Raw genomic sequence first — 57,671 nt, forward strand, 5'->3', positions numbered from 1 at the left:
ATCAAATAAATTAAGTACATCAACTTTAGTTGAAACTGTCTTATTACCATATCCAATTGACAATGTTATTATTTTTTCACATCGTGAATGTATATGTTCAAGACTTTTTTCTTTTATTGCTTCTTTTACTTGATTGACATATTCAGCCATTTGTTCAAAATTCAAATCCCAGCTAAGACAAACAAATTCATCACCACCATAGCGAAAGACTGCCATTTGTTCATTTGCCTTTTCTTTCAAGCTACTTGCTACTTGTTTTAATATTTCATCACCTTCCAAATGACCATAATAATCATTGTATTCTTTAAAGTAATCAATATCAAATATTGCAAGACCAATATTAGTATATCTATTACTATTGAGAATTTCATCTTGCTTAATATTAAAATAATAACGATTGTATACATTAGTCAATTCATCATAATTTACAAGGTCATATAATTCTTCTAATACTTTTTTTGATTGAGTATACTTAGTATAAGTGTCATTCAATTCAATTTTTGCACGTAAACCTTCTACTTTTAATAGATTTACTTGATTTTGTGCTTTTAAATATAAATCATAATACTCGTGGTAATGGTAATATAATTCTTTTTTTGTCTCAAATTTCTGTGAATACTTAATATTCAATTTACATAATTTCAATAAAGGCTCTGGTTCATCTTCTTTTATTAGCTCTTGTAAGGATTGTAATAATTCACTTGATTTTACTTTGTTTTTGATAGATATCATTGCTTCTAATGCATTCATCAAAAATTCTATGAGATAAACACGATTTGGAAAAGTCATAAGTCCATCATTCTGCATTTCCTGTAGATAATATAAACTCTTTTCTTGATTCTGTATCTCTGCATAATAAAGCAAATATGCATAATCAACATATATTTTTAAATCTTTCTCTTCGAAGGGAAGTAAACTCAATTCTTCAATAGTTGATTTCATCAATTCAAGCTTACCTAATTTTAAATATATATTAATGAAATTAATTAACAGCATTCGCAGAAAACGTGGCTTCGTATCTGGCAAAGAACGCAATACTTCCATTGATTTATCTAAATAGAACAGTGCTTCATCATATAATTCATAGTCCAAATAATAAGCACTAATATTCCCATAATTTATACCAATGCGATGTCTGATGTCTAATCTTTCAGAAACATCCAATGCTTTTAAAGTGTATCTAAATGCAGACTGTTTATCATATGAATTTAAAGAAAGTAAACTACACAGTGCATAAAATTTTTCTAATAATTCACTTGGATTCTTTTCATTAATATACTCTTGTGCATACTCCAACTCTTTTGATACGCATTTCATATTTGATTCCACATAGAAATAATAATCGGCACGCCATACATGTCCAAAAGCCACACTTTGCCAATCTTTACTTTCTTTTGAAATCGAAATCAGTTTATCACAAATCCCACAAATAACATCATCGTTCACATTAATGTTTTCATGTATTTTTCTCTTTAATTCCTCAATTTCACACAAAACGTAGTTTTCAATCATGGCATTACTCCAAATTTATTTTTTACAACATTATAACACACAAGTGCGGCTTTCCACAATGAGATCTACATTTGTGTATCATAAGTATTAAATAGACTATACTGCTGTCCATTGTTGGCAATAACATACCTATTTTCCTCTTATATCAATGGTTCACAGTTTTTTAAGATTTTAAATAAACTTTCATTTAAATTATTACATAGATTAGGAGTTCTTAGAAATTCCATTTTCTATTTTTCTACAAAAAAAGGAGATGATTCAAAGTTTTATTTTGAGGCATCTCCTTATAATAATTATATATTATTGGGTTTTATGTTATAGGCTTTATAGGTTGTGAGCTATATAAATCAATATACTTAATCTTCAAAATATCCTTCTGGATATAATGGGAATTTAGCTATAAGTTCCTGAGCTTCTACCCTACATTCATCTAATACTTCTTTATTATCAATATTTTCTGCTACCTTATTCATTATTCCTGCTATTTGCACAACTTCTTTTTCTTTAAGACCTCTTTGAGATATTGATGTAAGACCGATACGAACGCCACTAGTTACAAATGGTGATTGTGGGTCATCAGGTATAACATTTTTATTAACCGTTATTCCTACATATTCAAGAGCCTTTTCAAACTGCTTTCCTGTCAAATTTTTACTTCTTAAATCAACCATTACTATATGATTATCAGTTCCACCACTTACTATACTAAATCCGTGAGAAATAAGTTCAGCTGCCAAAGTTTTAGCATTTACTACTACTTGCTCCATTATTTTACGAAACTCATCTGTCCCTAAATACAATAGCGAAAACGTTTTCGCTGCAACTGTGTTAAGATGTATAGAACCTAATGTTCCTGGGAAAACACCTTTATCAAGTTTCTTTGCATGTTCAGCTTTACAAAGCACAATACCACTTCTTGGTCCACAGAAAGTTTTTGTTGTAGATGAAGAAACAAAATCTGCATAAGGTACAGGACTAGGTATTACTTTTGCTGCCACCAAACCTGCAACATGAGCCATATCTACCATAAAATAAGCTCCTACTTCTTTTGCAACATTTGATATTCTTTCATAATCTATCAATCTTGGATATGAACTCGCTCCTGCAATTATAAGTTTTGGTTTACACTCTTTTGCCTTCGCTTCAAGAGCATCATAATCTATACGACCAGTATTTGAATCTACACCATAAAATTCATATTTATAAATATCATGTAAGAAGTTTACTGTACTACCATGTGTTAAGTGTCCCCCTTGGTCAAGACGCATACTTAAAACAGTATCATTTGGCTTTAATATTGCTGAATATACACAATAGTTAGCTGTAGAACCTGAGTAAGGCTGTACATTTACATGTTCTGCTCCAAATATTTCTTTTGCACGTTTTATTGCTAGATTTTCAAGTTTATCTGCTTCTTCAGAACCTGCTTGGAAACGTGCTCCTGGATAACCTTCTTCTGTTTTATTTGTAAATACACATCCACTTAATTCAAGTACTTCTGTTGGTGCTGTACTTTCAGAAGCTATCATCTCGATATTATGCTCTTGTCTAACCAATTCACCAGCTACAATTTCGTATAACTCTGGGTCTGAAATTCTTGTTGTTTTTAACATAATAACACCTCTTCTTAATTTAATTATTTTTATAAATTTAATTAATTTTTATTTATATTTATATTCTACTATAATATTTTAATTAATTATATTATCAAAATTTGCAATTTATTTAACTATTTTGACTTTTTTATAATTTGTATTACAATAAGAAATTTTCTCAACTATCAATTATCCTAACTATATTTATTCCTGACTTTGAGTTGATTTTTCTCTACATGTAATTGCCCTATATACCATGCAAACTAAAATTAAAAGTCCCATATAACCTGTGTATGGATATAAAATATTTACTAGCTTACCAAATGGTAAAAAGCCACCAATACAAGCCAAAATAGCTACTACTGTTGTAACTAATTTAAATTTAGGGTGTTTGTCTTCAACAATTCTATTAGTCACAGACCATAAAAGTGGAACAGCAGTTGTATAGATACCTAATATAAGTGCAACTGAGAAACATACACCTACAATAGGAGATATATTATCTGCTAGATAAAGGGATGGTATCTCTTTCATATACAGGTTACCTATATCTGAAATCATAGCTAGATACATAACTATACCAGCAGTCATAAAAACTACACCACCTAATAATCCTCCCCAGAAAGCATCTTTTTTATTTTCAACAGAAGCTCCCATACCTGTTAAAAATACAATCATTACAATTATATTTAATGTATTGTAAATTACACCTGAAACTATTGGGCTTCCTGATGCTTTTGTAACTTCAATATTTTTCATTGCCTCTCCAACAACAGGTAATCCATCTAAGTGCTTAAATAAACTTATTAATCCAACTGCAATAGTAAATACTGCTATTACTGGTCCAATGCGCCCAAGTATATTTACTAATTTTTCAAGCCCCATGGATACTGTGATTAGTGTAGCAATAGACATTAATACCCTTCCTAAATAAGGATTTATTCCATAATATTCAGTTAAAGTTGAACCAGCACCTGAAATCATTACTATCAGAATTCCAAATAAAAATATTGGACTAAACCATTCATAAAATTTTCCTAGAATCTTTCCACAATAAAAAGTGTAAATTCTTGTTGGCTCTTTAAGTTTTAACTCTCTCCCCCTTGTTATGACTTCAACACCAAGAAATGAGAATAGTACCATCGATATTAATGCTCCAATCAATCCCATATATCCTTGGGATGCAAAAAATTGGAGTATTTCTTGACCAGTCGCAAATCCTGAACCTATTGCTGTTGCTAAATAAGCACCTGCAATACAGATAACATTTTTAATATTTACTTTGTCTGACATATCAACTTACCTCCATTATAAAGTTACCTTCTTTAACAAATATAAATTTACAGCGAATTTAAATGAATATTCTGTCTTTTTGGAATAATATTTAATTCACTTTTTTTATTTTGTATATTTTTTAATTTTTATTTATATATATTTTTTTATATATATAGGTACATCTTTTATAAGGTTCAATGTTATTAAATATGTTTAAAGCGCTTTAATTTTTGTTATTAATTAAAGTATACTTATCCAGACATTTTCAAACAATTATCTATATTGACTTTTTATTTATCAATTTCAATTTTTAATATTCAATTTATAAACTTTGGGTGTCATCCCTTTTTCTATCTTAAAATTCTTATAAAAGTTATTTAGACTGTTATATCCAACTATTTCCGCAATCTCATTTATACTTTTTTTTGTATTTTCAAGCAATTCTATAGATTTTTCTATTCGTATATGATTTAAATATGATATAAAGGTAGTATTCAAATTACTTTTAAAAATCCTAGATATATTGGATGGATTAGTTAAAAATAATTTAGCACAATCATTTAATTTTAAATCCTCACTATAATTTAAATTTATATACTCTAGTATTTCATTTAACAAATCATTGCTAGTATACTGATAACCAATAATCTTTTCTACAGACCTAGTAAACTCCTTCAAGTCTAGTGGTTTAAGAAGTATATCTTTTACATTTAATCTTAAAGCTTTTTGGGCATATTCAAAATAATCAAAGGCAGTTATTACTACAAATTTTATTTTTTTAGATATGTGAGATGTTCTTTCTATTACTTCCAACCCATTATATATCGGCATCTGAATGTCTATAAATACTATATCTGGCTCTAAACTAATTATCTTTTCTACTGCTTCGTCACCAGAAGTTGCTCTCCCAACAATTTCTATTGGCATATCTTTCATCTCTATAAAATGTGTTATTATTTTTAAAACAGCTTCTTCATCATCTATTATTAGTGCTCTTCTCATGAGAATTCCTCCCTTTTAGCTTAATGATGTACAAAAAAGTAAGATGTAAAAAATAATATAGAAACATCTAATATATTTCTTTATACTGATAAAACTTATTAATTTTATCTAAGTTTTATACATATTCTTTATTCATTTTCAAGAGGGATTTTAATAATTATATAAGTACCTTCTTTACTATTTGATTTAATATTCATCTCAAAATCACTTCCATAAGCAGATGTGAACTTTGTATATATTAAAGATAGACCATGACCATTATTACTATGAATACCTGTTTTCACTTTTTCAATAGTACCTTCATCCAAAATAGTTCCATTATTACAGATTTTTATAACAGCATACTGACAATCTACACTTGCAACTATTTTAATTTGCTTTTCTTTATCAATATCTCTAAAACCATGTGTAAAAGCATTCTCTACAATAGGTTGAATAAAATTGAAAGGTACAGAAATCTTATATAACTCTTTGGGAATAACATATTCAACTTTTAATGCATTACCATAACGTAACTTTTGCAAATTTAAATAATTTTTAATATATAATATTTCAGCTTCTAATTCTACAAACCTTAAATCCGACCTCATTGTATATCTAAACATTTTAGACAAATCTATTATTGCACTATATAAATCATAGCAACCATCATCAAGTGCTATACTTGCCATTGAATTTAAAGTATTAAATAAAAAATGATGATTTATTCTCAAATTAGTAACCGTATCCTGTGCTACCTTTAGATTCATTTCAAGTTGTTCTCCATAGTGATATGTTCTTGCAATAGTTTGTTCTTTCTCTTGTAAATCTTTTCTTATATCATTAAATGAACAAAAATTTATTATGTTTTTAGATATTTGCTTTAATAATCTTTTTATGCTTCTAGCAGCACCTTCTGGAATATCATATAAATTACTATGAGTAGTATCTAGATTTAAATCAGATAACAATACATATCCTCCTCGAATAACTCCAATACTATTGTTCTTGTATAATATTGGAATATTATATATAGTTATCCCATACTTACATATGAATTGATTGCTACTTTTTTGATTCATACAATCGCAATTTTTAGGAAACTTCATAGGGTTACACTTTTCAAAACAAAATAATGGAAAATATGGATTTTTTAAAACTATGTTCCAAGAATCATCATATATAATCAGTGGAATTTTAAATGGATCAATAAACTGACCACGAATTGATTCTACTGCTGCATATAAATTTAAAGTACTTTCACTATAATTTATTAAGGTCTTTTTTAAATCGCTATTAGGATTGATTTCTATAACTTCACTTTCTCCTATATTTCCTACATTATTTGAAACAATAAGTTCTTTTATTGGTCCATCTCCTGTATTTATAGACTCATGTGTGCTACCAGATTCTATGTAAAAAATCATACCTTGCGAAAATGGCTTCCAAACTCCATTTATAATATATAACCCTTCTCCTTCTAAAATATATATCATCTGTTCTTGACCATAATGAACATGATTAAAATGTTTTTTACCTGGCATAGTAACTGCGATATATATATTCATAGCTTGTTTTGGGTTATTCTCATCATAAGTATGTTTCCATTCAATATATCCCCACTCAGTATTTTGAATTTTCATAAAAAAACCCTTTCTGTTTATAGATTATTTATATTCATTTACCCTTAAATAAATTATCAAATAAAAATGTGCACATACTCTTTCATATGATAGCTATACTATATCAATATTCATTAGTTTGTACACATTATTATATTAATTATTATTTTTTAATTATTTATAGCTTACTTTATTATTTAAAAATATATATCTTAATTGTTATTTAATAACAGAAACACCCATATATGGTCTTAAAACTTCTGGAACTATTACAGAGCCATCTGCTTGTTGGTAATTTTCCAATATAGCTGCTACACTTCTTCCAATAGCCAGTCCAGAACCATTTAATGTATGTGCATATTCAGCTTTAGAATTTTTGTCTCTTTTAAATCTTATTCCAGCTCTTCTGGCTTGAAAATCTTCACAGTTTGAACAAGATGAAATTTCAACATATCTGTTATAACTTGGCATCCAAACTTCTACATCATATTTAAAAGAAGCCGTAAATCCTAAGTCACCTGTACATATTTTTACTACTCTATATGGTAAATTTAATAATTGTAGCATATTCTCAGCATTATTAGTTAATTTTTCTAATTCATTGTAAGATTCTTCTGGAGCTACTATTTTTACCATTTCTACTTTATTAAATTGATGTTGTCTTACCAAACCTCTTGTATCCCTTCCAGCAGAACCAGCTTCTGACCTAAAACAAGGAGTATATGCTGTATAATTTATTGGTAGTTGCTCAAATTTAAGTATTTCATTAGCATGTATATTAGTTAAAGGAACTTCTGATGTTGGAATTAAAAAGTAATCTAATCCTTCTATTTTGAACATATCCTCTTCAAACTTAGGTAGTTGTCCTGTACCCAAAAAACTATTTCTATTTGCCATAAATGGTGGAATAATTTCTGTGTATCCATTTACTGTTGTATTTGTATCTAGATAAAAATTTAATAATGCCCTTTCTAATCTAGCTCCTAATCCCTTATAAAGAGTGAATCTTGAACCAGTTATTTTACCAGCTGTTTCAAAATCAAGTATACCTAACTCAGTCCCTATTTCCCAATGAGCTTTAGATTCAAAATCAAAATTAGACGTCTTACCCCAAGTTCTCACCTCAACATTATCTTCATCGGTTTCCCCTTGTGGTACTTCTGAATGTGGTACATTTGGAATTCTCATTAACAAGTATTCCATTTTTTCCTCTACATCTTTAAGGTTTTGGTCTATAACTTTAATCTTGTCAGATAACTCTTTTAGCTTAATTTTTTCATTTTCTACATCTTTACCTTCTTTTATAAGATTTGGTATATTTTTAGATGCAGTATTTAATTCGTTTTTCATAACCTCAACTTCTTGAAGAATTTTTCTTCTTTCATCATCTAACTTAACTACTTCATCAAGATTAAAGGCTTTTTCACCTCTTCTTTCCATTGCTTTTTTTATACAATCTAAGTTTTCTCTTATTCTTTTTATATCAAGCATTTTTTCCTCCTCAATACTTTAAGATTGGATGTTATCTCTTAATCTCAGTTAACTTTGATAATAGTATATTTGCTTAAGGTTAAGAAATCTTTTTCTGTCTTATCCGAACCTATTATTTTTATTTAGTTATATTTTACTCACTTTTTTACATATTGTCAAATTATATTTAATTAAATTAATATAATTTAATTTTTCATCATTAATCTTACTTTTACTTTCATTATAATTATGCTAATTTTAGCAATCAATTATCTATTTTGACTTTTTTTTTATCAATCTTATATAATTATCAATTTTCATATAAATTTTTTTACCTTATGATATAATTCTTTATATATTCTTTGTCAGATGTTAGAATAGGAGGATTTTAATGAGTAATTCAAGTATAGGTAAAAAATTGACTTTATGTAGAAAAAAACAGAACATTAGTATAAAAGATTTATCTAAATTAATTAAAGTTACACCTTCTTTAATTAGTCAAATAGAAAAAGGAAGCGTAAATCCATCCATAAATTTTTTAAAATCAATTTCAAATGCTTTAAATGTACCATTAATTACTTTTTTCGTTCCTTCTATTGATGATTCAGAATTAATTGTAAGAAACAATCTTAGAAAAATAGTAATTTTTCCAGAATCAGAAAATATTTTATATGAAATGTTATCCAATAATCCATTTAATAAATTCGAATTTGCCATTATGAATTTGTCCCCTAAGTCTTACTGTAAAGAAAAAAATGGGCATGCTGGAGACGAAGTTGCTTATATACTTAAAGGAAGTGTTGAACTTAGTTTGGAAGATGATATATTTGAATTAAATGAAGGTGATAGTGTAAAAATACCTTTTGGTATGAGACATAAATGGGGAAATCCAAGTGAAGTTGAAAGTAAGGTAATCTACATAGTTGTGTCCTAAAAACACAAATTTTCAAGGCAGAATTAATAAAATTATGGCAATGAACCTTTAGACCTAATAAGCTAGCCCTTCAGTCACATATAATATTATTTAACTCTACCTATTTTATTAGATTTTATTTTTACATAATATTTTTTATACAATACTTTTACATAATATTTAAAAGAATATAATTCATATCTATTTTAATGAATATAATACTTCCCCTTCTACTATTGTTTGTAAAACTTTAATATCTTTTATTTTAAGAGAGTCAACAGTAAGTGGATTTTCATCTAGTATTATTAAATTAGCTAGTTTACCTTCTTTGATTGAACCCTTTTTATCTTCTTCAAAATATTGATATGCTGCATTTATAGTAACACCTTTTAAAGCTTCTAATGGGCTTATTTTTTCATTTTCACCTATCAATACTCCTTTTTTTGTAATTCTATTAACCGCACACCATATTGTTTCAAGCATATTAGGTGCTATTACAGGTGTATCTTGATGTAAAGTATAAATTAAACCTTTTTCTATAGTTGTTTTAATTGGACTAATCTTAAATGCTCTATCTTCCCCAAGGTTTTTAATATGAATATCTCCCCAATAGTATGTGTGAGCTACAAAGTATGAGGGTATCATGTTTATTTTTTCCATTTCATCAATTTGGTCTTCTCTTACAGTTTGAGCATGTATCATCACAGGTCTCATATTATCTTTAATATTTTTTCCTGTTATAACTTTTTCAAATAAGTTTATCAACTGGTCTGCCGCTGCATCCCCATTACAATGAGTTAAAAGTTGCATTTTTTCTTCTACTGAAATGTTTATAAATTTCTCTACTTCCTCATCTTTATATATAGAATACCCACGATAACCATCTTCTGAATTTTCATATGGTTTCGTTAACCATGCTGTCTTTCCTTGAGGAGAACCATCTAAAAATATCTTATATCCTCCTATTTTAAATCTATTTACATATTTCTTTACAAAATTTTTATTATCATCTTTTACAGATTTACTATTTTTTAAATCTACATATCCTACAATATCTATTTTTAGTCTATTTTGATTTGACATTAGTTTTAAGAGATTAAATTGATTATCTGCCATTAATCCCTCTTGTGCTGTTGTAATACCATAACTTAAATAAATATCTTGTACTTTTTCAATTAGATTACAAACTTCATCTAATGATGGTTGTTTTATTTTAGACGATACTTTAAAAAAGGCATTTTCCTCCAAGTATCCATTTGGCTCTTTACTCCCTTTGACTCTGCCTATATGCCCTCCTTCTGGGTCTTGTGTTTCATGAGTAACACCTAATTTTTTTAATCCTAAAGTATTTGCAACTCCCATGTGACCAGAAGCATGTGAAATTAGTATTGGATTTTCTAAAGATGCACTATCTAATAAATCTTTATCTGGATGAATATTTTCTTCTAAAAAATTGTTATCATACGAAAAACCAATTATCCATTCACCCTTTTTTATATCATTTGAATCTTTAAAATCTTGTATTTTCTTTACTATATCTTTAAAGCTAGTTGCATCTTCTAAAGGAACTAATCTTAGGGTAGTAGCAAAAGCTGTCAAATGACTGTGTGAATCTATAAAGGAAGGCATCAATGTTTTACCCTGCAAATCTATGACTTCTGTTTCATTATTTTTTAAAGCTAGAATTTCTTCTTTTGTTCCTATTTTTTTTATTATTTTATCTTTTATAAGAATAGCATCTCCACATATTGAATCTTCCATTGTAAGGATATTTCCATTATAATAAATTTTTTCTTTCATAAAGTTCTCCTTAAATTGTCTATTTTGATAAATTTATTTTAGTATTTTATAATTAATTATTCGTATTTCATTAAGCTTATTTTTTTAATATTAACTAATATTAATATATGAAAATCTCATTTTTAATTATTGTTCGCCAAGAAATAAATACTATTCATTATAAATATTATAATTTAATAGTCATAATATTGATGTGAAAAATTAATATTATATGTTAATAAAAAAAGTACTTAATATGAATTATTTTTTTGTATAATTGTAATTTGCTAAATCATGATGTATCATTTTAAATATACAGTTACATCATTATTTACAAGATAAGATACTTTTTTCTCAAATAAAACCTGATGTAATCTGTTCAAATCAACAAATTCAAATATTTTTTAGGAGGTTTTTATGAACAAAGAAAATAAAAATGTAAGAATTGCTGTTGTTCAGGCATCACCAATTATAATGGACTTAGATAAAACTGTTGAAAAAGCATTAGAATTAATTAAAGAGGCTGGTAGAAAAGGGGCAAATATAGTAGTTTTCCCAGAAGCATTTATACCTGCATATCCAAGAGGACTTTCATTTGGATTTGTTGTTGGAAGTAGAACAATGAAAGGTAGAGAAGATTGGAAAAGATACTATGATAATTCTGTACCAGTACCTAGTGCTACAACAGATTTATTAGGAAAAGCAGCCCAAGAAGCAGGAGTATATCTATCAATGGGAATAACAGAAAGAGATGGAAACGATATAAATTGCACTCTTTATTGTACAAACTTATTTTTCTCACCAGAAGGTAAACTTATTGGTAAACATAGAAAACTTAAACCTACAGGAACAGAAAGATGCATTTGGGGTGAAGGTGATGGAAGTACTCTTACAGTTGTTGATACTCCATATGGGAAAATGGGTTCATTAATTTGCTGGGAAAACTACATGCCACTAGCTAGAACAGCTCTTTATGCTAAAGGTGTAAAACTTTATATAGCCCCTACTGCTGATTCAAGAGAAGAGTGGCAATCAACTATGAAGCATATCGCTTTAGAAGGAAGATGCTTTGTTATTGGATGCAATCAATATGTTGAAAAAAATATGTACCCAACTGACCTTAACTATTATAAAGAACTTGATGCAGAACCAGAGATTATGTGTCCAGGTGGAAGTTGCATAGTTGACCCTTTTGGAAAATATGTAGCAGGCCCTATTTTCAATAAAGAAGAAATATTAATAGCTGATTTAGATTTAGAACAAATAGTTCTTAGTAGACTAGATTTTGATTCAGAGGGTCACTATTCAAGACCTGATGTATTTGAATTAATTGTTCACGAATAATCTTTTTATCCAAAATCTTTACATAAACTTTTTACATAAAAATCAAAATGAGATACTCTTAAATAAAATAATTTTAAGGTATCTCATTTTTTATTTTATGATTTGATGTTATAGTTTTACATTAAAACTTACTTAACTATATATTAAGAACCAATTATATATTCAGAATCAGTTAACTTAACTATAAACCTAACCTTCACTACAATCCTAAATCAACTACTGTTCTTCCTACATGCTTTCCTTCTATTATTGAATCTATGCTTTTACTCAATTCATTTAATGATACTACAGTTACCATGTCATCTAAATCTTCTAGCTTCCATTCATTTGACAATAAGTCCCATATTTTTAATCTCAAATTCATTGGACAATCTACAGAATCTATACCATATAAAGTAACACCTTTTAATATAAATGGATATACTGAACTTGTAAAATCAATTCCACCTGCATTACCACATGTTGTAACTGCTCCACAATAATTAGTTGTCTTTATTGCTGTTGATAAAGTATTTCCTCCTACTGTATCTATTACTCCAGCCCATCTTGGTCTAAGTAGAGGTCTCCCTGAATTATCATCTACTTCTGATCTATGTATAACATCTTTAACACCTAGTTTTAATAATGTGTCTTTTTGTTCTTCCAATTTTCCTGTTGAAACTGCAACTGAATATCCCAATTTAACTAATATTTTAGTTGCAATCACAGCAACTCCTCCAGTACCACCAGTAACTAGTACATCTCCCATATCTTTGTCTACAGTATTTACAAATTTATATACAGATAAAGCTGCTGTAAATCCTGCTGTACCATAATCCATTGCTTCTTTTAGAGAAAGATTAGTTGGAAGTTTGACAACCCAATTAGAAGGAACTCTTATATATTCTGAAAATCCTCCAGAGGTGTTCATTCCTAAATCATAACCTGTTACCAAAACTTCATCTCCAACTTTAAAATCATCACAACTACTAAATTCTACTACACCAGATGCATCTATTCCTGGAGTATGAGGATATTTTCTAGTTACACCCTTATTTCCATTTGCTGAAAGTGCATCCTTATAATTTAGTGAAGAATATTTTACTTTTATCAGAACATCTCCTTCTGGTAGTTCATCTATATCTCTTTCGATTATATTTCTCTTAAAACGTCCCTCTTCTTCTGTAATATATAGTGATTTAAAATTTTTACTCATAAATTTCCTCCCAATACATTTAGTTTTATGTTAAACTAATTATAGTTGAAAAATAGTTTTATGTCAAACTACTTTTTATTTCAAAGTACCTCAAATAATTTAAAGATTGGAGATTAATTTATGGAAGATAAATATATTATACATTTTATAAGTAAGACAAAAGCTAATATGCTTAAATTCATTGAAAATAAACTCAATAAAAACGGTTTAAATGAATTGTTGCCTACACATGGAAATATACTTACTGCACTTTATGAAAATAATGGAATACTTACAATGAAAGAAATTGCAACTAAAATAGGAAAAGACAAATCTACTGTTACAGTATTAGTTAATAAACTTATAAGTCTAGGATATATAGAAAGACAAAAGAGTGACAATGACAAACGTATTACATATATAAAACTTACAAAGAAAGCAATGCTAATAGAGGATACATTCAATAGTATTTCATCACAAGTTAAAGAAACAGCCTACTGTAATATCACAGAAAAGGAAAAGCAAGAATTTCTTAGAATTTTAAAAAAAATCAATAATAATTTCAAAAATGCTGACTAAATTGAGCATAATTATATCTAGTTTTGGAATAATAAATAAAAAGAATCAAATATTGTAAAAATTTATTGTTAATAGAGAGGTATAATATGAATTTAAAAGACAGTAAAACTAAAGAAAATTTATTGAGAGCTTTTGCAGGTGAAAGCCAGGCTAGAAATAGATATAATATTTCTGCATCTGTAGCAAAAAAAGAAGGATTATATATAATAGAATCTTTATTTAATTATACTGCTGACCAAGAAAAGTCACATGCAAAACAATTTTTTACTAAATTAAAAGAATTTGCTGGAGAAAATATAAGTATATCAGGAGCATATCCTGTAGATTTATATGATAAAACAGCTCAACATCTTAAAGCTGCACAACATAATGAGCTTCAAGAGTGGGATGATGTATATAAAAACTTTGGAAAAACAGCACGTGAAGAAGGTTTTGAAGCTATAGCTAAATTATTTGAAAATATAGCTGAAATAGAAAAAGTTCATGGTGATAGATTTGGTAGATATGCTACTGATTTAGAAGAAGGTACTTTATTTAGAAGAAATGAAGATATCCAATGGATATGTACAAACTGTGGACATATTCATATTGGTAAAGAAGCTCCAAAAGCTTGCCCTGTTTGTCTTCATCCACAAGGATATTTCTTGGACTTTAAAAATTCATTATTTGAATAAGTAAAAATAATCTACTGTATTTAAGCAATTTATTATATTGATACTATCTAGTTTTATAAATATTAGATTATTCTAATATGAAATTATATTATAAAAATGATATTATCCATTAAATACAGTATTCTAAAAGTATAAAAAAACTTGAGAACTAATTTTACCACTTATTTAATATTTATCAAAGACTTTGATACAATAAAAATAAAGAGAAGTGCAATTATTAAAAATGGCACTTCTCCTTTTGCTGTTTCAATTTGTCATTGAATTTATATCCTACACCACATATTGTAACAATATGTTTCGTATTGTTGGGGTATACTTCTATCTTATTTTACAACTTGCTTTTTACATTCTTATCTGTTGTAGTATGAGTAATAGGATTGACCTTAATTAAGGTTTTATTTACAATAGCCATAATGTTTTTTTCTAATCAAAAATAAAAGAGAAATAAATAATCCTAAAAATTCTGCAACAGGGACAGCTATCCAAACTCCTATTTCTCCAAATATATTTGGAAGAATAAGAATAGCACCTAAAATAAAAATAAACGTTCTAGAAAAGGATATAATAGCTGATGTTTTCCCATCAGAAAATGCTGTAAACATTGCAGAAGAAAAAATACCAAATCCCATAATCACAAAAGCTAGAGAATAGAAGGAAAAACCATAAAGTGTAATATTGTAAACATCACTGTTAATTGAAGTAAAAATAGTCAATGACTTTGTTATAGTCAAATGAATTAAAATATTCGATACTATTGAACTAATAATCAAAAATAATATACTGTTCTTAAATATATCTTGTAGTTGCTTTTTATCACCATGTCCATATTTAAAACTGATAATTGGAGCTATTCCATTGGAATAGCCAAAATAAATAGCTGTAAAGATGTATTGGAAATACAGGATAATTGTTATAGAAGCAACACCATTTTCACCATAATATTGCAAAAAAGTATAGTTAAACATAAATGTTGTTACAGCATTTGCTAAGTTTGTTACCATTTCCGATGACCCATTTGTACAAGAACGAAAAAGCACATTCCAATTTAGTTCTGGTTTTACAAAGTGCAGAGGATTATTTCTTGCAAAAAAGAAATAGGCTAAACCTACAATTGCAGGAATACAATAACCTAATCCAGTTGCAATCGCTGCACCAGCAATACCCATATTCAATGGAACCATAAAGATATAATCCAGCACAATATTCACAACTCCAGCTAACAACGTAACAATCAGACCAAGTGTTGGTTTACCAGAAGTAACCAGAAAAGTCTGAAATGCTGTTTGAAGAAAAAATGCAGGTGCAAAGCTAAAAAGTATTTTAGCATAAGTAATACACAAAGGAGCTTGTATTGAACTTGCACCTAAAAACAAAATAATTTCATCAATAAACAAGTTTCCAATAATAGCAATAAAAATACCAATCAATATTTCTACAATGATTAAGAAACTCAAATTTTTTCTTGCTTCCTCTTGTTTTCCTTCCCCCATCTTTCTAGCAACTATAGCACTTCCACCTGTTGCAACCATGATTGCTACAGCCATTTCAAAACTGATAGCTGGATATACCATATTCGTAGATGATAATGCTATTGTACCAAGCAAACGAGAAATAAACATACCATCAACAATAATGTACATAGATAAACTAATCATCATAATAACATTAGGAATTGCAAAAGATAGTAAAGAAGTAAATGTAAATTTTTTAGCTAATACATTATCCATTTTTAATTTCCTCCTTTAACAATTCATAGTATGCAGTATTACAAGCAATAAGTTGATTCCATTTTTCATCTCCTAATTTTTCAATAGCCTTTTCTTCCATGCTATGAAGTGGTTCTAATATTGAATCAGTAAATTGTTTTCCACTCTTTGTAAAAGAAACCAGACGCTCTCTTTTATTTTCAGAATTAGATGAAATAGTAATGTATCCCTTCTTTTCAAATTCCATCAAAATCCCATGTACCGTCTGTTTAGGTAAAGCCCACCACTCACAAATTTGCTTTTGCGTACATACCTTATACTCATCTAAAGTATATAAGATAACTAATGCATTATAATTTAAATCATGTTTTTTAGCCCATACCCTGTATAAATCTAAAGTTCCACTTAAAACAGCATTTACAAGTTTAATTTGTTCACGAATTTCCATAATATCCCTCCCAATATAAAAGTACTAATCAGTACTATTTTAGTATAGTACTAATTAGTACTATAGTCAATAGGATATTTAAACTCTCAAAAAAATGTAGTATTTAAGAAAATTTATAGAAAAATAAAAACGCACACTTTTGCATTAGTGTGCGTTTTCCACATACTTAAATCCTAACTCTTCTCCTACATAATAAGTAATCTACAATAATCTACTATGATAACTTAATACTTATATCATTTATTTCTTTCATTAAGTCAATTTCAACAATTTTAACTACATCCTTTTCAAATTTTACTTGTTTATAATCCAAGCATCCTATTACAAATGGAACACCAAACTTCCTAAACAAATAAATTCTTCCATTTTCATTGTATATTGATTTAAAATTTTCTTCTATTATATTTACTATTAATTTTAATTCTTCAAATGTTATTGTGGATTTAACTAAAAATTTCTCTATTATACTCAATATAAGCAATTCCTTTTTGCCTATACTCTGTTCTTTTTTATATAAATTTTGAAATATTTCTTTTGTGTAATTACATATAGCTTCTTTCTCCAAAATAAAGTCAATGTCAAACTCTTTATTGGTATCTTTTTTTGTAAACATGTTTGCAATATCATCAAGAGATGTATCTTCTTTCATAGATAGTATTAACTCTATTCTTTCTAGTATTTTATCTCTTGGAAAAAACGTCTCTTGACCTGTAAAAGCTGATTTTTTTATAAACCATTCTTCTGGTATTATATTTTTTCTTTTCCATCTATATAGCTGCCCATAAGATATATTAGTTTTGCTTAATAAATCTTTCTTAGATATCAATTCTTCCATAATTTTTCTAGCCCACCTTTGTACTATTTTTTACACTCGAATTATCTGAAACTAACAACTTGTCACTGTATTCAATATTTTCAACATCACAATTGCTTACTAAGGATATGCTTTTTCCTCGTATATCCTTTATTGAAACATCTTCTAATTCAATAGAATCTCCCTCTATCAAATTACATTTAAATTTGCCTGAAAAAATGTTAATAAATTTAATCCCAAATGTAAAAATATCTTTACTTCTACCTATTTCTATATTAGTTGCTCCTATCTCCTTACAATAAGAACCTCCTCCTGAATAGATATATATGTTTTCTCCATTTAAAAGACCATCACATTTTATTGCTCCATGAACCTTTATATCTTCACATTCTATATTTTCTTTATTTCTCATTTCACCATAAACTTTTATATCCTGTGCATAAATACTTTCACTTACAATTAATTGACCTTTTACTGTAACATTATTACACTTTAAATTTCCATTAATTTTCTGTTGAGCAGTTATAATCAAGTCATCTATTTCTGCATCTCCATCTATACTAAGTTGCCCATTAACCCTTACACGTTCAGCTTTAAGACTCCCTTTTATAGTAGCTTTTCCATTTACTACAAAGTTTTTTATACTAATGTCTCCATCAAACTTTACATTTCCAAATACATTTACTTCATTACATTTTATATTTCCTTTTGACCTAGCACTTCCCATAATTTTTATACTTTCATATTCTCCACTATTGATAAATCCTTCTCCAAGTATTTTTATAGTTCCATTTTCCATATCATTACCTCATTTTAAATTTTATTTTAAGCCTAAATATTACTTATCTTTATTTAGATTTACTTTTTCATTATTTAGACTTACTTTTCCATTTACATTCTTTATTTCAACAACTATTGAACTTTCATCAATATCTATGTTTTCACTGTACTCCAAACTCTCTATATAACAACCTTTGCCTATGTTAATATTTTTACCTCTTACAATTTTAACTTCACTATTTTCTAAACTGATTTCATCTGCTTCTATAACATTTGCTAATAATCTACTTTCTGTATATTTTTTAACTGACAGTAGACCTAGATTTCTAAGATTAGAAGATGCCTTTTCAAAATCTCCACTCTTTTTTTCGGCTCTATAAAAGCTTTTACAATAATCGCCATGTCCCTTTTTTATATTTACACTACATGCACCAACTTCGTTTAGATTAGAAGTTCCATGCAAACTTATCTTAAGTTCTTCACAATTTAAAAATCCATTACAATCCAAAATTCCACTTAAGTCAACACTTTCGCATTCTATGCTCTTATTGATTTTTAGACATCCTTCTCCGCTAATAATATCTGACTTTAAGTTTCCTCCAACATTGATAATTCCTCCAGATTTAACTTTACTTGAATTTATGTCTCCAGTACACTTAAGAAGTCCAAATATTGTCACTTGTGATGCAAATATATTTCCTTCAATTTTACTCAATCCTGCTGTAAAAAACTCATTACATTCTGTTGTTCCAATCACTTTTGCTGAACCTGAAGAATCAAATTTATTACATTTTATATTTCCATCTATTTTTCCTGTACCTGCTATATTAACTTCATCAAAAATTCCACCTTTACATTTTCCCATTCCATTAAAATTTAGCGAACGTAATTCTCCATCCATAATGATTTCCTTTCAATAACTTATTTTGTTCTTGAATATAATATAACAAAACATTGTTACGTTGTCAAGTATAATAATCTCGATGAATAAAACAATGCTCCTTTAAAGATAGACAAAAAAATAATAGAGGAAATATTTTATATGAACTATGAATCTTTCTTAGATTTCCAATTCAAATAAAATACTACTCTATTATTTAACTATTTACATATACTTGTCTCTAAACTTTATAACCTATCAATGAACTTCTATAATCTACATGTTGATAAATTTCTCGATTACCTCAGCTAATCTATCCATATCTTTTGGATAAACTTCTCCTATACTTCCTATTCTGAATGTATCTACATCAGTCAATTTACCTGGATAAATAACAAATCCATTTTCTTTTAGATAAGTGTAGAATTCCATAAATTCAAATTTTGCATTCTTAGGATATAGGAAAGTTGTTATTACAGGTGATTGAGCATCATCATTCACCAATGTATCAAACCCTAGAGATTTTAATCTCGAAGATATTGTAAATTGATTTTCTTTATATCTAGCATATCTTTTTTCAACAGAACCTTCTTCCTCTAGCTCTAGTAATGCTTGATAAAAAGCTCTTACAACATGTGTAGGAGAAGTAAATCTCCATTTACCATTATTATTCTCCATAGTTTCCCATTGAGCATATACATCAAGAGATAAAGATTTAGCAATTCCTTTGCATTTAGCTAACTCTTCTCTGTTAGCTATTATAAAACCAAATCCTGGTACTCCTTGTATACATTTATTAGAGCTACTCACTAAAAAATCTATATTAAAGTCTTCAACATCAATTTTAATTCCACCAAAACTACTCATTGCATCAACTATATAAACTTTATTATATTTTTTTGCAATCTTACCTATATCTTGTATAGGATTTAATCTACCTGTAGTAGTTTCACAATGAACCATTGATATATGTGTAATATCTTTATTTTCTTTCAATAAATTTTCCACTCTGTTTAAGTCAACTGCTTCTACACCACTAAATGTACAGTCAACATATTCTATATTTAAATAACTGCATATGTCCTTCATTCTCTTCCCATATGCTCCATTTGCAATTACAAGAAGTTTACCATTCTTTGGGATAGTGCTTCCTATTGTAGCTTCCACTGAGAAAGTACCACTACCTTGCATTAATACACTTGTGTATTTTTCTGTATTTTTTGTAGCTAAAGATACTAGTCTTCTTCTAACATCTTGTACCAAATCATTATATTCAACATCCCATGTACACCAATCTTTTAACATAGATGCTCTTACTGATTTAGTAGTAGATAATGGTCCTGGTGTAAGTAATATGTAATCATTTTCTGGTACAAAATCTGACTTAATTGTTTCATTTTCTATTTTTACTAAAACATCTTCTAATTCAGCCATAGTTTCTATAACAAAATGTGCTCCTGCTTCTTTAAATTTCTTTGAAACTGCTTCCATCTTAACTTTTAATTCTTCTTTATCCATATTTTCTACTTCTGCTTGTGTAAGTCCTAATTCACTTGAACCTTTTATTACAGCAACACTCCACATTCCAGCATTTACACCTTCTTTTACATCACTTAATGTATCTCCAACTTTTACCATAGCACTCATTGGAGATACTCCCAAAGCTTCAGCGTTTTTATAACACATCCAAGGATATGGTCTTCCTTGAGATACTTCTGATGGAGTTACAAGAAAATCTGGTGAATATCCCTTTTTAGCTGCATTTGGTTCAACTATATTCATCATTTCTCTTGTATAACCTGTTGTAGAACCTATTTTTAATCCATTTTGTCTTAATCTCTCAATAGTTTCAACAACATGAGGAATTGGAGTTGTATACTCTTCTAGAGTTTCAAATAACATAGGTTCAAATTCAGCATAAAGTTTGTTTACATCTTCCTCTGTTGGAAATCCTCCAAAATTCTCTGCCCAAATATTTTTTATTCTATCCATTTCGCACATTTCTCTTATATGATCTATTTTTAATTTTCCCATAGGTTTTCTTGCTTCTTCCATTGTTACATCTATACCTCTTCTTTTAAATATCTCTATAAATACATTAAGAGGTGCAAAACATCCATAATCTACTGTTGTTCCAGCCCAGTCAAATACTACTGCCTTTATTTTTTCTCCATATAACTTTTTCATATTTATAACCTCCATAGATTCTCATTTAGAATTTTTGTGTTTTTAATTGTTTTTACTTTTAAAGTATAACTTTTTCATGTTAATTATACATCATATTTAGGTTAAATATATATTAAATTTATGTTTTTAGTTGTTTTTACTTGTTTTTAGTTTTCAATATAAAAATCACATTAAAACTCTATACAAAAAATTAAAATTTGTAATCTTCTTTCTAGGTTAAATCTATGAATTGGTTAAATTTTATAAATTTATCATTTCTATTTTGCTTCTATCCATGTTATATTTGATTCATTTAATTTATCTCTCCATTCATTTGGAGGTTCTGCATCACAAATAACAAAATCTAATTCATTCAAATCAGCTATCTTGTACATACTTACAATTCCTATCTTAGAACTATCACATAATACAAAACTTTCCTTTGAATTTCTTATATACTCTTTTGACAATAAAGCTTTACTTTGGTCTATGCTACTAATTCCAAAGCTGTCAATTATACCTTCACTAGATATAAATGCTTTATCTACATATAAGTTTTTCATAGCATCTATTGACATCTGACATGCTGTTCTTTGATGTTTTAAATTTACTTTACCACCAATGAATATAACTTCTCCATCAAATACGCCTTGGTTTTCATATGAAATCAACTTTGATAGCACAGGATAAGAACTGGTGATAACCTTTAGATTTTTTATAGAAACTATGTAATCCACAATTTGTAAATTAGTAGTCCCTTCATCTATTACAATTGATTCATTATCATTCACAAATTTAGCTGCATACTTAGCAATACTTTGTTTCTTTTCTAAATTAGTGCTATTTCTTTTTATATGTTCTGGCTCAATTACTCCATAATTTATTTTTACAGCACCACCATAAACCTTTTTTAACTTATTTTCACTTTCTAATTCTTCCAAATACCTTCTTATTGTTTCCGATGATACTTCTAGTTTTTTTACTAATTCTTTAGTATTTACCTTTCCTTTTGCATCTAGCAGTTCTAATATTTCTTTTTTTCTATCTATTGAATTTAAAGACATTAAGTTCTCCTCCTAAATATGTATTCTACTTTTATAAGATTATAATTAACATCTAAGCTCATAAAGTAATTCTAATATATGACAAAAGATATTTCACTCAATTTAATATAGTATATCTTACAATAGATATTACTATTAATTTATATAGCATGCAATCTTTCATTCATACCTTAAACTTTTCACTATTTTATTATTTATACAACTAAGTTATATCTCTTTACAATAAAAAAATCCATCAAATATCAATATTAGATGGACTTTATAATCTTTTATTATGTAAATTAATAATTAAACGTTTAGTTATTAATTTATTTTCTTGTTTCTAAGAATTTTACTAAATTATTTACAGTAGACATGTCTTTTCTTTCTAAATCAGTTGGTTGAAGTTCTATTCCAAGTCTATTTTCAATCTCAAGTAAAACTTCAATTATAGCTAATGAGTCTAAAAGCTCTGTTTCAAATAAGTTAAGGTCTAAATCATCTCTTATCTCATCAGTTCCTAATACATCTTCAAATATTTCTATAACTGTTTCCTGCATAAATTTGCCTCCTTAAAATTAAGCTAAATATCCTGAGAATATCAATAATCCAAAACATACAATATGGAATGTAATGAAAATTTGAACTCTCTCAAACCATTTTTCTTTTTTATGTTTCTTATAAAATTTAGATTTTCTCTGATATATATCAGTTAAGACAAGTGCTAAGCCTTGATACACACCATAAGCAATGTAAAACCAAGTTAGTCCATGCCAAAATCCCATTGTTATCATTGTTATCATCTGAGCTACATGAGCAGCAGTAGTTCTTTTCTTAAATCTTTTCTTTCTCATTGAAGACATAACAAATCTTGAAAAAATATAATCTCCAAACCATCTTGAAAGACTTATATGCCATCTTGTCCAAAACTCTTTCATATCCTTACTTATAAATGGTTTATCAAAGTTTATAGGTACTTTTATTCCAAATATATATCCTGTACCTATAGCAAATAAACTGTATCCTGCAAAATCAAAGAACAGGTATAAACTATATGCATACATATAACTTAAAATGTTTATAAACCTCATATCTTTAGGTATTATTGACACCCAATATGTATTTATCAAAAATGCTATAACAAACTTATAACCTACTCCCATAACAATGTTTTTTATTCCAGGCAATAAGTATTCTTCTAGATACTCTTTTCTAGATATTTTCTTCTCTAAATCCTGTTCAAATCGTCTTGACCTGTCAATAGGACCAGAACTCAGTGTTGGAAAAAACAACATAAAATAAAGCATATCTGAAATCTTAACTTCTTTTATAGCACCATCATAAATTTCAATAACCATTTGTATAGCCCTGAAATTTAAGTATGATATTCCAATAAATCCAATCAATCCAAAAGATGTAACTGGAGATATTTTATTAATTATTATCGGAAGCATTGATGCAGACAAAAATCCCCAATATATATATTTGTTTTTAGTTTTTCTTCTTACATATTCGTATCCTTTGACTATTATTACTTCTAAAATGATAAATATCAACAAGTATTTAAACTGAACATCTATTCCTACAATCAAAAATATCATAAATAAACTTGCCAACATACCATAATACTTTATATTTTTACCCATTAAACCTAAAATCACTGCTGGTATTGATGTTAATAATAATATGTAAAGATAAAAATAATCTCCATACTGTGAAAAAATCATTAAATTTCCTCCATAAGTTTCTTTCTGTCTATTTTACCATTGATATTTGTTGGAAACTCAGAAATTATTGCAATATTTCTTGGAATCATATACGAAGGTATATACTTTCCTAGTTCCTTTTTTATCATCATCCCATTTTTGATATTACCTAAATCATTCTTCTCATTTAATTCAACAATACCTTTTAAATAAGCAATTTTTTCATCCTTATATATTGGTAAAACTACTGCGTTTTTTACATTATGAACTTTTCTCAAATTATTTTCTATATCTTCTATTTCAATCCTAAATCCATTTAACTTAATTTGAAAATCTTTTCTTCCACAATAGTATATATTTCCATCTAAGAGATATCCCATATCACCAGTTTTATAAGCTCGCCACTTTACACTATCTATTTCATCATAGAAAAATACTTCTTCAGTCTTCTCTTTATTATTAAAGTAACCTTTTGAAACTGATGGTCCAACTATTATAATCTCACCTTTTTCATTTTCTTTCAGTTCATTTCCATTTTCATCAAGTATTTTTATTTTACAATTTTGCATAGGATATCCAACTGGAAGGCTCTTTTCATCATCTATAGCTTCTTGAGTCATATCATTTACACTTACGCCAACAGTAGCTTCAGTTGGTCCATATCCATTGATAACTCTTGTATTTGGAAATCTACTCATAAGTTCTTTAGTAAGATTTTTTGAAAGTGCTTCTCCTATAAATATCATGGATTCAAGTTTAGGAAGCATCTTACTATTAAACTCTTTTTCTGTTACACATACACCTGCAAAAGAAGGTGTTGATACCCATACTACAATATTAGATTCGCCAAATTGTTTGAATAGCTCTTTATAATCTGCTAGTACATCTTTTGATATTGAAAATAATGTAGCTCCATGAACAAGACCAGGGTATATTGTTGTCACTGAAAGGTCAAAAGAATATGCTGCTTGATTCATTATTACTTTTTCACTTCCATCTATATTTAAATAAGGACTTATCCAATCTACAAAACTATCTAAGTTATTTGAACTTATTTGAACCCCTTTTGGCTTTCCAGTACTACCTGATGTAAATAGTATATATGCATTCTCGTCACCTTTTACCCAGTTTTCTTTATGTAATGACTTTCCTTTATACTCACTTATTATATCATTTAATTTATTCTTATCAATTACATTGATATCTCCAAAGTCTTTTTCATCACTAAAGTTAAATAATACTTTTGGTTTTACTTCCTTAGTAACTTCAAAAACTCTATCTAGTGGAAAACTAATATCAAGAGGAACATATGCTCTACCTGATTTTAAAGCTCCTATCATACATGCCATTATCATATTTTCTTTATTACCATAGATTACTATAGGAGTATCTTCTTCTTTGTATACATTTTTTAGAAAAACTGATATAGCATCTGAATACTCATTTAAATCTTTATAAGAAAGTTTATCTCCATTACATGTCAATGCTATTCTATTTGTATTTGAATATTTTTTTATTCCTTCAATAATTTTCATATAAAAATTCTCCTTTAAAATCCATTATAAATAAATGGCAACTCTTTAAATGGTGTAAATGTTAAAACACCTATTGCCAATATTATAATCATAGTTAAACAAATACTAGTTACTAATTCTTTATTGCTCTTTAAATATTTTAAATAATCTCTCACAGACATCTACCCATCCTTTCGTTCCAAGATGCATTACATCTCTTAAATAATATTTCTCTTTACCTTTATCTTTAAGATTCATAACTTCAAAGCCTTTACTTTCTGCTATATTCTGTGCCTTATCATAAAACTGATTTCTTTCTTTCTCAGAGATACCAGTTAAATCATAGAATTTGCCCATACTTGGAATTAGTACAACAACTGGTTTAATATCTAAGTCCTTGCATACATTTAATAAAAGCTTATAACTTTCAAATTCCTTAGATGTTACTAAGTCTATGCCCTTATCTCTTCCTCTATATTGCTCTAGACCATCTTTAAAATGCTCATTGTAATAATACTTGTCAATGTTTAGAGGATTGTTACCTACTCTCTTCTTAGCATCTTCAATAGCTTTCTTTTTCTCATGTGACCAATTTATAGGTTTTTTTCTTCCTTCTTTTTTGTGTTTATCTAGCCTAATTAATTTCTTATAAAGTATCCCTTTTTCTTTAAGCTCTATACAGTATTTTCTCCCTTGAAAATAAGGCTCTAATAACACCTTCTCAGCTTTCTCATACACTGTCTTAGGTTCATATAGCTTGGCATACAATGCTTCTGCCTTATATTCGTCACTACCCCATAAAAGCTTACTTGATTTTTTTATATATTCAATCTTATTTTGTTTAGATATCTTTGGATTATCTAAAAAACGATAAAATTGTATTGGTGAAAACCTAGACTGGTAATGGTGACTTGTGACTCCATCTTTTTCCATAAACCATTGCATAGAAATTAACAAGACAACCTTCTTATTATCAATATTAGGATTCATACTTCCTAATACTGCAGCATCTTGTAATGTCTGAGTATAAGCTCTACCAATTGCAAATACTTTGTTTTTGCTCCTATCTGTATTAAAATAGTACTTTGGATGTTGTTTTGTTGAATTACTAAGTTCTGATGACCCCAAAATCATAATATCTTTTTCTCTCAAAAAATGATTATTTGCTGTAACACCTTTATCCTTTATATCACTTAAAGTATCATCCATAATTGGAAGTAGATTTTTCTCCCTCAAAAGTTCATCAGTTTTAGAATCAAGAAATTTGTCTAACCCAAATAAAAATACTACGCCTATTATAAATGGTGTAATAAAGTATATCAATTTTCTCATATTTTCTCTCCTCTAAAAATATTCAAATTTATGTTATTATTAATCATATTAGTTTTAATGTATATATTCAACTACAAAATTGTAATAAAATCTCCAAAACTTTTTTTTATTCTGTTACAAATTTGTAAAAAAAAAGAAGAAATTCACTGAAAAAGGAATCTTTTTAGTGATTTTCTTCTTTTTATAATTTGACATTTTAATACTTAATTGTGTATACAATTTAACTTATTTTAAAATTAAATTTACTCAAAAGTATATCTTAATCCCCATTGCTTTCTTATTTCATCCATTAAATTCATGACATCTATAGATGATTCTAGAGTATTGGCTTTTGTTTTATTTAATATACAATTATTGACATATTCAATTTCATACTTTAAAGCTTTTTCTGTATCACCATATTCTAGAGTTTCAATTCTTCCACCATCTGTATAAGTTATTGTAGCTTTTGATGCTCTTGGGAAATTTTCTACAGTTATAAATCCTAATTCACATGCAAGAATACCTCTTTTTGGCATCTTAGCTCTCATAGTTAATGATATTACAGCCATCTCATTCTCAGAATTCTTTAAAATTATTCCAGATTGTTCATCCACACCTGTTTCAAATTTCTTAACAGTTGTTAAAATTTCATTCGGTTGAGATGACATAAAGTACCTAGCAAATGAAAGTGCATATGTACCAATATCAAGCAATGCCCCACCAGCTAAATCTTGACTAAAAAATCTATTATTAACATCATAATCCTTGCAACTTCCAAAGGATACTTGTATCATTTTAATTTTTCCCAAACTTCCAGACTCTACTATCTCCTTTAATTTTTTATATAAAGGCATATAATAAATAGTCATCGCCTCTGCTACTATTAAGTTCTTTTCAATAGCTAAAGTTATAATATCAGTTAGTTGACTTCCATTTACTGTTATAGCTTTTTCACACAACACATGTTTACCATTTTTTAGACTTTTCATTATATATTCATAGTGATTGCAATGTGGAGTAGATATATACACTACATCTATATTCTTATTCTCTAGCATTTTATCATAATCATCATACACATTTTCTATATCAAACTTATTTGCAAAGTTTTTTGCTCTTTCAAGACTTCTTGAAGCAACAGCATACACTTTACAATTCACCTCACTCATAGCTTGTGCAAATTCTGATGCAATAGTTCCAGGACCCAATATAGCCCAATTTATATTCTCCATATTTACCACCTCATATCCTATATATTTTTAAATAAATTACAGACTGTCAGCTGTATAGACAATCTTTCCTTGTCTTCTTATCTCATCCATAATTCCCATTACTATCTTTGAATTTTCATGTGAGTTTATACCAGACTCTATTTTATTATTATTTATAAGAGTTATAAACTCAATAAGTTCATGATATATTCCTTCTATTTCTCTAGGTTTCTCTTCTTCTTTTTCCTTTAAAATAGATATATCTTCTTCAGTTCCATCTTTATATCTAATAACCACCCTTTCAAACAAATTAAGTTTTTCGATTATTATACTTCCCTTTTCTCCTTGTATCTCAGATGGTATGTAAGAATCAGCTATTTTAGAATACTGAACTACTGCATCCATACCATCATATTGGAATATAGCCAAACCTTCTCCATCTACTCCAGTTTGAAGCATATGAGAAAATGATTTTACACATTTTGGAGCACCAAATAGATTTATCATAGGGTGTATGCAGTACACTCCAATATCCATCAATGAACCATTTGACAGTTCTTTTTTAAATGCATTTTCTATAATTCCATTTTTATATTTATCATATCTTGAAGAATACTGACAATAGCTTCCAAAAAATCTTCTTATTTTACCTATCTTATGTAAATTTTCTTTAACTGCTTTAAAATTTGGAACACATGTAATTCTCATAGCTTCCATAAGCAATACATTATTGTCTCTTGCAACCTTTATCATTAATTTTACTTCCTCTAAGTTAGATGCTAATGATTTTTCACACAACACATGTTTTTTGTGTTTTAGACAGGTAATAGCTTGTTTTGAATGCATTGCGTTTGGAGAAGCTATGTATATAGCATCTATACCATCTGATTTAGCCATGGTTTCTAAATCGTCAAAAAACAGACTTGCCCCATGCATCTTTCCAAATTCCTTAGCTTTTTCTAAATCTCTTGAATATACAGCAACTAGTTCAAACTCTTCAATCCTAGATGCAGCTCTTAAAAATAGTTTTGATATATTACTTGTACCAATAATACAAAATCTTATTTTACTCACCATTGAAACACTCCTCATTCTTTATAATTTATTTTAAATAAGTAATACCATATAATAAATAATACTCTATATAAACTTTTGAAACTTATTAGAATGTTAACTTCATCAAATAAAAAAGAAAGCCAACTTTAAATGATTTCACCATTTTAGCATAGCTTTCTTTTAACTACAATCTAAACTTACCTTATACTTCTAAAGTTATATTATATCTCTATTTCCTCTCAGGAATTTTATAGTAAAAATTTCATCCACAAACAATGCTAGCAATAATACAGTTACTATAATTGGCCAATAAGGTATTATTAAACTATATAAATTATCAACTACATACACTTGAAGATACCTTACTCCAACAAAAGTCAATATAGTCCAGTACATAGAAAATTTTAAACATATTATTCCTCTATTATTGTACTTATAGTCTGAATAATCCCAATATACCTTATTAAAATATACCTTCATAATTATGCCTGTGATGTACTCTACTGTTGTTGGCACTACTAAACATAGTAAAAGCAATGCAAATATATTATTTGGGTCAATAAACCTTGAGACCTCTATTATAATAGACATTGCAATTGCATACATTGGTTTAAATGGACCATTCAAAAATCCATCTTCTTGAAAATGACCTTGAGTAAAATAACTATATAAATTTTCAATTATCCAACCTATAAAACCATACAAGAAAAAATTAAATAAAAAATATAATAGAGAACCTACACTATCCATGAATATTCCTCCTAATTGTTTATAATTATTTTTTCTCATATTCATGGATTTATTCTAAATCAAAGAAATTAAATTTAAATTCTTTGATTTAATATTTCATATTATAGGCTACAACATTCTTTAGATTCTAAACTTTTTAGGTATTCTCTAACTTCCAATAAATTTTCAAGTATCTTATGTGATTGTGCTTTAATTTGTTCATCTGGTTCTTTTAAGTCAGGTACATTTATACATTTTATACCCCCATTATAAGCAGCCTCTACTCCCATAGGGGAATCCTCTATAACAATGCAATTTTCGGGATTAACATTTATCTTTTTGGCTGCCTTTAAGAATATTTCTGGATTTGGCTTAGAGTTTACAACATCATCTCCACAAACTATAGCATCAAAGTATTCTTTTAAATTTGCTTTGGCTAATCTTTTAACTGCTCTTTCTCGTTTTGTAGAAGTTGCAACTGCCATTTTATACCCATTTTTCTTTAAAAAAGATATTAATTCATTAACTCCTAATTTGATAGGAGCTCCTTCTCTATCCATAAATTCAATCATATTTTTAGTTTTCTCATCATACAAATCTAATATCGGCACAGAGCTATCATATATCTTAGTAAGACCTTCTATTATCCCTTTACGATTCCTTCCCATAACAGATGTATATATTTCTTTAGTCATAGTGTATCCATACTTTTCAAATGTCTCTATCCAAAATTCAAGAGAGATTCTCTCTGAATCAAACAAAACTCCATCCATATCAAAAATAATTCCTTCTACTTTTTGCATACAATTCCTCCAATATTTTTTGATATAATTATATTACACTTTTTATGATTAATTTTACAACCCTCAATTTATCCAATTCTAATATAGTAAAATTGTAATTTTCAAAAGTTACACTTTGATTTACTTTAATGTTTGAACCAAGCATATAGGATATCCAACCACCTATACTATCAAATCCATCATGTTCTATATCAAGCCCAAAGTATTTATTGATATCATTGATTGATTCAGTTCCATCAACTAAGTAAGAACTTGTTCCTATTTTCTTAATATGAGTTTCTTCTTTATCAAATTCATCTTGAATTTCTCCTACTATCTCTTCCAGTATATCTTCAATTGTTACTACACCAGATGTACCACCATATTCATCTACCACTATAGCAAGTTGGAGTTTTTCTTTTCTTAATTTCTCAAGAGCCTTATCTATAGTACAATTTTCTGATATATATATAATATCTCTAAGTATTTCTCCTAGTTCAATTTTATTTCTGTTTATTTTTTGATTATACAAATCTCTTATATGTACAAATCCTAATATATCATCTTTATTTTTCTTACATACTGGATACCTAGTAACACCTTCATCTCTCAAAATAGATAATATCTTTTCCTCCGAGTCACTTTCATATATACAAATCATATCAGTTCTAGGTACCATTATCTCTCTAATTTTCTTTTCTTCAAATTCAAAAATATTGTCAACTAATCTTTGCTCTGATTCATCTATAAGCCCACTTTTATAGCTTTCTTCAACTAATAATCTTATTTCATCACCTGTATGTGGCTCATCAACTTCATCTGCTTGTGAATATCCAAATGGCTTAAGAAATAAATCAGTGCTTAGATTAAAAAAGTATATTATTGGATATGTCAATTTATAAAATCCAATCAACAAAAAAGATGTACTTAGCATTATTCTCTCTGTATTATAAAGTGCTAAGGCTTTAGGAACAAGCTCCCCTATTACAACTTCTACCATTGTTATAATTAAAAAGGAAATAGAAATTGATATTGTATATATAACACTTTCACTAAGATTAAATATACTTATTATTGGCAATATTAACTCTTTAACTGTAGATTCTCCCATCCATCCTAGTGCAAGTGAACAAAGTGTTATCCCAAGTTGACATGCAGAAAGATATGAATTTAGATTATCTTTTATTATTTTACACCTTTTAGCATTATTATTACCTTCAGCTATCATAGTATCTATCCTAGAACTACGAAGCTTTACCATAGCAAATTCACAAGCTACAAAAAATGCATTTATTAAAACAAGTACTATTATAAGTGTTACATTTAATAACTCCCGCATAAAATATTGGCCCTTATAATCTTATAACATAAGAAATTTATAAGAACTCAAAGTTCCCCCCCTTATATTTATAAAATTTAATTTATAATATATATTCTATCATATTTATTAATATATCTTATTTTATTACAAATAATTTTAAATACAAAATTACCCCTCTTAATATTTATGATGGGTTGTATCATATATTAAGAGGGGCTAATTAAATTTTACGTATGGGCAATATAAATTTTAGTGGTCTTTTACAGGACTTTTTTCAGTTTCACTTGTTATTCCTAATTCTTCTTTTTCAATATTCCATTTTTCAAGACCATATTTAGATATTTTAACAGCTTCTGCTAGACCTCTCCCAAGTCTTTTTATCGTATTCATGCCTACTTCATCATCTTTTGCACCTTGTTCTTTTGCATCTTTACTCCAAATACTAGCACCAGTGTATCCTCCAATAAGTCCTCCTGTTACCAATACCTCATGCATTAAAAAGAAATTTATTATTGGTAATCTGGCCATTTCTTGTCCACCATATCTAGTTCCACCAGTAGTTATAGCAGCTCCTACTTTATTTTGTAAATTACATCCATGTACTAAATACATATGTCTTAATCTATTTAACACAGCAGTCAATTGAGCAGTTATTCCCATATCATAAACAGGAGAACCTATTATAAATCCATCTGCTTCTAACAATTTTTTCTCTAGTTCGTCCATATCATCTTGTATAGTACATTTTTCTGCTTTTCTCATACAAGCATCACAATGTATACATGGACCTATATTTTTTCCTCTTACAGTCCAAAAGTCAGTTTCTATTCCTGGTATTTCTTTAGCTTCCTCTAAAGCTTGTAGTATTGCATATTCAGTTGCTCCTTTTCTTGGACTTCCACATATTCCTAGTATCTTAGCCATAACTATACCTCCCACAAATTTTAATTTAAGCCTCTATGTTTATATCATTAGACTTATTCGATTTTATTGATAATATATATTTAATTATCATTGCTACAATAAATACTGATACTATACAAGAATTTCCAACTAAGGTTCTAATAATCTCTGGAAACTTTTCTAAAGTCTGAGGAACTGAAGTTATACCTATACTTAAGGTAATTGAAACTCCTGCTATAAGATTGTTATCTGACGTAAATCCACATTGACTTATCATATCATAACCAGCCATAGCAATTGATGAAAATACGATTAAAGCGACCCCTCCTATTATGCATGAAGGTATAGTAGTTATTATTGCACCCAATAATGGCGAAAATCCAACTAAAATTAATACTACTCCTGTAATTGACAATACAAATCTACTAGTAACTTTATTTATAGCTACGATTGCAGCATTTTGACCAAATACTCCTGTTGGTATTGAACTAAATACAGATGCAATTATGGATGTTAATGCATTTCCCATTGTAGCAGACTCTAATTCTTTATCTGTAACCTCTCTATTCATAGCTCCCATTGTAGCAATTGTTGCTGCTCCCATCATATCAGCTATAGCTACCATAAATAAAATGGCAAACATTAATATTAAATCAAGTCTAAATTCTAGACCAAATACCAATGGCTTTGGAAAAGAAAGTATTGATGTCCCTTGAATTGCAGAAAAATCAACCAATCCAAATGCAAGTGATACTAAATAACCAAATATTATACCTATTAAAATTGCAGCATCTTGAACCAAACCCTTGCCAAATTTCATAAGCAAAATTATGACTACAACAACTATAAGTCCTATTGCGAAATTTATAGGTTCTCCAAATGTGGCTGAGCCTTCTCCCCCAGCTAAATTTTTTACAGCGGTTGGAAATAGACTAATACCCATACAGGCAATCATTGTACCTGCTATAATTGGAGTAAATAAATGTCTTATCTTCTTAATTCCAAAGGCTATAAAAAACACTACTATTGCCCCTCCAATTTGAGCTCCAAAAAGAGCTTTAAGCCCATATTTTCCAGCTACTGAAAGACATGCACCTAAAAACACATAATTTGTTCCCATTATTACAGGAAGCTTTGAACCAAGCCTATGCCCTTTAAATAGTGGTATTGAGTACAATTGTAGTAAAGTTGCTATTCCAGCTACCAACATAGCACCTTGCATAAGCATAGTTGACATCTGTTTATCAAGCCCTACTATATTCGATATAAGCATAGCTGGAACCATATTACCAGCTATCATTGAAACAAAATGCTGTAATCCTAAAGGTAAAGCTTCCTTAAAAGGCGGTTTCCCCTCTAGATGAAATTTTGATGTATCGTGCTCTTTCATAAAATAAATCCTCCCATAAATTTTATTTTTCTTTACGACCATGAATTTATTAACAATTAATTTTGAGCTATACACATCTTAATCTAGTTAATTCTTAACTTAAATGATATTTATTTTAACTAAAATATTATTTATGTATAGTTGTTTAGTGCACTTAATCTTATTATTTATATTCTCTAAGTTTATACTTTTTATTGACATCATGCTCTGCTCTTACAAACTCTAAATTTCCTTCTCCCATTAATTCAGACATTCTTTTCTTTCTATCACTTAGCCAATCTTTATCAATATTTTTATAGTACTTGTAATCTGTCCAATATATTATTGATGTTATTTCTCCTGGATTACTTTCACTAATCCATATCTCAGAACCAGCAAATCCTTCTAATAATTCTAGACCTTTAATCCAAATCTCATAATCTAATTGTAAGTACTTTTCTATTAATTTAGTATCTATCCTAAAAGTTAGCTCTTCAATAAATAAAGGTCTTTCAAATGATTTTAATTTCATATTATATACTTCCCTCTTTAATATTTGACTACTTTTTTATTTAAATGCTTTTTACATTTAAGTACTTTCAACATAATATTCTTGCATATAACCACTCTTTATTTTTACTTCTTGCAAGACTACCTTCTAGCAGGAGGTACATGTATTGCTTTACCTACTATTCCCATAGTAGCTTCTGCAAAAGCTTCTGATAAGGTTGGATGTCCATGCATAGTACTTACAACTTCTTCAACTGTCAACATTGCTTTCATTGCAATTACAGCTTCATGAATTAAATCACTAGCATTAGGCCCTATGATATGAACCCCATATATTGTAGTCTTATCTTTTGAAGCAATTACCTTAACCATACCATCTGAATCATTCATTGTAAGAGCTTTTCCATTACCAGAAAACTGAAATTTACCAACGACATAGTCTAAGTTTTTATTTTTGGCTTCTTCTTCAGACAATCCAACTGTAGATACCTCTGGAAAAGTAAAAATGGAATTTGGTACTAAGTCATAATCTACACTTGTTTTTTCCCCTACAATTCGTTCAACAACTACTTTGCCTTCTTCAGATGCAACATGTGCAAGCATTATTCCTCCAATTACATCTCCAATTGCATAAATACCTGGCACAGATGTACAGTAATTTTCATCGACTTTTATTCCCTTTTTATCATATTTGATGCCTAAATTATCTAGATTTAGTCCATCTACATCTAACTCTCTTCCTGTAGATATAAGTACATTATTACAAGCAATCTTTGTTTTTTCTCCATTCTGATTTATATCTACTACTAGTTCTTTATCACTCTTAGATATTTCTTCTACTTTTGATGAAAGTAGTATTTTAATCCCCCTTTTATTAAGTAGTTTAGTTAACCTACTAGATACCTCATTATCAACCATAGGAATTATATTATTCAAGAACTCAACTATAGTTACATCTGAACCAAATTCATTTAAAATTCCTGCAAACTCAATTCCTATAACTCCACCTCCAATTATTACTAATTTCTGAGGCAACTTAGTTATTTCTAAAGCTTCTTTACTTGTTATTACTCCCTCCAAATCAATCCCTTTAATAGGAGGCTTAGAAGATTTTGAACCAGATGCAATTAAAATATTTTTTCCTTTAATTATCTTCTTTGAGCCATCTTCTAATTTTATCTCTACAGAATCCTTACTTATTAACTTTGCTTCTCCCTTTTCTACAGTCACTTTATTTGCTTTTAATAATCCTTTTACACCACTAGTTAAGGTCTTAACTATATGTTTCTTTCTTTTCTGAACTTTTTCCAAGTCTAATTTATATTCATCAACTTTTATCCCATATTCTTCAGCATGATTAAAATAATTTAAAACCTGTGCATCTTTAAATAGTGTCTTTGTAGGAATACAACCTGTATTTAGACAAGTACCTCCAAATTCATTCTTTTCTACAATTATAACTTTTAACCCCAGTTGAGCTCCTCGAATCGCTGCAACATACCCACCTGGACCACCACCAATTACGATTAAATCAGCGTTCATATTTATTTTTCCTCCTTTTAAGTTATAGATATTAATATCTATAATTAAAATTTTAGTATCAATATTTATAGCTTGTTAAATCTACTTGATTTTTAATACCATAGCAAAGTTTCTGACGTGTAAAAATAAAATTATTTCTATGCATTCCTACTATCAATAGTTCCGAATGTGGATGTTCTAAATGGCTATAAGCTGTTGTACAGCCTGGAGTCATTTTTCCACCAACAAATACCATGGAATAATTCATAAAATATTCGTCTAATAATTCATTTTCAATTAGGTGAGTACAGTATGAAGGAGATTCGATACACATTTTTTCTATCCCTAGATTTTTAAGTACATAAAGTAATATCTTAGAGTCTGGAGTACTATCTTTACCAGTAACAATTACAGGACAAACATCAAAATCTTTGTATAATTCTTCAAATTTATAATCATCAACATCCTTAATTGAATTAAAACTCCCTATACATATGTGTTTTAAAGGAGAATTTTCTTTTATATAATCCCAACCATTTGGAGATGTGGCTATAACCATTTTATATTCCTGACTCTTATCAACTCTAAATGTATAATGGTCAAATGGAATATCTCTAGCATCAAAAGAAACTACTACTCCACATGGCTGATATTTTTTATTTAAATAGTCTTTTCTTTGCTGTGTCAAACTTTCATCAAATACATGGCATGTTATCCCAGGTTCATTTTGCAACGTTCTAGCCCCTATAATTACAGCATCTGAATATGCTCTTAGAACATTTAAAACCCAAAAATCTGCCAAGGCTCCATCTGGATCAACAAAATTATTTTTTCCAATTAAAGGGCCTGCTTTATTGTCTTCATATGCCATTTTTCCATCAGATGAAAGCACCATAGATGAAAATATATATGGTCTTTTATCTTTTGATTTTGGAAAAAACAACTCTGTATAATACTCTAAAGCATCTGGTATACAGATATTTTCATTAGATTCTTCTTTTATATTGTCTAATATCTTTTCATTTCTATTTAATACATTTATTTTTAAGTTATGTTTTGGTATATTGAAAAACTCAAGCTTATTCATACTTTGACCACCTTCTCTCAATTATTTTTTATAATCCATAAATTCTTTTTCCCCATTGCATATTTCCTAGACCAACATCCTCTATTAACTTACTTGATATTTTTTGAGTTTTATAGATTACTTTTTCTTCATCTATATTAACTATTTGATTCTTATCCATAACTACTTTTCCATCTATAATAGAAGTTTCTATATTATTTGGAGTAGATGAATATATTAATGAACTAATTGGGTCGTGAACTGGTATAGAAATTGCACTTTTATATGGATTATAAATTATAATATCAGCATTTTTTCCTATCTCTATTGACCCTAAGCAGTCTAATTTATTTATGGATTTTGCTCCTCCAAGTGTTGCCATTTCCAGTACACTTGACGAAGGTAAAAGCTTTGCATCTCTATGAGTAACTTTTTGTAATAATGTAGTCATTTTCATTACTTCTAACATATTTTGAGTATCATTACTCGCTGAGCCATCACAAGCTAAACTTATAGTCAATCCATTTTCAATAAGCTTTGGAATTGGTGCTACTCCTGCTGCTAGAACCATATTAGATACTGGATTATGAGATATTTTAACATCATATTTTTTAAATAACTCTATATCTTCATCTGACATTTGTATGCAGTGGACTGCAATAAAGTCAGGCCCTAAAATTCCTACTTTTTCAAGATATGGCACAGTCTTCATACCTCTATCTTCTAAACAGTATTTATCATCGTCCTTAGTCTCAAGTAAATGCATAGTTATTGGAATATGAAGCTCATTGGCTATATTTCTCATTTCTTTGTATCCTTCTTCTGTGTTATCCCATATAATACCAGGAGCTAATGCTAAACTTATTCTCGAGTGGTCTCTATATTTTTTCTCTAATCTTCTGACATCATCAAAAAACTTTTGTTCTGTATCATGATAGGTACAACCAAATTCTTTTGGGAATTTACTTGTATCTGTAAATCCTCTACCAAGTATTCCTCTTATTCCTAAGTCTTCAAATGCTTGAATTATACTATCATCAAGACCTTCTTTTCCATGACAGTACATATAGTCAAGTATAGTAGTTGTACCTGTTCTAATTGCTTCTATACATCCTGTTAAAGCTGCATAATAGCAACATTCTTCATCTATTTTATGTATAGCTCTTCTAACAGAGCTATCAAGCCAGTCTAACAATAATTTATCTCTTCCTAATCCCTTTAGCAAAGTCTGAAATAGATGAGAATGAGTACTTATAAATCCAGGTAAAACAAATTTACCTCTAGCATCTATAATTTTTTCAGAGATGTATTTTTCTAGTAAATTCTTCTTTCCTATATCAATTATCTTGTTCTTTTCAATTATTATACAAGCATCATTTAGTATTTCCCTCTCATTATTCATTGAAATTAGATAAGCGTTTTTAATTATCAAATCTACTTTTCTCATGTAGTAACCTCCATATAATTTTTTGCTATATCTTAATTTTGACAGATAGTTTGGAGAGAAAAAATCTTTCGAGAAACGCATAACAAACTATCTGTCAGATTACTGGTATACTATAAAATCACTTTAAATCTGGCTGAATTACATCCATCTAAAATCTAAAAGATTTTGTGTGACTTCTTGAAGAAAACGTGCTCCAGGAGCTCCGTCTACTACTCTATGGTCATGAGTTAAACTCATATTCATTGTTGAACCAGCGTAAAATGCACCATCTTTTACAAGAACTTTTTCTATTATACTTCCAATACCTAAAATTGCACTTTCTGGTGTATTTAATACTGGGGTAAAGTATGTTATTCCAAACATCCCTAAGTTAGTTATAGTAATAGTTCCATTACTCATTTCATCAGAATTTAACTTGTTATTTTTAGCTCTATCACTTAAATCACTTAGTTCAATACATATTGTTTTTAAGTCTTTTAAATTTGCATTTTTTATTATAGGTACCACCAAGCCATTTGGAATATCTACAGCTACACCTATATTAATTTCGCTACTTACTTTAAAATGATTTTCATCAACTATTTGTGTTCTAAGTTTAGGATGATTTTCAAGTGCTTCAGCTACAGCCTTTATTATAAGAGCTGTATAACTTAATTTAACTCCTACTTTTTTATACTTTTCTTTCAATCCTTTATATACTTTTGATAAGTTAGTAATTTCTAATTCAGTGGCAATTGTAGTTTGAGCTGTTGTCAATAAACTCTCATGCATTTTTTTTGCTATTACATTTTGCATTGGTGTCATCTTAGTTACCAAATCATTTTCTCCTATATTTAACTTAATGTTATTAACTTGAGAAATATTGGTAACTTCTTGCCGTACTTCTTTTTCTACTACTTTATTTTGATTGACTTCCATAACTTCTTCTACTGGATTATTGTTCATGAAATTTTTCAAATCATCAATTGTTATTGAACCATGTATTCCTGTACCCTCTATATTTGAATAGTTAATTCCTTTTTCCTCAGCTATTTTTTTAGCTCTCGGAGTTATTTTTTTGTCTATATTTAAATCTTTTTTCTTAGTTGCATTTTCTAAACTTAAAATATCTACCTCTTTTTCATTATCAGTTTTATCTATCAAATTAAATCCACTAATATCTTCATTGGCTTCTGCAATTATACAAATTAGTTCTCCACAATTAGCAATATCGCCCTCTTCAAAAAATTTTTTTCTCAATACCCCACTTTCTGGTGCTTCAACAGTATTAGTAATCTTGTCAGTTTCAACTTCTAAAATTTCATCACCCTTATTTACTACACTTCCTTCTTCAATCAACCATGTGCCAATTGTTCCTTCCTCCATAGAAAGACCAAACTTCGGCATCTTAACCTCTGTAATCATTGTTTATCCTCCCCTGACTAATATTGCATAACTTCCTTACAAGCCTTAATTAGATTTTCTAATTTTGGTAAAACAAAATCCTCTAAAACTGGTGCATATGCTACTGGAGCATCAATTGATGTAACTCTTTTTATTGGTGCACTTAGATACTCAAATACATCTTCATTTATCATTGCAGATATTTCAGCTGCCCATCCTCCAACTCTTGGACCTTCTTGAGCAATAACCAATCGACTAGTTTTCGCAACTGACTCTACTATAGTTTTTTTATCATAAGGAAATACAGTTCTAAGGTCGATTATCTCTACACTAATCCCTTCTTTTTCAAGTTGACTTGCTGCTTTATGTGCTAACCCTAACATCATTTGAGTAGCTACTATAGTAATATCACTTCCAGTTTTTTCAATCTCAGCTTCATATAGAGGAATTTCATATGGCTCAACTGGCACTTCTCCTTTAACATTGTATAGCATTTTATGTTCTAAAAATAATACAGGATTATCGTTTTTTATAGCTGAAAGCAACATCCCTTTAGCTTCATAAGGTGTTGTTGGTGAAACTACTACAAGCCCAGGTGTATTCATAAACCATGACTCTGCACAAACTGAATGATGATATGCACAGCGTATACCACCTCCCTGTACAGCACGAACAGTAATTGGGCAATGTGCTTTTCCTTGGAACATAAAATTTAATTTTGCTGCATTATTTACAAGTTGGTCAAAACAAACTCCCAAAAAATCTGCAAACATTATCTCTGGAACTGGTCTTAGTCCACAAAGTGCTGCACCATTTGATAATCCCAATATAGCTGATTCTGATAAAGCTGTATCTTTTATTCTATTTGGCCACTTAGCCATTATTCCTTTAGTAATCCCAAAATCTCCACCCATTTTAGCTACATCTTCACCTAGTATAAAAACTCTATCATCATTTTCCATAGCTTGATGAAGTGCTTCATTTATTGCCATTCCATATGAAAGTTTTCTTCCCATTATCTTATCTCCACCTCTCTATCAACATATGTGTGTGTAACTGCATCTTTAATATCTGGTGATGGACTCTCCAATGAGAATCTCAGCATTTCTTGAACATCAGCCTCTATTTCTTCTTCTATTTGCTTAAGTGATTCATCTGACATACCTTCTCTTTCAATAAGTATCTTTCTAGTTAACTTGATTGGGTCTCTATCTTTCCAATACTTAACTTCTTCTTCAGGTCTATATGCTGCTGGGTCTCCTGCAAAATGACCTTGCCAGCGATAAGTGAGAAATTCTATTAAAGTTGGTCCTTCACCTTTTCTTGCCCTATCTGCTGCTATTTCCACTATCTCAATTACTGCTTCTACATCATTTCCATCTACCCTATAACTTGGAATCTCATACCCCTCGCCCCAAGTTTTTAATTCTTTTTGAGGATGTGAATCTGTATAGTGTGTAGATATAGCATATTGATTATTAAGTAGGCAATATATTATAGGAAGTTTCCATGTTGCTGCCATATTAAGACTTTCGTGGCAAGTTCCTTCTCCTAAAGTTCCATCTCCTAGAAATACTGCTGTAACATCATCTGTTTCTTTATACACAGATGCAAAAGCTGTACCAAGACAAGTTACCATAGTTGAACCCTGTATTCCATTAAACCCCATATTTCTACATTCAATATCATTTATATGCATTGAACCGCCTCTACCACCATTTATTCCTGTAGACTTAGCAAAAATTTCTGCCATTACAAGTTTTGGGTCAGTACCACAAAGTGCTATAGTTCCATGACCTCTATGGTCTGGAAATTTATAATCTGTTTTTCTAAGTGCATCAACTATGCCTGCTTGACAAGCTTCTTGCCCTATACTTAAATGAACAAATCCTGGTATTGTTCCATTGGCAGCATATACTTCTATTACTTCTTCAAATCTGCGAATCATAACCATGTCACGGTATAATTTTTCTAATCTTAACTTACCTAATGCCATCTTATCTCCCCCTGAATCAATAAATTTTTAAGTTGTTTATTTTAAGAAACTTTTTTCAAGTACTGAGTAATTTATTTCTCCTGCCGAAAATGATTTCCCAGTATTTATATTATGTATCTGTATTTTGCCTATTGAGTGTACATCATGGTCTACATAGAAAAAGTCTCTTCCTGCCTTCTCAAATACATCTTCAAACAACTCTCCATAATTTGGAGACGAAGTTTTCCCTGCCAACTGGTGTATAGTTTTTGCAATAGCAGTATCAGTCGAATCCACCCAAAACTCAGTTTCACTACCATAAATCAATGCATCATTTATTCTTCCCATAGTCTTAAGTTCATCTTTTAATACAGGTGCGATTGGTGCTTTTCCTCTAGCAAGTACAATTTGACCTGCATCAAAGTTTTTTTCAAACATCTTATGGCATACTTGCTCAATAATTCTTGCTGACACTTGCATTGATGCTACAATACATGTACTTGGTGAAATTAATATATATGTGTCTTCTGGTTTTACTTTACAGGCATTTGCAACCTCTAAGACCGTTTCATCATTAGGATATTTTATATCTTGGATACATAGGACTGCCTCATGATAAGTGTCTTTATATGGAGTCATTTCAAAATACCAGTCTGATTTAACTCTTGCTAAAGCTCTTGCTGGTCCTGACCCAATAGTTGCAAATTCACCTTCTCCAAGTTTCCATCCAGCAATCTGTGAACCCATACATGCAATCAATGGTTTATCTATAAATACTTCAACTGCTGAGAAAGAATATTCATCATTTAATTTAAAATCTCCTAATGATACTGTTCCTAGGTCGCCTATAGAAGCCCTAGTAAATAAAACACCTGCTTTCCAGCTTCCACTACAATTTAATCCCATATCAATTATAGTTGCTCCACAATCCATCTTAACAACTTCACACCCTAATGCTTCTGCATCTTCCAGTATCTCTCTTACTACCACCATAGCTTTCTTGTTTAAACTTATCATCTTTATACCTCTCAATATATATTTTATTTATGCCTTCTTCCCACATACATCAATTGCAGCTCCCATTATTGGACTTGCTTCATCAGATGCTAAGAAAGTTACAACTTTTGATACTTCTTCCACTTGCAACATTTCTTCAAGTGGTATCGTAACTGCATCATCATAGTCAAATCTTTTTCTTGTATATTCAGTATTAGTCATACCTAAATATATTGCATTTACATTGATTCCATACTCTTTTACTTCTTCTGATAAAGTTTGAGTAAAACTTACCATCCCACCTTTAGAAGCAGCATATGCCCCAAAACCCGGAAAAAAATGTTTTGCTGCTGTAGAACTAATATTTATTATTTTTCCATACTTTTTATCAATCATTGTTCTAAGAACAGCCTTAGTACAATAAAAAGTTCCACTTAAATTAGTCTTTATCTGAACATCCCAATCTTCAATTGTAGTATCAACTACTGGAGCTGATTTATGGAGAGCTACATTATTAATCAATACATCTACACGCTCAAATTTATCTATTACTTCACTAAAACAAACTTCTACTTCTTCTGGTTTGCTTACATCACAAACTGAAACAAAGGCTTTACCACCAGATTTAATGATTCTTTCTGCAACATTATCCAATTTACTTTTAGTTCTACCAATTAAGACTACTGTTGCTCCTTCAATAGCAAAATCTAAAGCAAATCCTGCTCCTAATCCTTGCCCTCCTCCTGTTATCACAACAACCTTATCTTTAAATCTTAAATTCACAATCCATCACATCCTCTACATTCTTATAATTCAAACTTATATTTAGAAAAATGTCTTACATTTCAATATCTAAAGTATTTTAAATAAATATCTTTTTACTTTGTATAACTAATTTCTTTTGTATAAAACAACATTAAATATTTATATTATCCATTAAAATATTTTTCTTTAATGGCAAACTATAAAAATCACAGTTTAACGCATTTGCTACTGCATTTGCTACTGCTGGTGCTGATGGTACAACAGAACATTCACCTATACTCTTAGCTCCAAATGGACCTCCAGGTTCTCCACATTCTATCATTCCAACTTTTATTTGTGGCATTTCACTAGCCTTTATCATATGATACGAGCGAAATGAATTAGCTTTTATTCTTCCTCTATTATCAAACTCAAGCGCTTCAGTTAACGCATATCCTATTCCCATTTGAATTGCTCCTTCAATCTGACCTTCTACAGACATTGGGTTCAAAGCTTTACCCACATCATGTACTGCAACATATTCTAAAACTCTTACACTTGCCAGTTTAGTATCAACCTCAACTTTAGCAAAATGTACACCATATGAACTCGCTCCAGTTTGAGATGCAAAAGTTTCAGCTCCTATAATCTCTCTTAAACTTACCCTTTGAGCATGTATCATGACATCGCATAAAGTGGCTTGTTTGTTGTTATTTTTGATAGAATAAACTCTATCGTCCTTAAATTCTATATATTCTTCATCCTCTTTTAAGAGTTGGGATGCTTCTTTTAAAAGTTCTTTTTTTACTGAGTTTGCTACTTTTAAAGCTGCATTTCCGGATACAAAAACTCCTCTACTTGCGTAATCTCCTAAATTCCATGGTGATGCTTCTGTATCTGCCTGTATACATTCTATTTTTTCCTGGCTTATTCCAAGTACTTCAGATATAATTTGTACCTGCACACTTACAGATGCATTTCCCATATCATGAGTACCTGTATATAATACAGCTGAACCATCTTCATTCATTTTCAACATTAAAGCTGTTATATCTCTATGTGCCCCAAAGCATCCATTTCCATGTGAACCAACTGCCATACCTACACCAATTAAAAACCTACCATTTGATTCATTTTGCTGTCTTATTTGTTTCTTCCAGTCAAACATTTCAGCACCTTTTTTTATACAGTCTATTGGTCTTGGATTACCATGAGGACTTTTAAATCGTTGGTCTATTCCATCTGGTTCAACTAAGTTCTTAAGCTGTAAATCTAAAATATCCATATTTAGTTTTTTTGCAATTTTATTTAGTTGGGATTGTTGTGCAAAAAAAGCTTGTGGAGAACCATATCCTCTCATTGCTCCTGCAATTGGTGTGTTTGTATACACTGGTATTCCTGTATATCTCATATTTTCAATCTTATATGCTTTAAATACTTTATGACTCATTGCTCCAATTACATTTAAAGCACTTGATGCATATGCTCCTGTATTTGTTAGAACTTTCATATCTTGTGCTACAATTCGACCATCTTTCATAACACCTGTTTTTAGATATACAACTGCACCATGTCTAGTTCTTGTTGAAGCAATAGTTTCTCTCCTGTTAAGTTCTAGTTTAACTGGCCTACCTGATAGTTTTGCTAATAATGCTACAATTGGCTCAATTGTAATCTCTAATTTACCTCCAAAAGCTCCTCCAATAGCTGGACTTACTAGTCTAACTTTATTCATTGGTACTTCAAATAACTTAGATAAGATTATCCTAAAGCCAAAAGTATTTTGATTAGGACTATAAACAGTAAGTTTTCCACTGTAATCATAATCTGCAATAGCCACATGAGTTTCTATTGCACCATGATGTATAGCTGGAAGTGTATACTTATCTTCAAAAATATAATCAGCTTTTTTCATAGCTTCTTCAATATTTCCACACTGTTGTACACTTACTGCAAGCTTGTTTCCACCTTTATGGATTGGATATGCACCCTCTTGTATTGCTTCTTCTGGATTAAATACTGATGGTAATTCTTCGTATTCAACCTCAATAAGCTTCAATGCTTTTTCAGCAGTTTGTAAATCTTCAGCTGCAACAGCTGCAACTTTATCACCAACAAAACGAACAGTATCATCAAAGATATGTTCAACCTCTGGCAACTCATGTTCATAAAATCTCATGGCACTATTAAAGGCTTTTTGAGGTGAGTTTTTATAAGTGGCTATGGCTTTTACACCTTCTAATTTTTCAGCTTTTGATGTGTCTATTTTTTTAATTTTTGCATGCGCTATAGGGCTGAATAAAACCTTAGCATAAAGCATATTTGGAATTTTCATATCCGCAGTATATTTAAGTTGGCCAGTAGCTTTAAGTACAGCATCTCTTATTGGGACTCTCTCACCAATAATTTTAAATTTATTACTCACAGGTTATACCCCCCATCCTTTTTGCTGATAAAAGTATAGCCTCAACAATTTTTACATATCCTGTACATCTGCAAAGATTGTTATCTATAGACTTTCTAACATCTTCCTCAGAAGGATTTGGATTTTTGTCTAGTAAGGCTTTTGCCGACATTATCATCCCTGGAGTGCAATATCCACATTGAACAGCTCCACAATCAATAAATGCTTGTTGAATTGGATGTATATTGATTCCATCTGACAACCCTTCAATTGTCAATATCTTTTTCCCAACTGCGTTTCTTGCTAGAATCAGACATGAATTAACTGCTTCTCCATCTAAAATTATTTTACAAGCTCCACAATCACCAGTACTACATCCACACTTACTTCCAGTTAAATTAAACACTTCTCTTAAAACATAAAGTAAAGTCCAGCTTTTTTTTATACTCACCTTTCTCAATCTGCCATTTATATCAAGTTCAATAACATCTATAATCTCCACCTTCTCCCCACATAATTTAAATTTTAATATTTTCTATGAAATTTAATCTTTGATTAATTTATCCAAGTTATTTACTCTCCTTTGACAAGTAAAATCCATAATTACTGTTAAAAAAGGAGGGGCAAGGCGCTCCTCCTGGATATCCTTTCAGATTATACTTTTATTAAAATGAGTATCATATCTTTTGATTATTTAGTTTTTTAAGGTTTTTGGGTAAAAAAAATAGAAGCAAGGCGCTCCTTCTTGGATATCCTTTCAGATTATATTCTGCTCAAATGCAAGCTATTAGGTTTCCTTCAAAGTTCAATTCTATTTTTGGTAAAAAAAATAGAAGCAAGGCGCTCCTTCTTGGATATCCTTTAGAATTACATTCTCTAAGCTTTACAACTTACTTTACTTTCCACTACATCTTCTTTTTCCTTAGGCAATACAATATTTAGTATTAAAGATAATAAAGCTGTTCCAGATATACCAGTCATTAAAGTGACTACAATGCTTGGTAAAAATGCTAATGCAGCTTGATTAAAATAACCACCCATACCAATGCCCAATGAGACTGCTAAAATTGTTATATTACGATTTGTCATCTTTCCCATTCCAATAACCTTAATACCTGATGATGCAATTGTTCCAAACATCATAACTAATGTTCCTCCAATAACTGGGTCTGGTGTTAAAGCTAATATCTGGGCAAACTTTGGGAAAAATGCTAATACGCCTAACATTACTCCTCCAAGTGCTACTATGTACCTACTTGCAACTCCTGTCATACAAATTATTCCTATGTTTGGACTACCTGATATAACTGGAAGCCCATTAAACAAGGCTGCAAAACAACTTCCAACTCCATCTGCTCTCACAGCTCTCATCAATTCTTTTTGTGTAGGTAGACGGTTTTCAACAGAACTGACAACACCTGTCGTATCTCCTATTATTTCCATAACTGTAACAATATGAATTGTACATATGGTTATAATAGCGCCCAAGTTGAACTCCAATCCCCAGTATATAGGTTTTGGCATTGCAAACCAATTTGCTTGTGCCATACTAGAAAAGTCAACCATACCAAATATTATTGCTACTACATACCCTATTACTATTGAAATTATTATGGATGCTACTTTTAGAAAACCTTTTCCAAATTGATTTAAAATGAGTGTTAATAATAATGTGAATATAGCTAAAGAAAAATTAGCAACTACATTAGGTCCATGAGCATCAAAAGATACTGCGTAGTCAAATGAAGAACTCATAAGTGATAACCCTACTGCCAAAACAACACTTCCTGTAACAGTAGGTGTAAAATATTTATGTAAATATTTTACTGCAAGAGGTCCTACTAAAGTTAAAACTAGACTTCCTACAAGTACTGCTCCAAAAGCTCCAGCAATACCAACATCATTATTTGTACTTAAGGCAATTAATGGTGCTACAAAGGTGAAACTTCCACCAGTAACAATTGGCAACCGTGACCCTATTGGTCCAATTCCCATAGATTGCAGTATGGTGCTCACTCCTGCAATCAACATCGAACATTGAATCAAAAATGCAGTCTCACTTAGTGAGAGACCCATGCCCACAGCTACTAAAATAGCACCTGACATAGTACCTGCAAAAGCAGAAAAAACATGTTGCATACTAAGCGGTATTGCTGTTAGAAGCTTTGGCTTGTCATTAAATCCATACTTGTAATTTTCCATATCTTACCCCTTATCGCTCCCGCCATTGCCGCCAAATGTATGGAGCTATGTAATAAATTATTAGTAACCTTAAAAGTTAGAGCCTAATAAATATTGCACAGTTACATTATGAAGTTTTAGTAATACATTTTGAAATTAGAAAAGCTCTAATTTAAGGAGTGGCGGAGGATTAGTTACTAAAAAAATAAAACGTTTGCTTTTAGCATCATTTTTATTTTTTGTAAGCTAGGTAATTAATCCGATTTTTAATTGTATTATACAGTCACGATTTTATACTGTCAAGATTATTCTGACAATTTAATTTTAGTTTTATTTAGAATTATTAAAGTAAAAATAATAATCAATTTGTAGAATAAAATCAGTATTAAAATACTTTAATTTTCAAATTTTTGTTATTTTATTATCGAAATTCAGTTTAATATTTATTTCTATAAAATATATACAACTTCTTATTTTAGCCATATAACACTATTTCAGTAAATATAATAAATAAAGATATATATAATAATCATAAAAATTTTAATTATTGGATAAATATAAATATTTTATTGTTTATTTAATTAAATCAGACATAGTATATATATTTTATAATACAATATTATTTTAATATATATATAAAAAATAATTATTTTTTATTATTTTCTCATTCTCTGATATTTAAATTCTCTTCTATTAGATATTTTTTTAACATTTTTTTATAAAAAGTTTATCTTTACATACTTACAAAAAATTTATTTTTCAAAATTATAACCATTTATTTTCCCAATTTTTCTACATATTTCAATAAATAAAAATCTTAATTTTTTATTATAAAAGTAAATTATTTTTTGTACATTTCTTATTACTCATGCTTTTTATTATTGCTATAAATTAATATCTATTACTATTACGAAAAAAAACGAAGAGTGATTTTTATTTAAATAATATTCAAACTTCGTTTTTTCTTACTAGCTATTTATTTAATTTCTAAATTTCTATTATTTTTTAATACTTTCTCTTTTTAATAATCTATCTTTTTAATACTTCACCACATGAATTTTTAGTAACTTTACCTTCTTCTAATGCAATTTTTCCATTTACAATTACATATTCAACACCTTTGGCTAATAACTGTGGATTTGAGAAGTCAATCTCTTCAGACCTAGGATAGCTGTAGTTTTCCATATCAATAACTGCTATATCAGCTATTTTACCCTCTTTAAGTATACCCCTATCCTTTATTTTAAACTGGTTAGCTGGTAATGAAGTTACCCTTCTTACTACTTCTTCCAATCTTACACCTGATTTTTTATACATATCAAAGAAAATTGGAAATGCCCCTCTTCTTTGAAGCTCAAACCATGACATATCTCCACCTACACTAAACAAACAATCTGAACCAACCATAACAAATGGATTATTTATTATCTTTTTATCATGTAATTTATCAGGAAAATCTCCCCTGTACATTCCTCCTAGGCAAAATATAAGTTCTTCATCTCCATATAAAAGTAAATCTAGTAATAGCTTATTTTCATCTATACCTTTTTGCATAGCTATTTCACGTATTGATTTCTTTTCCATATCAATATCATTGGTATTTAGAAGTATTATACTTCCTCTATCTCCAAGTATAAATGCCTCTTTTAATATCAAAGCTCTTCCTTCTTCATTACTAAGAGCATCCATAACTCCATCCATACCTAATTCAAACAAACTAGATGATATTGCCATAATAAATTGAAGTACTCTTTTTTTCTTCATACAATGACCAGAACTTCTTGGTACTGTATCAACCATTATATCAACACCATTGTATCTAGCTTTTAATATCTCATCAAAGGCTTCTATTTCAACTGGACTTAAATGTGATACTTGAACTCTAGCACCACTTTTTTGACCTACCTCTATAGTTTCTTTTACTGCATTATATCTTCCTATGTAATCTCTAATATGGGATGTATATATACCATCATGTTCCTTAATTAACTTTGCAATATCAACAAGTTCATCAATATCAGCATACTTACTTGGTATATATGCCAATCCAGTAGATATTCCAAAAGCACCACTTTTCATGCCATCATTTATTATATCTGTAATTTCATTTTTTTCTTTTTTTGTAGGAGGTCTATCTTTAGACCCTCCCATAACACTCCATCTTATAGTCCCATGACCCAATAAAAATCCCATATTAATAGCTATTCCACTCTTAGATATAAGGTCACAATATTCTATAAAACTATCCCAATGCTTATTTTTATCTATAAGATACTTTTTTTCTTCTTCAAGTAATAGACCATTTTTATACATATATTCATATATATTTTCAGAAGAATATGGTGTTATAGAGTGACCACAATTACCATTTATAGTTGTTGTAACACCTTGTTTTAGGAATTTTTCAAATTTACCATCTAGTATTGCTACTATTTCTTCATGAACATGAGGGTCAATAAATCCAGGTGTTACAACTTTTTTATGACAATCTATCATTTTATTTGTATCATCATTTATCTCAGAATCTATTCTTACTATTAAATTATTTTTTATAGCTATATCTCCATAAAAACCATTTTCTCCAGTACCATCTACTATAAATCCATTTTTTAAAACTAAATCATATGCCACATTATTCACCTCTTAAAATATAATTTTATTGCAGTAGCCTTTACTATAATTCTTTATATTTTAAACTTTTTACTTCTTTAATTTTACTAGCCTCTAAGTTTATCCTTTTTTACTAGTCTCTAAGTTTATCTTTATGCATAACTCTTGCAATCAATATAGTACCAAATACACATATAAGAACTACTAAAGATTGTGGTATTATACCTTGCTTTGATAATATAATAGTCAATACAGCTATTACAATTGCTACTAATCCTAGTTTTTTATCTTGTAAAAAAACTTGTCCAAACACTGACCCAAATAGAGCTGGTAAGATTAAATTCAATTTTTCTACTACTTCAGGTGGTATTTTAGACAACACACTTCCTCCTAAAATTACTCCAAAAGTCAAAATACTTATATTTACTAGAATAGATACAGCTATTCCTATAGTAGATATTATTGAACCTTCTTCTGTTCCAGATTCAACTTCTGCTGCTTTTTGAGCTGCTATTGAACATGGCAGTCTCATATTAGATATATTTCCAGAAAGAAAACTCATATAAGTTCCTGGTATCCCTAAAATTGGTGAATAAGAAACTGGCTCTATTATGTAGTTTGGTGCGCTCATACTAACTATTGCCATTGTACTTGCTAATAATGCTGATATTGGAGGCATAAGACCAAATCCAAAACTTAAAATTATTCCAGGAACTAATGCTGCTATAATACCTAAAGATAATGTCAATCTACCATACCTTATCATAAAAGGTAAGTACTCTTCATTGTATATAGATTTTACTTTACTCATAAAACTCCCCCCTTATATTATTGAACCTATTATCATCCCACTAAACATTGATATTGTAAGACCCCACTCTCTCAGCCATTTTATATTTTTCTTTTTTTCAATCATACAAAGTATTACCATTATTATCATTCCACTTATACATGCAATTGTTCCATTGTCAAAACGCAACACTCTATCAGCATTTAGGTATGCAAATGAACCTAACATTGCTCCTACAGATATTATTGGTATAAAGGATTTCTTACCACTAGAAATAACATTCGTTATTTTATCTAACTTATGCCCAAACAATAATGTAAATATTATCCACCCTAAAGAACCTAATATCATAGTCCAAACTGCATTTGTAAATGCTACTTTTGTCATCTCAGGAGAACCTAAAGTTATCCCTAAAGCATCTGTTCCAAACCCAGCTGACATAGATTCAAAAATTACAGAACCTATAAATGATAATCTCATCCATGCTATAGGTCCACCCATAGTTACTATAAGTGAAACCATCCCAGCAAATATAGTCATTGATGGGCCTATAGCTGAAATAGCACTACTCTTAATAGCTGATTTTATTTGCTTATCAGTTATTCCCATCGTCTTCCCAACTTTACAAGATTTTATAGCAAATACAAGAGATTGTACTACTACTATTGATACAGCTACTGTACTTGCTATCCACAAAAGTGGATGATTGGCTAATTTTAAATAATCCATTGCAAAAAACCTCCCTATAAATCCTCAAATTTTATTAAAACATTTAAGCCTTATTTCCAAACCTTATTCAATACTCTAAGTATGTTTCCACCCAACACCTTTTCTATTTCCTCATCACTATATCCATGTTTTACTAAATATCTGACAATATTTTTTGAAGTTTCAGTTGGATTTTCAAGACCTTTTACATACTCTACTTTAGGATGCTCCTTTGTCCCAGTTATTTTTTTAATATCAAATTTAGCAGCTAACACTGAATGTAATTTAACATGGTCACCGTATACTGTATCTGGTCCAAAAGCCACATGGTCTACCCCTACTAGATTTTTAATATACTCAAAATGTTCCATAAATGACTCTATTGAATGTTCTTTGTTTTTTTCAGTTATTGTAGTATGTGGTGCTGCTTCTACACCTATAACCCCACCCTTTTTCGCACATGCTATTAGTACTTCATCTGGCGTTAATCTCTTTGTGTTCCACAGACTTCTTGCCCCAACATGACTCAATATTATTGGGTCCTTACTGTGTTCTATAACATCAAGTGTCGTTTGAACTCCAACATGAGAGCAATCTATTGCCATTCCAATCTTATTCATTCTTTCAACAGCTTTTCTACCAAAATTCGTAAGTCCACCATCTTTTTCTTCTTTCAATCCTGAACCCAATGCATTAGATTCACTATATGTTATACCCATTAACCTTATGCCAAATCCATACAAAATATCTATTCTATCAAGTTCATTTTCTATTGGTGCAGCTCCTTCTAAAGTAGGTATCAAGGCCACTTTTCCTTCTTTTTTTGCTCTGTATATATCTTCTACTTTTTCACACTTTATAACAAAATCTTGGTGTGCTAAGTCACATAATCTCATACCTAAATCTATTAATATATCATCCCACTTCCATCCTGAGCTTGATGTTATTGTACATACACCATCCATTAAATTATCAAATATAGCATCGTAATATCCTCTTGATAATGCTTCATAAGCACATCTTTGTTTACCCTCTCTATTGTATTCAAATATATCTCTTTCTAAGTGTTCTGGAAATAAAACTGGATGTTCATGTAGTGATATAAATATTTTGTCATCCACTATATTTTTAACCTTAGCTTCTTGAATATCATCTAACTCGATAAGGTATTCTTTTACTCTCTTATCTCCTTTACACATCTCAATAGATGAGATATCTTTTCCCTTTTCTAAATAACTATAAGCTTCATAGCCTTTATAAGCTGACTTCATAACAATATCCTCCAAATTCTACAGTTTTTTATATTTTCACTATGTAGCAATTGATATGCCAAAATATAAATTTTAATTGCATACTAAATCTTTCAAAAATAAAAACAGTAGTAAAGTGATGATTTACTACTGTTTATTAGAAATAATATTTTTTATTTTTAATTTAATATTTTTAAAATTATCTCAATATTTAAAATAATTTTAATTATTTAAGATTATTATAGGGAGTTTTTAGGGGATTTTACATTTATATACCCCTATATTTCCCCCTTAAATTTTATATATGATATAAAATTCTTTCCTTCATCAGTTATAAAACTCCCTTGTTTTTTTACTCCAGATGACAGCAATCCATGATTTTTTAATTTATCTATTCTTTTTCTAATTTGGTCTACACTTAATGTCATACTTTTTTCTTTTAAGATTTCTTGTAATTTATTTCTTCCTAATGATATATTTTTATTATTCCAAGTTTCTATACTCATCAATATACAAATACTTTCATTAAAGAAATTTGATTGTTTGAAATCCAATATAATTGAATCAAAGTTTTCATTAACTAAAGTATTGTTATTTTCAAATTTAAATTGTTCCGGCAAATGCTCATAGTCTACTCTATCTTCCTCCACTATAGTGTCAATATAATAAATCAAATTCTTAAGCTCCCTTACATTACCTGGCCACTCATACAATTTTAATACTTGCATTGATTTTTCTGTAAAACATTTATTACTATTTATTTCATCCAAAAAATACTTACTTATAAGAGGTATATCTTCTTTACGCTCTCTAAGCCTTGGTATTTCTATATGTAATACATTAATCCTATAATACAAATCTTCCCTAAAAGAACCTTCTTTAATTTTTTTCTTTAAATCCTTATTTGTAGCAGCTATAATCCTAACATCTACTGGTATAATTTTACTTCCACCCATTCTCATAACTTCTTTTTCTTGTAAAACTCTCAACAATCTTTGCTGTACCTCTAGAGATATATCACCTATCTCATCTAAAAAAATTGTTCCTGTATGCGCTCTTTCAAATATCCCTATTTTTCCGCCTTTTATCGCACCTGTGAAACTTCCTTCTTCATAGCCAAAAAGCTCACTTTCAATAAGTGTATCTGACAAAGAAGATAGATTAACTGCAACAAATGGCTTGTCTTTTCTTAGAGATTCATTATGTATTGCCTGAGCAAATATTTCCTTTCCTGTTCCATTTTCTCCAAGTATCAACACAGAAAAATCTGTAGATGCTATCTTTCTTGCGATATTAATTTTTTCTTTTATTATTTTAGTCTCACCTACAACATTCTCAAATGTGTACTTTGATACAAATCCCTTTGTATGAAATTTATTTTGAATCTTATCCTCAAGCATCTGAATTGCACTTATATCTTTAATGCTTATAATACTTTTTATTCGCTCATTATTTTCATACACATTTACTTTATTAATTATGAGTTTTTTGTTATTTAGGCTTACTACTTCATCACTGACTTCATCCTCTTGAAAAAATATTTTTTTGATAATTTTATCACTAAATAAATCCATAAAATTATTAGATATAATCTGATTTTGGTCTACTCCAACTAGATTAGAAAATACTTTATTGCAATATATAAACTTCCCTAATTTATCAATAGAAGCAATCCCTTCATCGATAATCTCCAAAAAACTCTTCATAGTTTTATTCATAGTTGTATAGTATCTATATCCACTTACTGTGTCTTCATTATATTTTTCTTTGATAATATGTAATTTATCTATAGATATATTAAGTTTTGTAAAGATTTCTATAACTGTATTTATATCTATTATTTTAGCACCTATATCTATTATTTGCTTTAAGTTCTGTGGTACTCTATTTCTACTTCCTGTAATAATTCCAATCTCACATTTAGACTTATCACATCCTGGATAATATGGTATTAAATTAATATGAATTAATCCTAATTTTCTAATTATCTTGGCTGTTTCATCTGCTGACTCTTTATAATCATCTATAACCATAACTTCAGAATCATTTTCTATACTTATTATCTGGTTTATATTTTCAATATTTATTGTACGATGTACTATTACAATAGGTATATTTTTATCGATATTATTGTGTATATGCTCTTTTATCTCATTATCTGAACACACTATAAGTTCATACTTTAATAGTTCAATATTTATGCTATCCATATAGACTAAATTATCTATATTACAAAATTCTCCAAATATATTTTCTAATTGTTTTGAGATATCTATATTTATTTTGTCATCAGTTGATACAAATAAAATATTATGTTTTTTCATACCATCACCTCCTGTTTAGTTAATATAGAAACTAATAATTTGGTCTATTGTAGCACTTTTTAAAAAAATTTTAAATCTTAAAAATCATATTTTATACTATTTGGTAATATTTTCTACTCAAAAATAAAATGGTATAGAATTTAATCTATACCATTTTATATAATATCACCATATTTTTAATTATTAATAAGATATTTCTATTCCTCTAAAAACTGCAAGAATTCTTGATTAAATAGTTTAAGTTCATCATAGAATATTGCATGACCGCTATACTCAAAAGTATATAAAGTTGAATCCTCTATTTTTTCATTCATAAAAACTGCAAATTCATATGGGCATACTTGGTCTAATTTCCCATGAAATATACCAGTAGGCACTCTTACACATTTTAAATCATTAAACAATTTTTCATCTCTTAAAGATACAGCTGTTCCAATAGTTCCAATACCTGATGCACTAAAACCAATGTCGTTAAACCACCTTCTAAAGCTTTCTGATGGATTCGATGCAAATACTTTTTCTCCAAAATTACTTACCATTTCTGGTCTATCAGTACATGCCTGAGCTATCAGTTTATTAACATCCTCACGTGTCATACCATATGGAAACTCTGGAGGTCTTTGTACAAACGATGGTGCAGCAGCAGCAAGTAATGCTAATTTTGATACTCCATAGCCATGAAACAGACTCATATATCTAAGTACAATTGCTCCTCCCATTGAAAAACCAACAAGGGTAAAATCTCTTAATCCAATGGCATGTACCACCTTATAAATATCATCTGCTAATTGACTATAATTATACCCTCCTGATGTTGCAGCAGACTTACCAAACCCTCTTAAATCAATTGAAACGGTTCTATATCCGAGTTTTGGTAATATATTTGTTTGATATTCAAATATCTTATGTCCTAATGGCCAGCCATGTATAAAAAGTACTGTTTTTTTAGCACTCGGATTTAAATCATAAACTGCTATATTTATATCATTTACATATACATAATACATATCAATAGCAACTCCCTTCAAGAAAATGTATGATAGTCATTTTATATATATGAATAAAATGATGAATAAATAAACTTTCGAGTTTATCTGCAATA

The 57,671-nt window shown here is 29.1% G+C and carries 49 protein-coding genes (1 of these 49 cut by a window edge); 4 read left to right on the forward strand and 45 right to left on the reverse strand.

The genetic code is table 11. The features are described from left to right. The 6 genes from IC218_RS09910 to serS form a co-directional block, all read right to left on the reverse strand. Window positions 1-1,512: the 5' portion of a GGDEF domain-containing protein gene (locus tag IC218_RS09910; RefSeq protein WP_227434386.1), read on the reverse strand. Its footprint begins 90 nt before the window's first position; only the first 1,512 of its 1,602 coding nucleotides appear in the window; its start codon is at window positions 1,510-1,512; its stop codon lies beyond the left edge, outside the window. 356 nt (window positions 1,513-1,868) lie between these two features. Beyond that, entirely contained in the window at window positions 1,869-3,125 is a 1,257-nt protein-coding gene (gene glyA, locus IC218_RS09915) for a serine hydroxymethyltransferase (RefSeq protein ID WP_227434385.1), read from the reverse strand. A gap of 186 nt (window positions 3,126-3,311) precedes the next feature. Then, entirely contained in the window at window positions 3,312-4,400 is a 1,089-nt protein-coding gene (locus tag IC218_RS09920) for a hypothetical protein (protein WP_227434384.1), read from the reverse strand. 285 nt (window positions 4,401-4,685) lie between these two features. Beyond that, entirely contained in the window at window positions 4,686-5,384 is a 699-nt protein-coding gene (locus IC218_RS09925) for a response regulator transcription factor (protein ID WP_227434383.1), read from the reverse strand. Between the two features lie 128 nt (window positions 5,385-5,512). Next, a complete protein-coding gene (locus IC218_RS09930; RefSeq protein WP_227434382.1) occupies window positions 5,513-7,006 on the reverse strand; it encodes a histidine kinase in 1,494 nt (497 codons plus the stop codon). A 198-nt stretch (window positions 7,007-7,204) separates the two neighbouring features. Then, the gene (gene serS, locus IC218_RS09935) at window positions 7,205-8,476 is read right to left on the reverse strand and encodes a serine--tRNA ligase (RefSeq protein ID WP_227482072.1); all 1,272 of its coding nucleotides are present in this window, start codon (window positions 8,474-8,476) and stop codon (window positions 7,205-7,207) included. Window positions 8,477-8,846: 370 nt separating this feature from the next. Here serS and IC218_RS09940 point away from each other — a divergent pair, with 370 nt between their 5' ends. Further along, a complete protein-coding gene (locus IC218_RS09940) occupies window positions 8,847-9,389 on the forward strand; it encodes a helix-turn-helix domain-containing protein (protein WP_227434380.1) in 543 nt (180 codons plus the stop codon). Between the two features lie 180 nt (window positions 9,390-9,569). Here the strand turns inward: IC218_RS09940 and IC218_RS09945 are convergent, their stop codons facing one another. Then, window positions 9,570-11,168, reverse strand: coding sequence for an amidohydrolase (locus tag IC218_RS09945; protein WP_227434379.1), 1,599 nt, complete (start codon window positions 11,166-11,168; stop codon window positions 9,570-9,572). Window positions 11,169-11,564: 396 nt separating this feature from the next. On the opposite strand from IC218_RS09945, the gene IC218_RS09950 reads away from it, so the two are divergent. Then, window positions 11,565-12,491, forward strand: a complete 927-nt coding sequence (locus IC218_RS09950; RefSeq protein ID WP_227482071.1) for a carbon-nitrogen hydrolase family protein — start codon at window positions 11,565-11,567, stop codon at window positions 12,489-12,491. Window positions 12,492-12,690: 199 nt separating this feature from the next. On the opposite strand, the gene IC218_RS09955 is transcribed toward IC218_RS09950, so the two are convergent. Beyond that, the gene (locus IC218_RS09955; protein ID WP_227482070.1) at window positions 12,691-13,686 is read right to left on the reverse strand and encodes a YhdH/YhfP family quinone oxidoreductase; all 996 of its coding nucleotides are present in this window, start codon (window positions 13,684-13,686) and stop codon (window positions 12,691-12,693) included. Window positions 13,687-13,806: 120 nt separating this feature from the next. Here IC218_RS09955 and IC218_RS09960 point away from each other — a divergent pair, with 120 nt between their 5' ends. Both IC218_RS09960 and rbr read left to right on the forward strand, forming a co-directional pair. Beyond that, a complete protein-coding gene (locus IC218_RS09960) occupies window positions 13,807-14,244 on the forward strand; it encodes a MarR family winged helix-turn-helix transcriptional regulator (RefSeq protein WP_227434376.1) in 438 nt (145 codons plus the stop codon). Between the two features lie 86 nt (window positions 14,245-14,330). Continuing rightward, window positions 14,331-14,918, forward strand: coding sequence for a rubrerythrin (gene rbr, locus IC218_RS09965; protein WP_227434375.1), 588 nt, complete (start codon window positions 14,331-14,333; stop codon window positions 14,916-14,918). 395 nt (window positions 14,919-15,313) lie between these two features. Here rbr and IC218_RS09970 read toward each other — a convergent pair whose 3' ends face one another. The 37 genes from IC218_RS09970 to IC218_RS10150 all read right to left on the reverse strand — a co-directional run bounded on the left by IC218_RS09970 (window position 15,314) and on the right by IC218_RS10150 (window position 57,576). Continuing rightward, the gene (locus tag IC218_RS09970) at window positions 15,314-16,645 is read right to left on the reverse strand and encodes an MATE family efflux transporter (protein ID WP_227434374.1); all 1,332 of its coding nucleotides are present in this window, start codon (window positions 16,643-16,645) and stop codon (window positions 15,314-15,316) included. Beyond that, a complete protein-coding gene (locus IC218_RS09975) occupies window positions 16,638-17,072 on the reverse strand; it encodes a MarR family winged helix-turn-helix transcriptional regulator (RefSeq protein WP_227434373.1) in 435 nt (144 codons plus the stop codon). The genes IC218_RS09970 and IC218_RS09975 overlap by 8 nt, the downstream gene beginning before the upstream one ends. A 214-nt stretch (window positions 17,073-17,286) precedes the next feature. Next, window positions 17,287-17,907, reverse strand: a complete 621-nt coding sequence (locus tag IC218_RS09980; protein WP_227434372.1) for a YhbD family protein — start codon at window positions 17,905-17,907, stop codon at window positions 17,287-17,289. 7 nt (window positions 17,908-17,914) lie between these two features. Beyond that, window positions 17,915-18,685 carry a polymer-forming cytoskeletal protein gene (locus tag IC218_RS09985; protein WP_227482069.1) on the reverse strand — a complete coding sequence of 257 codons (771 nt, stop codon included), beginning with the start codon at window positions 18,683-18,685 and terminating at the stop codon, window positions 17,915-17,917. 39 nt (window positions 18,686-18,724) lie between these two features. After that, window positions 18,725-19,567 carry a hypothetical protein gene (locus IC218_RS09990; RefSeq protein ID WP_227434370.1) on the reverse strand — a complete coding sequence of 281 codons (843 nt, stop codon included), beginning with the start codon at window positions 19,565-19,567 and terminating at the stop codon, window positions 18,725-18,727. 255 nt (window positions 19,568-19,822) lie between these two features. After that, window positions 19,823-21,733, reverse strand: coding sequence for a 2-aminoethylphosphonate--pyruvate transaminase (gene phnW, locus IC218_RS22200; protein ID WP_227824331.1), 1,911 nt, complete (start codon window positions 21,731-21,733; stop codon window positions 19,823-19,825). A 257-nt stretch (window positions 21,734-21,990) separates the two neighbouring features. After that, the gene (locus IC218_RS10000) at window positions 21,991-22,776 is read right to left on the reverse strand and encodes a DeoR/GlpR family DNA-binding transcription regulator (protein WP_227434368.1); all 786 of its coding nucleotides are present in this window, start codon (window positions 22,774-22,776) and stop codon (window positions 21,991-21,993) included. A gap of 308 nt (window positions 22,777-23,084) precedes the next feature. Next, complete coding sequence (gene dltC, locus IC218_RS10005) at window positions 23,085-23,315, reverse strand: D-alanine--poly(phosphoribitol) ligase subunit DltC (RefSeq protein ID WP_227434367.1); 231 nt, start codon at window positions 23,313-23,315, stop codon at window positions 23,085-23,087. A gap of 18 nt (window positions 23,316-23,333) precedes the next feature. Continuing rightward, window positions 23,334-24,482 carry a D-alanyl-lipoteichoic acid biosynthesis protein DltB gene (dltB, locus tag IC218_RS10010; RefSeq protein ID WP_227434366.1) on the reverse strand — a complete coding sequence of 383 codons (1,149 nt, stop codon included), beginning with the start codon at window positions 24,480-24,482 and terminating at the stop codon, window positions 23,334-23,336. Then, window positions 24,482-25,996, reverse strand: coding sequence for a D-alanine--poly(phosphoribitol) ligase (locus tag IC218_RS10015; protein WP_227824332.1), 1,515 nt, complete (start codon window positions 25,994-25,996; stop codon window positions 24,482-24,484). The genes dltB and IC218_RS10015 overlap by 1 nt, the downstream gene beginning before the upstream one ends. 14 nt (window positions 25,997-26,010) lie before the next feature. Continuing rightward, a complete protein-coding gene (locus IC218_RS10020; protein WP_227434522.1) occupies window positions 26,011-26,151 on the reverse strand; it encodes a hypothetical protein in 141 nt (46 codons plus the stop codon). Beyond that, window positions 26,117-27,307, reverse strand: coding sequence for a D-alanyl-lipoteichoic acid biosynthesis protein DltD (gene dltD / locus IC218_RS10025; protein WP_227434364.1), 1,191 nt, complete (start codon window positions 27,305-27,307; stop codon window positions 26,117-26,119). The genes IC218_RS10020 and dltD overlap by 35 nt, the downstream gene beginning before the upstream one ends. Window positions 27,308-27,549: 242 nt before the next feature. Beyond that, complete coding sequence (locus IC218_RS10030; RefSeq protein WP_227824333.1) at window positions 27,550-28,521, reverse strand: Gfo/Idh/MocA family protein; 972 nt, start codon at window positions 28,519-28,521, stop codon at window positions 27,550-27,552. 36 nt (window positions 28,522-28,557) lie between these two features. Continuing rightward, the gene (locus IC218_RS10035) at window positions 28,558-29,577 is read right to left on the reverse strand and encodes a Gfo/Idh/MocA family protein (protein WP_227824334.1); all 1,020 of its coding nucleotides are present in this window, start codon (window positions 29,575-29,577) and stop codon (window positions 28,558-28,560) included. A gap of 195 nt (window positions 29,578-29,772) precedes the next feature. Beyond that, window positions 29,773-30,306 (reverse strand): putative ABC transporter permease, encoded by a 534-nt coding sequence (locus IC218_RS10040; protein ID WP_227824335.1) that lies wholly within the window; start codon window positions 30,304-30,306, stop codon window positions 29,773-29,775. 101 nt (window positions 30,307-30,407) lie between these two features. Continuing rightward, a complete protein-coding gene (locus tag IC218_RS10045; protein ID WP_227824336.1) occupies window positions 30,408-31,088 on the reverse strand; it encodes an HAD family hydrolase in 681 nt (226 codons plus the stop codon). Window positions 31,089-31,116: 28 nt separating this feature from the next. Further along, window positions 31,117-32,406 carry a hemolysin family protein gene (locus IC218_RS10050; RefSeq protein ID WP_227434359.1) on the reverse strand — a complete coding sequence of 430 codons (1,290 nt, stop codon included), beginning with the start codon at window positions 32,404-32,406 and terminating at the stop codon, window positions 31,117-31,119. Between the two features lie 231 nt (window positions 32,407-32,637). Then, window positions 32,638-33,312, reverse strand: a complete 675-nt coding sequence (locus IC218_RS10055) for a flavodoxin family protein (protein ID WP_227824337.1) — start codon at window positions 33,310-33,312, stop codon at window positions 32,638-32,640. Between the two features lie 25 nt (window positions 33,313-33,337). Next, complete coding sequence (locus IC218_RS10060; protein WP_227824338.1) at window positions 33,338-34,681, reverse strand: uracil-xanthine permease family protein; 1,344 nt, start codon at window positions 34,679-34,681, stop codon at window positions 33,338-33,340. A gap of 163 nt (window positions 34,682-34,844) precedes the next feature. Continuing rightward, window positions 34,845-35,192, reverse strand: a complete 348-nt coding sequence (locus IC218_RS10065) for a TIGR03792 family protein (RefSeq protein WP_227824339.1) — start codon at window positions 35,190-35,192, stop codon at window positions 34,845-34,847. A gap of 119 nt (window positions 35,193-35,311) precedes the next feature. Further along, on the reverse strand, window positions 35,312-36,712 hold the full coding sequence (lpdA, locus tag IC218_RS10070; protein WP_227482062.1) for a dihydrolipoyl dehydrogenase: 1,401 nt from the start codon (window positions 36,710-36,712) through the stop codon (window positions 35,312-35,314). Window positions 36,713-36,770: 58 nt separating this feature from the next. Continuing rightward, the gene (locus tag IC218_RS10075) at window positions 36,771-37,778 is read right to left on the reverse strand and encodes a dihydrofolate reductase family protein (protein WP_227482061.1); all 1,008 of its coding nucleotides are present in this window, start codon (window positions 37,776-37,778) and stop codon (window positions 36,771-36,773) included. 28 nt (window positions 37,779-37,806) lie between these two features. Then, on the reverse strand, window positions 37,807-39,204 hold the full coding sequence (locus IC218_RS10080; RefSeq protein ID WP_227482060.1) for an amidohydrolase: 1,398 nt from the start codon (window positions 39,202-39,204) through the stop codon (window positions 37,807-37,809). A gap of 138 nt (window positions 39,205-39,342) precedes the next feature. After that, window positions 39,343-40,608, reverse strand: a complete 1,266-nt coding sequence (locus IC218_RS10085) for a dihydrolipoamide acetyltransferase family protein (RefSeq protein ID WP_227824340.1) — start codon at window positions 40,606-40,608, stop codon at window positions 39,343-39,345. A gap of 17 nt (window positions 40,609-40,625) precedes the next feature. Next, entirely contained in the window at window positions 40,626-41,603 is a 978-nt protein-coding gene (locus IC218_RS10090) for an alpha-ketoacid dehydrogenase subunit beta (RefSeq protein WP_227434351.1), read from the reverse strand. Next, window positions 41,603-42,583: a thiamine pyrophosphate-dependent dehydrogenase E1 component subunit alpha gene (locus tag IC218_RS10095; protein WP_227482058.1), complete on the reverse strand. Its 981-nt coding sequence runs from the start codon at window positions 42,581-42,583 to the stop codon at window positions 41,603-41,605. The genes IC218_RS10090 and IC218_RS10095 overlap by 1 nt, the downstream gene beginning before the upstream one ends. A gap of 36 nt (window positions 42,584-42,619) precedes the next feature. Then, a complete protein-coding gene (gene mch, locus IC218_RS10100) occupies window positions 42,620-43,579 on the reverse strand; it encodes a methenyltetrahydromethanopterin cyclohydrolase (protein ID WP_227434349.1) in 960 nt (319 codons plus the stop codon). Window positions 43,580-43,606: 27 nt separating this feature from the next. Further along, a complete protein-coding gene (locus IC218_RS10105) occupies window positions 43,607-44,341 on the reverse strand; it encodes an SDR family NAD(P)-dependent oxidoreductase (RefSeq protein WP_227824341.1) in 735 nt (244 codons plus the stop codon). A gap of 133 nt (window positions 44,342-44,474) precedes the next feature. Beyond that, entirely contained in the window at window positions 44,475-46,727 is a 2,253-nt protein-coding gene (locus IC218_RS10110; protein ID WP_227824342.1) for a molybdopterin cofactor-binding domain-containing protein, read from the reverse strand. After that, window positions 46,720-47,208 (reverse strand): (2Fe-2S)-binding protein, encoded by a 489-nt coding sequence (locus IC218_RS10115; RefSeq protein ID WP_413927142.1) that lies wholly within the window; start codon window positions 47,206-47,208, stop codon window positions 46,720-46,722. The genes IC218_RS10110 and IC218_RS10115 overlap by 8 nt, the downstream gene beginning before the upstream one ends. Window positions 47,209-47,582: 374 nt before the next feature. After that, window positions 47,583-48,908 carry a uracil-xanthine permease family protein gene (locus IC218_RS10120; RefSeq protein ID WP_227434346.1) on the reverse strand — a complete coding sequence of 442 codons (1,326 nt, stop codon included), beginning with the start codon at window positions 48,906-48,908 and terminating at the stop codon, window positions 47,583-47,585. A gap of 1,008 nt (window positions 48,909-49,916) precedes the next feature. Continuing rightward, window positions 49,917-51,518 carry an N-acyl-D-amino-acid deacylase family protein gene (locus tag IC218_RS10125; RefSeq protein WP_227824343.1) on the reverse strand — a complete coding sequence of 534 codons (1,602 nt, stop codon included), beginning with the start codon at window positions 51,516-51,518 and terminating at the stop codon, window positions 49,917-49,919. Window positions 51,519-51,630: 112 nt separating this feature from the next. Further along, the gene (locus IC218_RS10130) at window positions 51,631-52,308 is read right to left on the reverse strand and encodes a hypothetical protein (RefSeq protein ID WP_227482053.1); all 678 of its coding nucleotides are present in this window, start codon (window positions 52,306-52,308) and stop codon (window positions 51,631-51,633) included. Between the two features lie 12 nt (window positions 52,309-52,320). After that, a complete protein-coding gene (locus IC218_RS10135; RefSeq protein WP_227434343.1) occupies window positions 52,321-53,016 on the reverse strand; it encodes a DUF5058 family protein in 696 nt (231 codons plus the stop codon). 50 nt (window positions 53,017-53,066) lie between these two features. Continuing rightward, window positions 53,067-54,266 (reverse strand): dipeptidase, encoded by a 1,200-nt coding sequence (locus IC218_RS10140; protein ID WP_227824344.1) that lies wholly within the window; start codon window positions 54,264-54,266, stop codon window positions 53,067-53,069. A 257-nt stretch (window positions 54,267-54,523) separates the two neighbouring features. Next, window positions 54,524-56,569, reverse strand: coding sequence for a sigma-54 interaction domain-containing protein (locus tag IC218_RS10145; protein ID WP_227434341.1), 2,046 nt, complete (start codon window positions 56,567-56,569; stop codon window positions 54,524-54,526). Window positions 56,570-56,766: 197 nt separating this feature from the next. Further along, window positions 56,767-57,576 (reverse strand): alpha/beta fold hydrolase, encoded by an 810-nt coding sequence (locus IC218_RS10150; protein WP_227434340.1) that lies wholly within the window; start codon window positions 57,574-57,576, stop codon window positions 56,767-56,769. Between the last annotated feature and the right edge of the window lie 95 nt (window positions 57,577-57,671).

Origin of the sequence: Clostridioides sp. ES-S-0005-03 (assembly GCF_020658455.1) — a bacterium.
Lineage (GTDB): Bacteria > Bacillota > Clostridia > Peptostreptococcales > Peptostreptococcaceae > Clostridioides.

Bases quoted from the DNA above. Each gene is read 5' to 3' on its own strand.
- glyA (WP_227434385.1), bottom strand. From the start codon at position 3,125: ATGTTAAAAACAACAAGAATTTCAGACCCAGAGTTATACGAAATTGTA.
- IC218_RS09920 (WP_227434384.1), bottom strand. From the start codon at position 4,400: ATGTCAGACAAAGTAAATATTAAAAATGTTATCTGTATTGCAGGTGCT.
- IC218_RS09925 (WP_227434383.1), bottom strand. From the start codon at position 5,384: ATGAGAAGAGCACTAATAATAGATGATGAAGAAGCTGTTTTAAAAATA.
- IC218_RS09930 (WP_227434382.1), bottom strand. From the start codon at position 7,006: ATGAAAATTCAAAATACTGAGTGGGGATATATTGAATGGAAACATACT.
- serS (WP_227482072.1), bottom strand. From the start codon at position 8,476: ATGCTTGATATAAAAAGAATAAGAGAAAACTTAGATTGTATAAAAAAA.
- IC218_RS09940 (WP_227434380.1), top strand. From the start codon at position 8,847: ATGAGTAATTCAAGTATAGGTAAAAAATTGACTTTATGTAGAAAAAAA.
- IC218_RS09945 (WP_227434379.1), bottom strand. From the start codon at position 11,168: ATGAAAGAAAAAATTTATTATAATGGAAATATCCTTACAATGGAAGAT.
- IC218_RS09950 (WP_227482071.1), top strand. From the start codon at position 11,565: ATGAACAAAGAAAATAAAAATGTAAGAATTGCTGTTGTTCAGGCATCA.
- IC218_RS09955 (WP_227482070.1), bottom strand. From the start codon at position 13,686: ATGAGTAAAAATTTTAAATCACTATATATTACAGAAGAAGAGGGACGT.
- IC218_RS09960 (WP_227434376.1), top strand. From the start codon at position 13,807: ATGGAAGATAAATATATTATACATTTTATAAGTAAGACAAAAGCTAAT.
- rbr (WP_227434375.1), top strand. From the start codon at position 14,331: ATGAATTTAAAAGACAGTAAAACTAAAGAAAATTTATTGAGAGCTTTT.
- IC218_RS09970 (WP_227434374.1), bottom strand. From the start codon at position 16,645: ATGGATAATGTATTAGCTAAAAAATTTACATTTACTTCTTTACTATCT.
- IC218_RS09975 (WP_227434373.1), bottom strand. From the start codon at position 17,072: ATGGAAATTCGTGAACAAATTAAACTTGTAAATGCTGTTTTAAGTGGA.
- IC218_RS09980 (WP_227434372.1), bottom strand. From the start codon at position 17,907: ATGGAAGAATTGATATCTAAGAAAGATTTATTAAGCAAAACTAATATA.
- IC218_RS09985 (WP_227482069.1), bottom strand. From the start codon at position 18,685: ATGGAAAATGGAACTATAAAAATACTTGGAGAAGGATTTATCAATAGT.
- IC218_RS09990 (WP_227434370.1), bottom strand. From the start codon at position 19,567: ATGGATGGAGAATTACGTTCGCTAAATTTTAATGGAATGGGAAAATGT.
- phnW (WP_227824331.1), bottom strand. From the start codon at position 21,733: ATGAAAAAGTTATATGGAGAAAAAATAAAGGCAGTAGTATTTGACTGG.
- IC218_RS10000 (WP_227434368.1), bottom strand. From the start codon at position 22,776: ATGTCTTTAAATTCAATAGATAGAAAAAAAGAAATATTAGAACTGCTA.
- dltC (WP_227434367.1), bottom strand. From the start codon at position 23,315: ATGCAGGAAACAGTTATAGAAATATTTGAAGATGTATTAGGAACTGAT.
- dltB (WP_227434366.1), bottom strand. From the start codon at position 24,482: ATGATTTTTTCACAGTATGGAGATTATTTTTATCTTTACATATTATTA.
- IC218_RS10015 (WP_227824332.1), bottom strand. From the start codon at position 25,996: ATGAAAATTATTGAAGGAATAAAAAAATATTCAAATACAAATAGAATA.
- dltD (WP_227434364.1), bottom strand. From the start codon at position 27,307: ATGAGAAAATTGATATACTTTATTACACCATTTATAATAGGCGTAGTA.
- IC218_RS10030 (WP_227824333.1), bottom strand. From the start codon at position 28,521: ATGGAGAATATAAATTGGGCTATATTGGGTCCTGGAACTATTGCATCA.
- IC218_RS10035 (WP_227824334.1), bottom strand. From the start codon at position 29,577: ATGGTGAGTAAAATAAGATTTTGTATTATTGGTACAAGTAATATATCA.
- IC218_RS10040 (WP_227824335.1), bottom strand. From the start codon at position 30,306: ATGGATAGTGTAGGTTCTCTATTATATTTTTTATTTAATTTTTTCTTG.
- IC218_RS10045 (WP_227824336.1), bottom strand. From the start codon at position 31,088: ATGCAAAAAGTAGAAGGAATTATTTTTGATATGGATGGAGTTTTGTTT.
- IC218_RS10050 (WP_227434359.1), bottom strand. From the start codon at position 32,406: ATGCGGGAGTTATTAAATGTAACACTTATAATAGTACTTGTTTTAATA.
- IC218_RS10055 (WP_227824337.1), bottom strand. From the start codon at position 33,312: ATGGCTAAGATACTAGGAATATGTGGAAGTCCAAGAAAAGGAGCAACT.
- IC218_RS10060 (WP_227824338.1), bottom strand. From the start codon at position 34,681: ATGAAAGAGCACGATACATCAAAATTTCATCTAGAGGGGAAACCGCCT.
- IC218_RS10065 (WP_227824339.1), bottom strand. From the start codon at position 35,192: ATGAAATTAAAATCATTTGAAAGACCTTTATTTATTGAAGAGCTAACT.
- lpdA (WP_227482062.1), bottom strand. From the start codon at position 36,712: ATGAACGCTGATTTAATCGTAATTGGTGGTGGTCCAGGTGGGTATGTT.
- IC218_RS10075 (WP_227482061.1), bottom strand. From the start codon at position 37,778: ATGAATAAGCTTGAGTTTTTCAATATACCAAAACATAACTTAAAAATA.
- IC218_RS10080 (WP_227482060.1), bottom strand. From the start codon at position 39,204: ATGAGAAAAGTAGATTTGATAATTAAAAACGCTTATCTAATTTCAATG.
- IC218_RS10085 (WP_227824340.1), bottom strand. From the start codon at position 40,608: ATGATTACAGAGGTTAAGATGCCGAAGTTTGGTCTTTCTATGGAGGAA.
- IC218_RS10090 (WP_227434351.1), bottom strand. From the start codon at position 41,603: ATGGGAAGAAAACTTTCATATGGAATGGCAATAAATGAAGCACTTCAT.
- IC218_RS10095 (WP_227482058.1), bottom strand. From the start codon at position 42,583: ATGGCATTAGGTAAGTTAAGATTAGAAAAATTATACCGTGACATGGTT.
- mch (WP_227434349.1), bottom strand. From the start codon at position 43,579: ATGATAAGTTTAAACAAGAAAGCTATGGTGGTAGTAAGAGAGATACTG.
- IC218_RS10120 (WP_227434346.1), bottom strand. From the start codon at position 48,908: ATGGAAAATTACAAGTATGGATTTAATGACAAGCCAAAGCTTCTAACA.
- IC218_RS10130 (WP_227482053.1), bottom strand. From the start codon at position 52,308: ATGAGTAAAGTAAAATCTATATACAATGAAGAGTACTTACCTTTTATG.
- IC218_RS10135 (WP_227434343.1), bottom strand. From the start codon at position 53,016: ATGGATTATTTAAAATTAGCCAATCATCCACTTTTGTGGATAGCAAGT.
- IC218_RS10140 (WP_227824344.1), bottom strand. From the start codon at position 54,266: ATGAAGTCAGCTTATAAAGGCTATGAAGCTTATAGTTATTTAGAAAAG.
- IC218_RS10145 (WP_227434341.1), bottom strand. From the start codon at position 56,569: ATGAAAAAACATAATATTTTATTTGTATCAACTGATGACAAAATAAAT.
- IC218_RS10150 (WP_227434340.1), bottom strand. From the start codon at position 57,576: ATGTATTATGTATATGTAAATGATATAAATATAGCAGTTTATGATTTA.